Genomic DNA, 57,671 nt, shown 5'->3' with positions numbered 1-57,671 from the left:
GCCGCGTGGCGAAAGCGGCGTAATGATCATGACAGCCAGCAGAGCGCCGACCAGCGCTGGCAAGCCGCGCGCGAGAAAATGGACAAGACGGTCATGAAAGCCGCCCGGCGCTGCAAAGCTGCGACGCTGTGTGCGAATCGTGTCTGCCGCGACAGTCATCGCCCGCCCTTGTCCTTTGCCACTTTACTCGTGGCTGAACACATCACGCTCTGCCCAACCTGCGAGGTCGAGCCGGGCCCGCATCGGCAGGAAATCGAAGCAGGCCTGCGCCATCGCGGTGCGGCCCTCGCGCTCCAGACGCTCGACGAGGATCGCGTGCATGGCATGGAGGTGGCGCACGTCGGATGCGGCGTATTCCTGCTGCGCATCGGACAGCACCGGCCCACCCCAGTCGCTCGACTGCTGCTGCTTGGAGATTTCCTTTCCGAGCAGTTCGCGCACCAGGTCCTTGAGGCCGTGGCGATCGGTATAAGTCCGGACCAGCTTCGAGGCGATCTTGGTGCAGAACACGGGCGCCGCGACCACGCCGAGGTAGTGCTCGATCGCGGCAAGGTCGAACCGCGCAAAGTGGTACAGCTTGACCCGCGAAGGGTCTGCCAGCACGGCCTTCAGATTGGGCGCCGCATAGCTGCTGCCCAGTGAGAAGCGGACGAGGTGTTCGTCGCCCTGCCCGTCCGAAATCTGCACGACGCAAAGGCGGTCACGCGGCGTGATCAACCCCATCGTCTCGGTATCGACGGCGACGGCACCGGGCGCAAGCACGCCTTCGGGAAGGTCTTCTTCGTGGAAATAAACGGCCATTCCTGTCGCTTAGGCGGTAAGTCAGCTTCTCGCAAGCAGTGTGTGAAGCCCGCTGGCACCTGCTCGTGCTACCAACGCGCGTGCCAATACGAAACTGGGAGGGGGCGACATTCGTCCGGGGCTTGAGCAGATTTCGCAACGGTGCGGGAGGCAGGTCCACGATCGTCATCGGGCACGTGGCAGCGGTATTGGCCTTTTGCCGTGCCGACACTGCGCCTTGCCAACTTTGATCGATCGCAATGACCAGGTTGCGATGGTGTGCGAGCAGGCTTGCCAGAACTACGGGAAGAGGAAGAGCATCTCGCCATGAACCATGCCGAGAAAGTGCAGATCGGGATAGCGAGCAAGATCTTGACACAGTTGCTCGAGCCCCAGCACGTGCCACGGGCAGTCCCTACCTCGCATCAATTCGACGCCCTTGCGATCGCGCGAGCCTTGAAGGAGAACTTTGCCAAGCGGGAGGAGCTCCTGCCAATCCTGCCGGCATGCAATCCTGGTTGGCGCATTCTTATCGAACTCTACATCGCAAGACGCGAAAGGGTCCGGGTCAGCATTACTGACATCACCCTCCTTACCAATCTTGCTGGCGCAACCTCGCTGCGCTGGCTGAAACTGCTCGACGATGGAGGACTGGTCATTCGCCAGCCTGACATCAACGACCGTCGGCGCTTTTGGCTCTGCCTGACCGATCGGGGGCTGGGCACTGTTTCAGAGGTTTTGGAGAACATGGCAGCGCAATTCAATCCGGTATTCGACCTTGCCTACGCCATGTAATGAGCCAAACCGCCCTGAAGAGCTTGCACAGGCCCTGCAGGCGATTCAGCGCCAGCTCGATGCCATGGGCATGAAAATGGCTGCGATCTATATCGAGCATGCCCTTGAAGCGCTCGCGGACAATGCACGATGTCGCCCGACAACCGAGCACGAAACGTCCTGAGACCGTATGGTGGCAGAATGACTTTTGCTTCGTGCCCTGAACCGAGCTCGCGGCCATGAGCAGGGGTTCGTAGCCCAGTTGTTGCAGATCACGCACCGCACGGATACTTGCTTTTTGCCCCAGTGCATGCCGAAATCCTCGGAAAGGGGACGCAAAGCTTGCGCGGGGGACAGACCGGGATCTGCAACTTCAAGAGCAGCATCGACTGGCCTTGTCCTTGCCTTGCCCTGCTTCCTGAAGCCTGGAAGCAGGGCCATTTTTACGTTGGCAGATTCAGCAGATTCGATGGTCCCAGAATGCCAGGAAGCGGTGCCTCGATCCGGCCATGGGCCTCCCTGCTCCTGACTCCGTACTATCATCCTGCCAATCAGCCTGATCGTCGACCAGTGGCTGAACCTGTAAGAGGGTTACGGCAATGCGCCGTCGCGACCATGTCGCCACCGCCCCTCCTCCAGGAACCGGGGAATTGTCCTTTTGACATAGAGACGATCGCTTCTTGCAACGGGCGCGAAAGACTCGCACGACCTGCGCGAACACAAGCCTGTATGCTGCCTACTGCTTCAAGGCGTCAGCCCAGTCGTTCAGGCCCCGTGGCGGCCATAAGGTTTCGATGTCGAGGCCTGGCCGGGCAAGCGTGCGAGATGCCCTCCTCTGGGCGCGATGCCCCTCCCGGTCATTGTCTGCCAGCAGGATCAACCGCTCAAGACCTTGCGGCAAGTCGATCTGGTGGAAGCGCGCCGCTCCCATGGTAGCAAAGGCCTGAATTCCGGTGAGACAGGTGAAGGCAGCTGCACTCTCGAAGCCCTCGCAGATACCCATCACCGAGCTCGGGTGGCCATTGGACCAGGCAGCGCCGACAGCCCGGCCAAGAACGAACTTGCCGGTACATGCAGCGGTTTGCGGGTCGAGGAAGATGCGTTGCATGGCGCATACCCGATCCGCTTTTCGCATGGCGACAAGCAAGGCCGGACGGTATGACGCAGACTTGCCCGACCCGAGCGGACACCGTTCGAGATAGCGGATATCGTGCAGGGCCCTCACGCTCGTCCGGGGAAAGCCGCGCAAGTCGCAAAGATAACGCATTGCAAGCGTGTCTTCGACAGTCCCAGCGCGGCTCCAGAGGGCTAGCGCGGCACTGCTCGTCACATGGCAGACGTTCGGCAGGGGCGTGGCCAGGACACCGCTAACTGGGCCGCGGTCAAGGCCTAGAAGGCGCACGACCGTTTCTCTTGGGCAACCGGCATGGCACGTCACGAGAATGGCACGTTGACCTTGGCGGAGCGAGAGGGACGGGATGCGATCATCGTGTGCAGGACAGCGACACATCGCATAGTCACCGTACCATCGCCCGCCAAGACGCTGGACGAGGCTCTGAAGGCGTGGCGTTGGAGCAAAGCGTTTCATGCCCTTTGCCACCCCCCTCTCCTCCCCTGCCGTGACAGGCTCTGCCGCTCCCTTCCAGCCCTGCGCCGCAGCGAGCGGCGATGCTGGCGGAGCGTGCCCCCGATCCCTCATGTAAACGGCAATGCCGACCAATCAGGCCGACGAACTAGGGACTACGAACCAGGCTGGTCGTGAGCCCTTGGCGGAGCGAATCCGGTTGCTTCGACCTTCAACCAGTTTCGGGGCGAAAGTTGTGGCAAGATATGAGCGGAGTGTAGATAACGACCCGAGCGATCGGCGCCCCACCCGCCCCAAATCCTTATTGTAAGGTGGGCCGATCGGAGTTTGGCCGCAGCGTCCTCCCGTGTCGCTGCGGCATTTTTTGTGTCGGCAATGCCCATTTGTTAGCGCACCAGGAGCGCTCGAGCGGTGCAGTCCATCGCTACCCGACCATCGCCCGCTCGCTAGCGATAGACGATCGAGCATCAAGTGCTGCGACGACACCGTATTGCCAACTTGGCCGGCCTGTGCGAGCATGCTGATGGGTTAAAGCAGGTGCAATCTCCACTGCGAGAGTACCGATGATCGAAGCAGATTCTCCAGTTCTGCCAGCTACACCTGCGAAAGCTCGCGAGGTAGAGTCCAATTCCCAACGTTCGTGCACCTGCAGGTGTGCTCGCCAAGGCAACTTGCTGCTCTTTGTGGAGTTCGGTCTGATTTTCGCACTCGCCTTTTCCCAGGTGGCATATCGTTTGATCGATCTGGCGGCATCCTGAGTCCCCAGGCTATACCACTGCCATCCTTGGCGTAATCCCGCAGGGCAGGCCGTGCGATGATCCTGAAAGGCAAGATCGGCATCGTTTTCCTTGCCTGATCAGGACCTGCCTGCCCGGGACGACGTGCCCTGAGCTTGCCTGCATGGCACCTTAAGCCTGCCAGACCTGACAGGTACATACCTGCTTGTTTTCCTTGGTGAAAATGGCATCGTCGTGCTGCACTTGGCAGTGCCAGGATGGGTCGGCACGGAGTGTGTTGCAATGGCGTGCGGTCGATACCCTTTTGAGACCGGACCCGAAATTGACCTTGTCGCGGCTAGGCAACCGGTTCGTTCTTCCTTGTACCTGCGCTTGATGGACCTGTTGGCCAGCGCGAGGATGGGTCGGCTCGATATCGAAACTCTCGCCGAACGCGGGGCGCATCTCCAGATGGACTGTTTGCTTGGCGCTGCTGCACCGTTCTATCTTGCGGGCAGCGTTCAATTGCGTGACTGCCTGTTCATCGGTCCAAGAGCCTTGTCTGGCGCCTTCTGGGCGACCATCGGCGCGCGCGCCCCGCGATTTTTCGTGCTGATCGTGGTCGAGGCAGCAAACGCCCGCGCTTTGTATCTTCGTTCAGGCAGACGAATTGATCTTCGCGATGGTGTCAGCGGATCGGTTTCGCACGCGATGCCGGTGGGTCAGATGCCGGTGGGTCAAGGGCCATTTCTGGCGCTGGTATGCGCAGAATTCGATTGGTCGGGCATCCCGCAGCCGAAGTCTGCTGCCGTGGTGCCGGTTTGGCGCCGCGACCAGTTCACCCCCCTCGCCTGCAGTCACGAGCGGGATATGCTGGATTGTCTTGCTGCAATCATGGAGCGTCTCGATTGCCACGGCACTGCACTGCAGATTGCTCGACAGCTTGGTGCAGATGGTCCAGCACAGGTTTTTGCTGGCCGTCTGTGCCGCGACGGGCTCAAGCAAGAGTTCGAGCTCACCTGCCTGCCCTGCGACGCCGATCGTCCCGAACCGAGCTTGGCGGCTTTGCCTGGCGGTGAAAGGCTGTCATATGTTCCCGGGACGGCAGGCTTTGACAAACTATGTGCCGACCTTGTCACGCTTGCCCTGCGATGCTGATCGGCTTTGTGCGCGGCAGCATTACGTCCCTTACGGTACTGTCTCCTGTCGGGAATCCAGTGATAAAGATGCCCGAGCATTGCTCGGGGAGTCTTCTCCTGATTCCAGATTCAAGGATTCGGAGCTCCAAAAAGCCCGGTTTATCGTGCTTTTGTCCGAGTCATTGTGAGATTGCGGGGGCGACTGGATGAGGCCTTGGGGGCTTCAGCATGTGCTGGTGGGGGCGATGTCTTGAGGAATCGGGGGATTGTGTGAGGTCTTGGGGGAGTTGCAATTGCCTTCTCCAAAGTGCGAGGTATCGCTTTCAAACACGTCGATTTTTTGTCCGTAGCTCGCCTGAGAACGTTTTTTCCCATGAGTTATGGGGGAAGCCATCGTGCTGGCGGTCTTTATATGAGCACGCGGGGGCTTGGACTGCACCTGTGACCGCGACTGTGCGATGGGATGCCGAGCCCAGGGGACCTTGAGCAGAAAGGTTTATGTGAGGAACCGGGGGTGTATCTGACAATGTGAGGTCTTGGGGGATGGACACGATCCTGACCCCAGTGCTGGTTTGATGCAGACAGAACAGGGCGTTACCCTCAGCGCAGGGCTCATGGGTCATGAGCGTTGCGGCGACTACATGAGGTTACGGGGGGCACGTTCTTGGTAGCAGATGTGATCCTCCAGGGTTCTTGGGGGATGCCTGGCGTGCACGTTCGTTCCTGACATGCAAAACAGGGCCGTGTTCGATCCGGGGTGTCTATGTGAGGGATCGGGGGGATGTTCTCTTTGAGAGGAGGTGATGTTACGCTCCTCATATGGAAGTCGATTCGGCCACGGAAGAGCTGCAGCTGCAAGAGGATCTTGAGGGTCTCGGGCGGACACTCAGGGTTGCCGATGTAATCCGCAGGCGCGATCTCGAGTTTGTCAGCAAGCCCGGTGAGCTTGTCGAATCCGAATTTGAAACCGGTTCGCTCAGCGCGGCAGCGCGCAAGGCCTTTGCGCTGATGTTGCGCAAGGCCGGGCCGGACGCCGGGTCTGACAAGACATTCACCATCACGAAGAAGGAGTTGCGCGGGTCGCACAAGGGCAACGAGCGCATTCAGCCGGTCATGGACGAGCTGCTGCGGGTTATCGTTCGCATTCGCACGACGACGCGCAAGGGCAAGCCGGCGATCATGTCGCAGTCCCTGCTTGCCAGCTGTGTTGAGGAAGTCTCCGAAGATGGCCTGAGCGTCGTTGAGTTCGAATTCTCGGAGAACTTCAAGCGTGTCATCCAGCGCTCCGATTATTATGCGCGGGTGAACCTGGGCGTGATGCTGGCGCTGCAGTCACGCTATTCGCTGACAATCTATGATCTGGGTTGCCTGATCATCAATCGCCAGAATCGCACGGTGCGCATGAGCGTCGAGGAGTTGCGTCGCAGGATCGGCGTGCCTGAGGGAAGTCTCAAGAACTTCGCCGAGCTGCGCCGGGAGGTCCTGGCAAAGTCGAAGGCCGAGATCGATCAGCTTGCCGATTTCACGGTCGATTGGGAGGAGATTCGTGGCTCAGGGCGTGGCCGTCCTGTGCAATCGGTGAAGATGACATTCATGCCCAAGGATTCCTCGGCGCAGGAGGAAGCAGCGCGTGAGCTTGACCGGCCTAAGGTCGGTCGGCGTGCCAGACGCGAAGGGACAACCGAGACTCTGGAAGCCTTGGCACCTCCCCTTCCCCCTGCAAAGTCCCGTGAACCAAGGAAGGCTCCGCTGCCGCGGGCAAACCGGCAGCTTTTCCCGGAAGGTTCGCTGCATTTCTGCGGGGACAATCGCCTGCTTGCGATCCTGGGTGATTTCGGAGGGGGCTGGGACAAGGACCTGGTGGCGCAGGCTTATCGTGAGCAAATGGGGGCTCGACTGGAGAAACTTGCAGGCGAGGCATTGTACAAGTCCTTCGAAGGCTTCTGCCGCGGTTTCGTCAGGGTCCGTGGAAAGGCTTGACCCCCCCTTCCCTCACATAAAGCGCCAGCCATGGGGTGCGATCGGCACGCCCAGGCCCTTCAGGAGACATCCGGCTGGTGTCAGCCCTCCCCTTGCGTCTCGCTTTCGACGAGATCGAGCAATGCAACAATTCCGTCCGGAAGGCTGAGGTTGCGTGCGTCGCACCACCGCACCAGGCGATCGCGCTCAGGCGGAGACAGGCGCATGCTGATGTGCAGCGTTCGCGCAGGTCCCCTGACCGGCTTGCGCTTTGGCGTAACGCTCAAATCGGCCGGAATCTGCGGGAAATAGTTGCCAGGCAGGCTTGGCGATGACGGTTGGGGCCGCACGGGTTGGTGAACGGAAGCGGGCGACGTAGCGACAGGTGTTGGCGCTGTTGCCGCGACAAGCGACTTGAGCAAGCTTGCCGGGTCTTCGCCCGCAAGACGCTGGCGGGTCTGGCCGATGATGTCGCCAAGGGGGTTTGGTGTGTCGCGTCCAGCGTCAGCCATTGTTGCTGTCCTTCGTCTGAATTGCCGTCAGGATCTGCGCGAGGATGGCTTGGGCTATACGCCTTGCCTTCTCGGCGCGGGCCAGACCCGCAGTTTCCACCTCGGCAAGAGTCAGGCGGAAATTTGACATTGCTCGGTATGCATCGAGCATATGCATTTTCTCGGGAAACGTCGGTAGTGCATTTGCTATCTGGGCATCGATTTCCCATTCCGCCTTGGATCGCGCCACCTGCCCTGTCTGGGTGATGAGGACCCGGAATGGGACGCCCCGGCACATGCGCGTGAGCATGTCGCTTGTCTCTACGGTGCGTTCGAGATCGAGCCGGCTCGAGCGCGTTGGGATGACGACGAAGTCTGAATCCATCGCGGCATAGGCCGTCTTGAAGTTCGAAGTCCCTTCGGAATCCACAATAACCAGTTGGGCAAGGCTTCTGGCTTGGGCAATGGCATTGCCGATGTCGGCATCGCGCAGCTGTGAGGCATCCTCGACGACGATTCGGCTCCCCTCCCCCTTGCCCGTGGCTTGGCGGTCACGATGCCAGTTCATCAGGCTGTTCTGGCGATCGGCGTCCAACATGTGGACGGTTCCGCCCAGTGCGTCGAACTCCGATGCAAGGGCGAGCGCCAACGTCGTCTTGCCCGCTCCGCCCTTGCTTTGTGCGATTGTAACTACTGGCACACTTGCCTCTCGTTCCGGCCCCTGCGCTCGCTTGCACTGGCGCACTGCTGTTCGATGTCATTAGCGTGGCACCGACTGCTTTGCAATGCGCATTGGGTTATGCGTGCAACCTTGCGCTCGCTTGCGTGGTCACTGTGTAACTCGAATTGACACGTGATGTGGACCTCGCGTGTGAGCTCGCTGAGTCACGTGCTGGTGGGTGTGATTCCAAGCTTACACGCATGTTTACATGTGCATGTGCCGTACAACGCTAGATTGCTTATACAAGCGCGATACAAACCAAGCGCGCTTGCAATTGGTGATGCGATGTTGTGTTTGCAAGCGTGTGCAGAATGTGCCGCGCGGCACTATGCGCGGCACAAAGCGTGACACGGGGCGAGGTGTGCTACAAGCATAAAAAGGCGTCTATTTTCAGTTAGTTGCTGAAAAGTGCCGACAATAGACACGTCGTAGGTATCGTCCGACAAGCAACCACCTCCAGCTAGAAGATGCGCCTATGCCTGCGAAGAACAACCAGTCATCGCCTAAGGCAATCCCCCAAAGTCCAAACCGACCAAGCAAACTGTCACAAACGCATCTCGAGTGAAGTGGAAGAGTACACTAGGGCCTGAAAGCCGCACCGGCCCATCAAGAATCCCATCATACGGTGCACGAACGGCTACAACCTCGCCAAGCCCTCGAAGCTTGATCGCGAAACACCGTCCCCCAAAACTACATAGATACCAAGGCTCTCATGCCGGAGTCGAAATACCACTCCGTGCTACGAAACGACGACCAGACCAGAAACCACCCGGCGCGACCGCAGGACTGGCTAATCGGTGTCGGCTGCACCACGCTCGTATCGCGCCAGGAGCCTGTCGATGTCAGCCATGGAAGCATCGTACTCACCGATCGCAGCCGGGGAAAAAGCAAAACCTCCGCTTGCGTCACACGAAACAGGGTAAAGCTGATGCGTCGGCAAAGTCGTCCCGAATAACCACACACCCGAAAGCTTTGTGCGCGCGACAATGCCGCTGTCCAAAAGTCCGCTCAGAATGGCGCGTACACCGAGCCTGGTCGCGTCCAGGAGAATCTCGATCTGCGAAGAGCGCAAGGGACCAAAGCCGTCCAGCAACTCTATCAGGGCAGGGGCCCTTGAGCTCGCACGCCTGCCGGCCTGAAGGGCCTTAATGCGTTCACACGCCGCTCCTGCATCGACGATATTCTGCCGTAGACGATGCGTGACGTCCCGCAATGCCATGGCAATCATACCTCGCGCCGCGCACCGGTCCGAGGGATCGATTGATCCGATCGTATTCACAGCATCAGCACGAATAAGTCCGGGGAAGGGGAGGGCCACGGACAAATTGCCAGACCTCTGCCATCGCTCGCCCCAAACCATTTCGACCGCCCAACGGGGGGAGGGGGGGGCATGCCGCTCGACAGTAACGCTCCTCGGACCTAGCATAACGGTCTGGTAATGAGGTTCCGAAGGTGCAAACAGCAAGCTTTCGCCAAGCGACACGTGGAGCTCACGCAAATCAGCCAAGGGGTGTGGGGAGGGCGGCAGCTGGTTGACCAGCCCGTGCGCACCATCAACAATTGTGCGGATGTCGATGTGGTCAGTGTCTGAACTACCCCCAACCCCCCAAAGGGCAACAGGGGCGAGCAGTGCTCTCTTGAAGCGGGGTGCAATATCGGCCAGCTCCTGCCAACTGCTATGGCCAAATTCTGTGAGGATGGTCTCACAGATGGCTCTCGGGTCGCGCTTCCCCAATGCGGGTTCGTCACTTAGGGTCGCAAGTCCAGCAAACCAGGCGTGAAAGCGATGCTCGGTGAACTCGTGGCCTTCTCCGGCCAGCGCCGAAACAAGTAGATTGCGCAAGCTGCGCAGAGCCAGAAGCTGTCGAACCGAAGGCGGGCACATGGCCACCGACCCATCGAGGCGCCCGAGCTCGAGGCAGGCCTCGAGCTCGCAAGATTGAGTGGCCGGATCGATAGCTAAACCCGAATCAGGATATAGCATTGCCATGCTACGGCAGAATCCTCCATATATTACAGCGTGTTATTGGACATGTTAAGCTAAAGATGGTTTACTATACAAGGTCCCGGATATCTTTGCTAGCGGCCCGGGCTGACCGAAAAGCCGGTCCCGACGCAAGCTCCGGACTGCGTCAGGTCGCCACAGGACGCCTCTCGATGCCGGCCAAGGACGAGGGCCGAGAGGGGGTGGCGCCACTGGAAAAGGGTCCTCTGCTATGGCCGCCTTGTGGTCCATGTCGGGTCTGGATCGGCCGCTTGTTACAGCCCATTTAGTCTGGCGGCCATGTCAAACAACATGGCCTTGACGACCTTACGCCCTTCTATCGAAAGCCTGATGATAACGCGCAAGCGGTTGTGCGGATCAGGATGTCGCTCGATCAACTGATGGCCGTGTAGCCAATCTATCCATCGAAGCGCTGTCGTATCCTTTATTCGTGCTGCCCGGGTCAGCGTCCTGATATGCATCGTTTCCTTGTTTAACTGCGCAATGAGAAGCTCGAGGAGCATGGACCAAGCAGGTTTGCACGAGGCTTGGCGGCAAATCACGCGTTCGCGCAGACGCAAGTGTGCCCGGTAGGCTATCGCCATCCTGAGGAGGTCTTCGTCATTTTCCATCTTTATCGGTCCTTACGGCGGGTTCGTAAGGCGGGTGCAGAACCGCGGTTGGCATTGGACGGGCGGTGGCCGCCGTGGTTTCGGTATTGGAAGGGCGCGGCGATGCCGCTGGCGGCAGAAGGACAAGCGGGCGTTGCAGGATCGTAGGGACGATCGGCCAAGCACGCAAAGCGATCAAAGTGCTGCAAGAACCAAAGCCTGTCGGCAACCGCGAACGTATCCATTGTGCCGCTGATGCCGCATGCATCGTGCGAGACGGGCTCGCAACCCGGGCGCGCAGCATCACGATATGGCAAAGGCCATGCCGCATGAATCTGGCGGCCTCCGCGTCGCAGGGTCTTGCGAGCAGCAAGAGCGGGCAGGGGGGGCGGAAGTGGCTGGGAGCTGCGTCGGCGGGACATGACCGCTTTCGGCGGTGTCGAGCGACGCATTTGCTCCCCAAACCTGTTGCGGGGAACCGAGATCATTGCGTTTTGCACGAATGTGCGAAAACCCGTCCGAGGTCAGACAAGAGCTGTTCGGTAACCTCGGTTCCGTGCGGTGTAAGTGTGACATGGATCCGTCGCCTGTCGCCCGGATCGGACTCCTTGGCAACAAGGTCCATCGTTAACAGCGCGTCAAGCCAACCCAGCGAGGTGGTGGGGGCGATTCCGGTCAGCAAGGCTATGTCGCCAAGGCTCAGTGGCATGCATCTGTCGCTATTGAGGTACAGTTCGAGCAGAATGCTCCAAGGCGCACTGCCAGGTGGCCCCATTGGCAGAATTGACCGCCTGGAATGCAACGAGTCGCGATAAGCTGTGGCAATTGCGCGCAAATTCACAGGTGAGGGCAGTTCTGGGTTCATAGACCTATAACTAAAGTTAGCAGAGCCAATTACAGCTCTCGATGGACGGTCATCTATCGCGGTGAAGGTTCAAAAGTAAGAGGCCAGATAAGACAATCGCAGAAGCGACATCGTGAACACTGTCTTCAGGATCTGGTTGCACCTTCTTGGAAAAAATAGATTTGATCGAAAAGGGGCTTCACACGATTTCGTGAGAAGTCATACAATTTGAACGACAATGGGAGCAGCCGTTTTGTCAGGCGGCCCATGGTTCATCGTGTTTATCATGGCGTTGAGAGCGCAGATGAGTTTGCGCATGATGGCGATAAGGATGACCTTGGGCGGTTGGCCGGTTTCGGCGACGCTGCCTGAAGGTTTTGATGACAGGATTGTGCTGTCCGGCGATAAGGGCTGCCATGTAGGCGGCATCGCGCAGGGGTTTGCGGCCGCCGATGGTGCGTCGTTGCCCCCGGAATGTTCCGCTTTCGCAGTGGAGGGGAGCCACGCCGAGCAGTGGCGCGGCCGCCGGCGGGTCAGTTGGCCGAGCTCGCGCATGAGCGCCAGCAGGGTATGGGCAAAGACTGGCCCGACGCCCGGGACCGAGCGAAGCAGGCGGTTGCGGGGGCCATGCGTTCGTCTGCGGCGACTGCTTCGGCCATGGCCTGGTCGATCAGCAGGATATCCGCCTTGAGGCTTGCGATCCGCCGCGCAGCCATGCGCTTGAGCACACCATGCACCGTGCGCAAGGCGTTGGGCCGATGTGCGGTCAGCTCCACCGCACACAGCGCTGCCAGCGCCTCGCGCTCGTAGCCGCCACTGGCTTCCAGACCGATTGCAGCGGGGCCGAGCCACACCAGGGCGCGCGGATCCCCTTGCCGTCACTGGCGAATTCCAGCGCCTCTCCATCCGGCCACAGGCACACATCGAGCCTTGACCTGCTCACATCGATACCGACAAACACAGCCTGACACGTCATCTTCGTTCCCTTCCTTGCGCGTGCGGGGTAGAACCCCTCGCAACCGTGCGGGTTGATGAAGATCCGTCCGTGCCCAGGCTCCCCAGCGGTCTAGGCAACCAAGGTGGCTGACACCTAGATTGGTCTGACTCGGGGGCGTGCCGGGGGGCCTTGAGGCGAGCTTGGCCGCCCGAATTTTATCGATTTGGCATTGGTTCGGTTGGCAAGGTTATGATGTGCCGCTCAGGGGTATATTGCCGTTCACGAACATTGTTCGACAAAGGGCAACAATGCCAGGCAAACGGACAATGAGGAAAGGAGCACGAGCACTGGAACCCGGGGATGGCCGCAAGAGTGTGTGAGATGTAGCATCCTCGGCTAAGACCGTGCAGAGTCTGGGGGCGGTGGTTCGACTTCGTTTCCAAGCATAAACAAGGCATCGGTGTCGACGTTTCCGAGACCTCACCTGCTCAGCGAGCGGGTGACCGCGCCGGGTTTGGTGTTGGCCTTAATCAAGCGCATCATTGGCAGGCTGTGCGGTTCTAACGCTGGCTTCGGCCCATTGCAGCGCTTCTTCATGAAGTTGCGGAATTTCGTTTGTGCTCGAAATCCGATGGGCACACGACGAAATCGGTCCGCGCACGGTGGCAGACAACGATCTGCCATTGGCTTGCTTGAGCATTCGCTTCATCTCTGGCTGCCTTCCCGGCGCAGCGTAGCAAAGCCGAGCTGGCTGGACAATTCGGGTAGATGCTTATGCTAGGGTCCAAGCAAGACGCAGGCGCGCCTTGCATGCTGGACGTGCCATTAGTCACCAAGCGGTCCGAGGTAAAAAAGCCTAAACCAGGACCGGCAAGCTGGCCAGCGATGCCTTTGTAGGAACCGAACCCACTTGCGGTTGTCGAGCGGGTTTGTAGCGACAAGTCCTCTCGTTCGAGAGCTTCCTCAACCTCGCCGCCGCAAGGCTATGGCTCAAGTCTTTTGTCAACGCGGCCTAGCCCGTCCAGACAATTACCTCTCAAGGACAACCAACTAAGACCATTCCGCTGTTGTCTGTCGTGGCCTTCGGCCCCTTAATGAAAGGCGCTCCCTTTTGCCGCCTGATCCAGTACAGCCTCGCGTACGCTCGATGGACGGTACCGGTGATCTGAAGGCCCGGATCGATGGAAGTGGCCGCCTGAACGGCTGGCGCGAAGGAGGATGCGTGATTACTGAAGGCTCAAGTAGCCGGCGATCTCCTCCGCCAGCTTTTCCATTTCGACGGCAGTTTCGATCTCGTGCCGTTCCCGCAAGTCCTGCGCACACCCTCCGACAGCTTGGAGCAAGTCGTTCAGGCCGTCGAAGACGTCGGTGAAACCGAATTGGGCAAGGTATTTACCGACGTCCTCGTCCTTACCCTCAGCGAGCGCCATCCAGAAAGTGTCCAGCTTTGCCGTGACGCTACGCAGATCATGAGGATCTTCCTGTGGCATCAATCCTTCCATTCCCGGTCAGGGTAAGCGTCGGTTTCCGGATCCGCGCCTTCTGCATGCAACGTCGCTCTTACGAACGGGGGGGGAATAGGTTCCACTACCGGTATTACGCCGTCAAAAGCCACACGGACCCAAGCGCCATGCTGCCCTCCCATTGTAATATTGCTTGGACTGACCGCCACCGCGCTGATCAGCAGCGCCGAGCGCCATCCCGACTGTAATCCCGCATCGCCGTGCAAAGCGCGCTATGTCCCCTTCGTGCTGGCCCGGCGCGAAAATACCGTCCGATTTGCGCCCGTCTGTTTTCGGCTGCTTTGCCACTCAGTCATCTTACTGGTGGAGCGCAAAAACCCGGAGGCGGTGCTGGTATAGGCGGCGGCATTGGCGAGGCGCTTTCGGTGCGGTACGATTGGCAGTTACCGGGAATGGTCTTTCCGTTGACCTTAGATGACCCGCCTCTGCGCTAAAGTGAGGCATACTTGCGATCAAATGACGCCAAATTGGCGGAACTTTATTCAATGAAAACAGACAGATGATCCTCGAGGGCAGTCAATCGCTGCCACGTTAAGGTTAATTCTTCTGTTAACCATTGCACGGCTCGCCAATGAATGGCGCATGGCACAAAAGATTGCACTTCACATCCTCGAACCACAGGATCGTTTCCGGACAGCGCTGGCCCGGCTTGGCTATGAAGCTGGATTTCACTGTGAAATTTATGAAGACATCAGCGAGCTTTTCGAAGCGATTCCGCGCAACGGCGTGGTGCTGATCCGGGACGATGGATCATGCAGCGCCATTCCCGCGCTGGTCCGACACCTTGCATTGCAAGGCCAATGGTGTACGTTTGTTGGCTATGCTGATCACCCGAAGGTCGACCACGTGGTCCAGGCCATTAAAGGCGGTGCGCTTTCCTTTATTGCCACACCCGGGACAACGGACGACCTTCTTGCCGTGGTCCCCGCTGTGGCAGCAGAAGCTGAGTTGCGCAGAGATCTGATCGAGCGGGCAGTTCGGGCTCACCAGAGCCTTGCCCGTCTTACAGATCGCGAGCGGCAGGTGCTTGACGGGATTGTTTCGGGCGAGAGTTCGAAAGCCATAGCGCGAGTCTTGGCGATCAGCCCACGGACAGTTGAGATCCACAGGACCAAGATGCTCGGCAAGCTTGGCGCAAGAAATGCGGCAGACGCCGTGCGTCTCAAGGTCGAAGCCTCGGCTTATACCGCTATCGCCGCCTGATTACTCCTTCGCCACGACTGGTTTTTAATCGAGCGAAAACCAACTGCCGCTCGAGAATAACTTTCTCTGCAGGTATAGTTTCGCCTCACAAAGCTTCGGAGTCATAAACGTAAAGGAAAATATCTCACAATTTCTACAATTACTCCGACTAAACTATGCCTTTTAAACGACACGTCATTAAAGGCTCGTTACATTTTTTCCCAGCATGCGAACGTGACATCAGACCTTTCAGAGCAGAATTGAAATATAAATCGTTTTTTCCAAAGTGCAGAAATTCCGCTTTAGCACTGGATTGCCCAAAAGGAAAAAATGTCAGGATTGCCGTTTCTTATGCCAAATCAGTGCGCCTGTAATTTGACTGTTTGTCGTTCACCAGCTGCTCCGTCAGTGTCGGTACACAGAGCCTGATTTGAAGCGTGTCCACTATGGCAATTAATGGCTATCTCTCGTTTTTCGAAATTCCGCCTTTCACCGCCCGTGTTCGGAAGGGGCATTTCAAACGAGGCAACTTGCGCACTGCCAGAAAAGGCCTGCCTGAAGTTCTATCCGAAGTTCAGTCGCTCACAATAAATAAGCAAGCCCCGCCAAGACCGTCGTGGTAGGACCGCGGTAGTTGGTCTGCCTCTTCTCTTCGTAAGTAGGCGCCCTGATCGCATGTTCTAAAAGAAGAAATGGTAACTGGACTACTGAGCTTCTTCAGCACCCTATGTGGGACTGGAGAGCTTATGGGCAAGAGTGAGGGGCGGAACGAAGGTCTATCCCGGGCTTTGGAATTGCTCGAAGAATCCTTGCAGATTCTCGATGCGCACCAGATGGTTGAGGCAGCCCTGCGTGTCTCGCTGGCCATTGATGTCTTGAAAAGGATGCAGGGGTGCGGGGAACTCGGTGATAGGTGACGCGGGAACCAAAAGCGCGAGCTTTTGGGCGCTGTCCGGCCGGCGAGAACGGAGGTTGTAGATTAAAGTCTGGCATGCCGAGTTCTGCCTCGTACGGCAATGCCGCTGACGAAAGCGGCGGCGACCTTCGACCTGGGGATGCTTCACCAGCGCTATTGATGCGGTAACGTACAAACCACAAACCAATTCAGGTCAAATGGGACAGCATCCCTATGGCACATGCAGGGAGAACTGTCTCAGGGACGGCACATTTTTGCTGGTCGAAGGTGGCGTTGAGAGCATTGGCGAGTTTTCGCCTGACGGCGCCGAAAATGACTCCTGCGGGTTCTCCGGCGTTTCGCGGTTTTTAGTACGGTGCTGCCGTGGCGACAATGCGCTGACTTGCACCAAGGCGGCAACGTCGAGCCCTTCGCAGGGAGGTCTGCAGCATCCGGCCATGCTTCGCTTGTCGCTGAAGGCGACGCTCTATCCGCCAAAAGCTGTGCCACCGAGGAGCGATCGGGTTAGCCAAGACGCCATGTTGCACTGAGCTGTGGCATTGAGGCAAGTAGCTTTGCCGCAGTTGTGCAGCCGATGCGTGGCGGCGAGCATATAATCGTACTGCATTCTGCAAGCTCGGGACTATGCGAGCGGGCTGGCGATCCCTGCTTCAACTTGCGCGAATTCCGCCAACAGCCGTTTGATCCTTTGGGCCGCGATCCGTCTGATTACTGTTGTTGAAGTGTGTTCGGCCGGGGTGGCTCAATCGGCGAACTTCGCACAACGGCCGGCGTGCTGTGACGAGTTCGCCAAGGCAGGCGCAGGCGAAATCGCTATTGCATCGAACCGGTCGTTCTTGGCCAGGAATCCTGGGGCGCGGGCCAACTCGTGCACGTGCATGGGGTGCGACCCCTGAGGCGGATAGATCTGCCGCGCACAGAACGCCAGCAGAGCAGGTTCATGCGCATCTGAAGCCTCAGTCGTCTGCACGGCGGCAGAGCTACCGGACGAGCGCACGAAGGCCATCCGGACCTTGGCGACAGCGCGCGCCTCACTGTTTGACCACAGACGGGTATTGGTCCGAGCCCAGCTTCGCCTCGATGCCGAGATACTGATCGTGCTGTGCCATGATTCCAAGCCCATCCTTGCGTCTGCCGGGGCAGCGTCTGGTGCAAGGTTCGGCCTAGTGCATCTCCGTCGAAACCCTGGCTCCTCGACGGGTGCCAGGACCATTGGCGACGCGGGCGCGCAAACGAAGGGGTGCTCTACCGCCGGAACTTCCGCAACCGCATCATGCACCATTCACAGGATAAAGCGGGCATCACCGCACTGGTGGCAAGGTGCTGTGCGAGCGTCTGCCAAGCACATGTCAGGCCCTTTATGAAAAAAGCTCCATGGGCCTTGACGTTCTTAGAACTTGCCATCTTTGCTGCTCCGCGGGCACCACAGGGGCAAGTTGCATGGCGGTAGAAGTTTCTGAGCATTTGGCCAGTTTCATTTTCATGTCGGTCCTGGCCGCGCTTGTCCTGCTCGTTGCAATCCGAAAGCGCAGGGCAGATCGCCAGGCAATGGCTAATGCCGGTCACCAAAGGCAACGCCGCTCCCTCGTGTGCGAACCTGACACGGCCAATCAGCGGCGAACCGATGAAATTGACCAATACCGCGAAACTTGCATTGCACCTGGCGGTCAGGTGCCAATGCCGAGAGTTCCTGAAAACATTGGGTCGCCTGACATCCGTCTGACGGTCACGGACGGCGAGGAAGAGGAAAAAGCGGAAGAAGTTGTACAGGCCCCCATGCAGAGGCGCTCCACCTCGCCCGGCGCGACCGTCATGGAGGCGTTTGAGCGAGACCTAGAGGCTGCTTTCGAGAGCTACGCTGCGGGATCCGGTACGGTGACCGCGATCGAGGAGGTCCTTGATCGATATGGTCCATGCACCCAGGAAGATGTGCGAGGCATAGTGTCGGCAGGTGCAACTGGTCAGGACAGCCCGGCAGGGCTTGCCGAGGCCATCGAATGGGTGCGGATGTGGGTAGCTGATCGCAAGCGCTGCCCTGGGTCCGAAGGCAGATAGTTGCGCATCGTAGACAGAATGAGGCTGTGGGTGCCGCCCCTGTTCTGATAGCTGTCATAGATATATGACCCAAGGCCAAAGGGGAGTGTCGAATTGGTAGGCGGACTGCCCATTCTCGTCTGATTTCAAGCACTAGGCAGGAAGTGCGATTGACGCGGCCGAACAGATCGTTAACAATCGTTCAGGGTGTGAGTTAGGACGCTTGGAGGGGGCCTTGAGTTCCAGCGGGGGCAATATAACGCAATTCAGGAGGCATGACGGCGCGTCGCGATCACGGCAGCTTCTAAGTTCCTATCCCCACGGCAGGTTACTGCTCAGTCGTGCCAGGCGTGAGCTTGCATCGCTCGAGCGGTTAGCTGACCTCAGCGTCTCCATGCCGCTCACCAATGACGCCTGGCGTATGTTGCTGCGAATTTTTGTCGATACCTTGCAGGGTCGTGTAGTCACGGTGCATGGGCTTGCGAAGGATCTGGTCCTCTCTCCAGATATTGCGAGGCGCTACCTCCTTGCCCTGGAAAGTGAGCGGCTGGTCTTGGTAGTTGCGACCAAAGGCATCGGTGCGGCTTGCGGTGTAAGCGATCCTGAACCGGGTTCGATTGAACGCGGAGTCACGATCGGCGACGAAGGCATTTTGAGAGTTGCCCGCTATTTCCTCCCTGAGGCGGCTAACGAATAGATCCCGACAAGGGTTCTGGGCGCTCCTTCATTGACGGTCTGTCTGGCTCCTTTCCAGACAGTCTCTTGTTGAGTGCAAGGCCATGACGTTTGGATCGCAAGCTAGCGCGTTTTCCGATTATGTTGGATCATATCCGGGCTGAAGTAATTGGCGTTTTCATCGGGTTTGAAGATGTCGACCATCATTCCGCTGTGGCCCCAGAGGGAAGAGACGGTTCGCTCACCAACCCTGCAGAGCATGGCCTGAAGCCGCGAGAACGCCTTCTCGATGGGATTAAAGTCGGGGCTGCAGGGTGGCAGGAAGCTCAGCTATGCACCGGCCGCTTCAAAGAGCACTGCACCGATGCGCGCTTATGGCTCGACAGGTTGTCCACGATCACCACGTCGCCGAGCGGCATTTCCGATATAAGGACTTGCGTAACATAGGCCTCGAACCACTCGTCATTGATCGGGCCATCGAGCGCCATCGGCGCAATCATGCCGGTCATGTGCAGGCCCGCGACCAGTGCTACGGTCTTGCGATGGCCGGGAGGGAACCCCATTTCCTTGGCGCACCGCTCGTGACTGTGGGTCATGTTGGTGGCGGTCCAGGTCTCGTGGATAAACGCGAGCCGCTCGGAATCCAGATTAAGCTTACCGTTGGATCAAGCCCGGCTCTGGCTGAGGATGTCGGGGCGGTCTTGCTTGATCGCGTGCCCCGTTTTTGCGTGTGATCTCCCGGCAGATCAAAGAACGCCAGAGTGTCCCGATCCCGATGTGAAGGCCTTGCGCGGCTAGGGTCCGACTGGACCTATACCAGCGTGACGTCCCCGTTCTCCGCCAGCAGCGCCGCGATACGGTCCGCGTGACTATCGGTTTTCGGCGAGCGCTGATCACCACCCAAGCTTGCCTGCAATCGCACGGCCATGCTCGCGGGACATGTGCCGCCAGCGAACTGCCGTGGCAATGCCAACCCCAAAACGAGCCGCTGCCGCTCAGCAACTCATACCCCTGTGTGTCGCCGCAACGGCGCGGTCACGCAGATCTTGAGATAAATCTAGAGCCATCCAGGCTGGCCTCCAAACCAGCAAGAAGGATGAACCAGAATCCAATGCCGCGGGAATCCTTCGCGATTCAAGGGCGGTGGAAAACGCTCAAAGAGGTGGGTAAGAGGGCTAGCGAAAGGAAGCTGTAGTCGCCGCTCATGATGAGGCCGATATGTTAGATTCGGTTCTGCGTTCGGGATGAAGTGTAGTCTTTAGCTAAACAACGCGGGCAATCGAGCGCTTCGAGATGGCGGTCAGTCGGTCTGGCCTTCGGCCGACATAAGAGAATCGTTTTCAATTAGGTCGGCCAGCGCTTCCAGGGCCGATGCAACGTGGATGCCCGGCAGGTATGCGCCGTGCGAGTCAATGATATCAAGAGCTTCCTGCAACTTGGCGAATGCTTCGGACAACATTAAACATGACCCTCAATTGGCCCGCGGCCAGTCTAGACGCTGCCAATTTGGAACTACTAGCGTCAATGTACCCGAATTGGAATAGTTTGGTGAAAATGGCGTAAATCCGGAACAGCTCATAGCTCTAAAGTGCATATTGCCGCGCATGGTTTTGGAGCCTCAAAGTTGAGTTGCCGGGTGGACGACGGGTGAATGTTTGCCGGCGTTGCTGTTGGGCAAAAGGGGTCCCTCCAACGCCGACAACAATCCGTGCAAGGATAGGGGCGACAGGGCGGAGACAGTATTTACTCCGATAGAATGAACATGCGAGTTCGGTTCGCCCATTCAAATTATATACTAAGAACCAGGAAACTTCTTACATCACAGGGAGTGAGGGATTCTCCTGCGGCTTCAACATGATGCGCCAGAGAATTTGACGTAGCGTCCTCGCTTTTCGCCTGAGGCGCAGATTTATGCCGAAGCCCGCAAAAGAAACGGGCGCATAAATCGCGACAGAACTCGCGAGGTCCTTGACGGAAAAGAATTCTTATGGAGTAATGCTTGGGAATGGGGCTTAGTATTGATGCGTAGACTAAGCAGGGGGCGGCGGAATGGAGCAGCTTGATCGCCGGACGGTCGCGGGAATTGCGCAGATGCTGTTGCGCTTGTCCGATGAAGATCCCGAAGGACGCGAGCTCGCACTTGCGGGTGGGGGAGCGAGTGATGAGCGGCTCCTTGCAAGAGTTCGAGACGAACAGGTTCGCCGGAGCAAGCGGCACAAGTTCCTGGGTATCTCGCGCGACCTCTTTTCCGACCCAGCTTGGGATCTTCTGCTTGAGCTTTATGCGGCACGGCTGGATCGTAAGCGCGTGTCGTCCTCGACCATGGGATTGGAGGCCGGCATTGCGCAGTCCACGGCGCTGCGCTGGCTTGGATACCTTGTAAATCTAGGTCTGATCGAAAGGACGCAGGACCCACACGATAAGCGCCGTCAATGGGTCGTGATCAGCGATAGAGCGGCTGCGGGCATGCGCCGGTATTTCAGCTGATCGAAAACAAGCTGGCGTGAGCGTGCGACCGGGGCTCTCTCAGGCAAGTGGCACCAAGGCGCGCCTCCCCCTGCAATCGAGGTTAGGCTTGACGTCGCCCGATTGGCGAGGGATGGCGACAAGATTGGCGCAGCCTGCAGCTATGGCTGGGCCGCGCAAACGCGGTCGGTTGGCACAGTGCACGCGGCCTCGTCATCGCGAGAAGAACAGGCTTGGCGTCGGTGTTTGCGCGGCTTCTGCAGGAGGGCGGGACGATGCAATAGTCGCTAGTGCTTGCTCGACGAGTGCATGGGCATCCGCGGTCAGGGTGAGGAAGATCCGACGCCCGTCAATTTCGTCCTTGTGCCGTTGCAGAAACCCGCGCCGTTCGAGGAACTTGATCCACCTGGTGATTGACGAGCCCGGCACGCCGGTAGTGTTTGCGATGGCCCCCGGGGTGCGAAGCTTGCCTGATCTGAGCCCGACATAGACCTCGAGAAGGATGTCGAAAGTGGGGTCGCAATGAAGATCGACATTGGCGAACAAGGCGGCAAGCTGCTGGCGCATGTTCAACTCCGCAGTGGCCACCCAGATCAATGAGGCTTCGCATCGCTGGTCGGCGCCTTGCGCGAGAGAAGCAAGGGCCATGGTCGAGGCGAGCTCTATCATGGGAGCAACCTCGCTCGCCGCATGCTGAAGATTCCTTCGGATCCGACAATAAAGTGCTCAGCAAGATGAAGTCCTTGGTTGACCGCCATCTGATGCAGAAGCGCTGTTGCGCCGATATCTGCCGCGCTGGGACGAGCAGAGCCATTTGGATGATTGTGGGCCATGACAATCTTGTTGGCGTGAAGCTTTCGGGCTTGGTGCAGCAATCGTTTTGGCTGGATGGCAACGCGGGACCGGTTCCCCGATGCGGTCACATCGATCCCGAGGCAGGTCCCGTCTGTGCCGAAGAACAGGACAAGCATCTGTTCGAGAGGTGCGGTGCCGAGCCTTTGTTTGAGGAAGCTGGCAAGAACGGGCGAGATGCCAGCATCTGGTACGGAGCTCCAAGCGTCTGTCCTGCGTGCAGATGCAGACTGTTCGCGCGAACGGTTTCCAGCCTTCTCACGCAGTGATCGCAGATATAGAAGCGGTTTTTGCGCAAGGCTGGTACGGATGTCGAGGGGACGTGCGAATGTGAGCCTGCCGCTCAGAATGCGGTTGCACCAGTGACTCTTCGGTCGCGCACTGCAAACCATGTACCAAGGGCGAGGATGGCCAGTTGGATCCAGGACGGCGCACGCATCATCAAGGCGTAGGCAAAGGGTGCGTAGCTTGTTGCGAGCAAGCGCACGAAATGCGAAAGGAAAGCAATGAGCTGTGCGCCTGCGAACCATAGTGGCCACCATTTTCCGGACACCAAGGCGAGGGCGGTCATGGCTATCAGGACCAACCCGTCGATCACGAGATAACCCATATCCATCTGCTCGAAGCGCATAGGCTTCGCGCCGAGAGCGGCGTAGAGCGGCGATGCGAGCAGAAGGCAGGCCATGACCAGCGCGCCTCGCTTTTCGGTCTGGCCGGCACGGCGCCAAGCGTAGACCGTAATCAGTGTCAGTATGAGAATCTGCAAAGCGTAGCGCACAGTGCCAGAGTGCCTGTCTGCTTTTGCAGGTCAAGGGCGATCAGGCGGCCATGGCCTCGTTGCGGCCAGTGTCGATGGCCCCTTTGATCGGGGGGCATTCGCCATAGTCCGCAGCCATCATTTCGCGACCGAGGGCGGAAAGCTCGCGATGGACGCGCAGAAAGTCGCTGCTGGCGCTGACCAGGGCCTGCTGGCTTTGGATAAGCTTTGCGATCGCGATCTGCCCGGCGTGGGCGGGTACATCCCCGCCGGTGCGTGCGGCAAGCAAGGTCTGGAGCACGGCAGTGGTTGCCTGGAGTGCCTGGTCGATTGCCAGTTCAGCAGTCGGAACTTCGCGGGCGAGCCGCGCGGCGGCAACGGTCTTGGTCATGGTCATCGCAAATCCCCTGCCGCTTTGGTAGCGGCGCAAGCGTGTGGACATACGAGGCCTTTTACTATCCGAGGAGCGCTACGACGCTCTGGGTTACGCTCATGCCGATCAGGGCTACCACCACAATAAGCAGTGCAAAGACTATGATCAGGCCTAAGCGCACCAGAGGGCTCGTCGGAACTGCAAGGTCCCGAAGGGCAAGGCGTTGCGCTTGCGGCTCGGGCCATGGTGACGCTCCTCCCTGGGCAGGACCGGGGAAGAGGCCAATGTCCTCGAACATGAGCAACCGCTCCGTCTCGTCCTCGCCACCTTCATCCGCGATTGGTGTGTCGCTGGCGACCTGTGCAAAGCCACCTGTGGAATTTACACAGGTCAGTTTGAGCTGCGCATAGACACGTGCGGTGTCGCCGCGCCGGGTCGTGCCGAGGCGCAGGCGGGCAGCAGCAAGGCGTTGGTCCACGGCCGATGGTGAAATGCCGAGAGCTTTCGCGATTTCCTTGTTGCTCTTGTGCTCGAGCAGGAGGTCGAGAACCTCGCACTGTTTGGCCGAAAGACCGGCGAGATCATCGGACCAGCGGTCATCGTCGCGGGAAACGGGGATTTCGAGACGTGTGGCCATTCAGTATGGTTAACAGAAATGCCCAAAAGGGGGAACGGGGCTCGATGTAAAATCCATGTTAACGGATTGCGGGGATTACGTCGAATGGCTGCTCGTGCTGGGGCCTCGAGCCGATGGTTGGCCGCAAATCTCGTCCAGCTTGCGCTCCCAGGCCAGGGCGTGGGTGACGATAGTGTCCAGATGATCATAGCGCGGGACCCACGGCAGCGTGGCTTTGATGCGGCTGTTGTCGGAGATCAGCGCGGCGGGATCGCCTGGACGGCGGCCCTGCATCTCGCGCATGATCTTGCGGTTGGTGACGCGATCGACCGCGTCGAGCACTTCGAGCACCGAGAAACCGCGACCGTAGCCGCAGTTCATCGTCAGCGATTCGCCGGGATCGGCAATTAGCGCCTGCAGTGCCAGAACATGGGCGGCGGCAAGATCGGAGACGTGGATGTAATCGCGCACGCCGGTGCCGTCGGGGGTGTCGAAATCGCTGCCGAACACGCCGACCGAGGCGCGCTTGCCCAGTGCCGCCTCGACCGCGACCTTGATCAGATGCGTTGCGCCCGCGGTCGACTGGCCGGTGCGGCCCTGCGGATCGGCGCCGGCGACGTTGAAATAGCGCAGCACGCAGTAGTTGAGCGCATGGGCGGCGGCGACATCGGACAGCATCGCCTCGGTCATCAGCTTTGACATGCCATAGGGATTGATCGGGCGCTGCGGCGTGTCCTCGGTAACGGGCGAAACCTCGGGCGTGCCATAAGTTGCTGCGGTGGAGGAGAAGATGAAGTGCGGCACGCCCGCCTCGACCACCGCGGCGATCAGTGCGCGGCTCTTGGCGGTGTTGTTGTGATAGTACTTGAGGGGGTTCGAAACCGATTCGGGCACGACCACGGAACCGGCAAAATGCATGACCGCGCGCGTACCCTGTTCGGCAAAGATGCGCTTGAGAAGGTCGGCGTCCTCGATATCGCCTTCGTAGAACGGCACGCCATCGGGCACGGCGAAGCGGAAGCCGGTGACCAGATTGTCGATCACCGCGACCGGATGGCCCGCGTCCCTCAGCGCCAGCACGGCGTGGGCGCCGATGTAGCCTGCGCCGCCAGTGACGAGAACGGGAACCTTCGACATTTAGAGCATCTCCAGCAGCAATATGTGCAAGTTTGCCAGCAAGGCTTTACCTTGGTCGGCCGTACATTTCCCTCGAGATCGCCGGCAGACAGCAATGCGAGCCAGTCTGGAAATTTCGAGCGTCTTCATCGGTGCGCTATGGCATGAAGAATAAAGAGCTGCAAAGGTCGACGATCTTGCAGCGTATGCGAGATCGTCCCAAGCGTCTCGCGATCGAATTTGCCAGATCCATATGTGGCACTGAGCCAGTTTTCCAGATCGCTTCGCGGCTTCACCCAGAAGCGGCGACATCGTGGAGCCTTGGGCGTTCCTCAGGAATTGATCTCCAAGATAGCCCGTCGAACTAGGCTTCGCTGTTGGCGCCATCCGGATGTTCCTGCGCTCGCCGAAGCAGTCGGCAGGGTTCCGATCCCGATGTCAGGTGACAGCTGGTGTCGCTTCTTCTCCCGGCGTCTGTTCAGAAAAGACACCAGCTTGCGGCCTTCGACCGCTGTAACCGTAGTCCTGACAGAACTTTCCGTCGCAATGCCAGAAGGGTGCGTTGCGGGGCAGGCGCTTATCGCTCGTGACTTGTCAGTGGCTTCATTGACCCAATGGTCGCAGCAGGGAAGGAACCCGTTTGAGAAGAGCGTCAGTCTGTTCCGCGCGACCGGGCTCTGTTGGTGGTGACGGCGAGGTGATCGCAGTGGCCGGCAGGAGCGACGCGGGAAACGGCAGACCCCGGTCGTGCATCCATAACCAAGGACGTCGGCGTGATGCCGGCCAGCACTTGTTGCGACGCCTGTCAGTGGGCTACGCCTTTTCCAGACGCGAGCGGTTCGACATCGACACCGATTTTCAGGGACAGTGGAGTCCAATCGCCAAGCCGCGCGTCGGGCAAGAGCTCATGAGTTGTTTACACTTTAGTGGATACAGTGGCGCGGAAACCCAATTGCGGCGAGTGCGTTTGTTTCGTCAGTGCGTGACAAATCCGCCCCGGCGGCTTTTCCGCCTAGAGGTGAAATGCTGAGGTCGTTCGCATCGGCAACATGTGCGTTGCAATATAATCCGAATCGTGCATAAGCGTACAACGAAAGATAGGAGCATACACATGGCAGTTCTCAAGAAGGCGTGTTCGGCCTTGGTAGTGGCGGGCTTGCTCGTATCCGTTCCGGCTGCGGCGGCACAGCGTAAGCCTGCATCGGCCCCATCGGATGTTCGCACGTCAGCGAAGATCAAGAAGGGCGAGAAGGCAGTTGATACGGCTGTAATCGTTGTGGGCGCACTGGCTGTTGGTGCAGCTGCCTACGGTATTGCCAAGGCTGTCGAGGGAGCCCCCGCGAGCCCCTGAAGCGCACCTGCCGCTTCAGATCCAAGGAAACGCCCCGAAAGGGGCGTTTTTTTTGGCATTTGTCTCGCCCGCTCACCGAAATGTCAGTCTGGTCGCCGCAGGCGAGTCACGGTTCGTCGCCTAAACTAAAGATATAGCTTGCTAGCATAGCTCGTTGGTTGGACGGCCTATGCACGTTCTCGAATCCTTGGGTTAAAAGGCGATTTCGCGCATGCTGCAGGATCAACGGTCGTTGAGGAGCGGGAGCAGAGTGGCCTGATGAGCAGATACATTTTGCAAGTGCGAAAGGTCTTCGTTAGAGTCCGGGGTTCTACGTATCCCTTGGCGGCGATTGTGCTGGTCTGGTAGAAACCAAACCTGAGGGGCAGAAATTGTGGAATACAGGCCAATCATTGCCGCCCAGTCGACGGTGCGGATTGTTCCCACGCCAGCAGCTCCCGGCTTTGTCCGGGTAGTGTTGGTTTCGAACCGCTATCTCCTGGGCATTGCGCTAATCCTCGTCGCGCTGGTGCCGCTGTTTCTTGATGCGCTCCATGACACGTTTCGGTCCCGCGTCCGGACCGACATTGCATTGTTGCCGACATACATCGCGTCCTTTGGAGCAGTGTGTCTCGGGCACCTGTCCTTACGCCGGATTGCGGTGCTTCCCCTCGTTTCCGGCGCCAGTCTGATCTTTCCGACATTTCTCGCAAGTTTCACGGTGGGCTTCTTCGTTCTCTTCATTCTGCGCATACCCCTAGGACTGCCGCATTTGTTAGGCAGCTTCGTAACGGCCTGCACATGGTACTTTTTTGCGTCGGTGATGCGTGCGAGGTATGTCCGACCGATTGTCGGCCTGGTAGGAGTTTCGCCTACAGAAGCGGCGCAGCTTTCCGAGCGAATTCATTGGCAGATCCTGCGCGAGCCCCGCCTGCCTCAAGGGATCAGCGCAGTAGCATTCGATCCCCACTCCAACTTGTCGATGCGCTGGTCCTCCTTCATCACGAGGCTCGTGCTGCAGGGCGTACCAGTCTATCACCTCGCGCACATGGAAGAAGGGTTGACGGGCCGGGTCAAGTTTACCGAGCATTCGGATAACGAGTTCGGGGCGTTGCTTCCGTCATTATTTTACCTCAAGATCAAACGTGTAATTGACGTGGTCGTGGCGTTGCTCGCACTTCCATTTGTTGCTTGCATAGTGGCGCTCGTCTCCGTTTTGATCAGGCTTGAATCCCCCGGGCCAGCAATTTTTTGTCAGGTACGGATGGGGCATAGAGGTCGCCCCTTCGTCTGCTTCAAGCTTCGCACCATGCACACGGCCATGGACGGGCCGGCATTCACGGAGGAGGGGGACCGGCGTGTGACGCGCCTTGGTGCTTATCTGCGAAAGTGGCGAATTGATGAATTGCCCCAGGTCTGGAACGTGGCGCTGGGAGAAATGAGTTGGATTGGCCCTCGTCCGGAAGCCATAGGGCTTGCACGGCATTATGAACGCCATGTGCCGTTTTACGGCTACCGACACGCCGTGCGGCCGGGTATTACCGGTTGGGCCGCTGTGCACCAAGGCAATGTTGCCATGTTGGAGGCTGCACAAGAGAAGTTGGAGTTCGACTTCTTCTACATCCGTTACTTTTCGTTCTGGCTGGACGTGCTGATCGTTCTCAAGACAATTCGAACCGTCTTGACTGGATTTGGATCACGTTAGGATCCCGAACCTGCGGATCCTAACGCTGCTGGCTTGAGCAATCAGGCTGACTCTCAGTGGCCCCGGCAACACGAACATAAGGGGTCAAGAATGGATGAACGCTTGCCGAGAAGGGTTGCACGAGTGTCGGCCAGTTCACAAAGGTCGCGGGTTTCAGTCCCGCTAACGGGACTGTTGTGCATCGTAGGAATCGCTTTCCTTTTCGGCGGTAGCGCGCGACCCGATGTGCTCTCTTTGTTGCTTTTGCGGCCATTGTCCATTTTGGCATGTGGTGCCGCATTGCTGACGCTCAAGCGCGAGCATCTGACGGAAAACTGGGCGATCATTGCGTGGTCGACAGCAATCCTCATTCTCGTGATTTCGCATCTTGTGCCGCTGCCCCCACAAATCTGGCAAAGCTTGCCCGGACGGCAGATAATTGTGGAGATTGATGAGGTGACAGGCATTGGCCCTGTCTGGCGGCCGCTATCGATGGCGCCGAAGTGGACCTGGAATGCGCTTTGGAGCCTCGCCACGCCATTGGCCGTAATCCTGTTCGCGATACAACTGTCGGCCCGCGAATTGCGCTTGGCACTGACGAGTGTCGGCCTTGTGGTCGTTCTGAGCGCGATTTTGGCCGTAGCGCAGCTGGCGTCCGACCCCGAAGGGCCCCTGTATCTCTATGCGGTAACCAACAATGGAAGTGCGGTAGGTCTGTTTGCGAACCGGAATCACCAAGCCTTACTTTTGGCGGCAGGATTTCCCGTGCTTGGGCTCTGGCTCGCACAACTAAGTGCCAGGCGACGCACAAATGCACTTCTCATTCGCGTAGCGTGGATTTCTGGTGCGCTCTTCATCATTGCATCCCTGCTAGTGAATGGATCCAGGTCCGGTCTCGTGATGGGAATTTGCGCAGCAGTCATGACTTGGGCGTTGTCCCTCTTTTCGGCTCATCCTGTCGAGCAGCGCGCTCAAGATCGTATTATGCGTTGGCTGACCTGGGGGGGAGGGGCCATCTTGCTGGTTTTTCTGATCGCTTCTGCCGTTTCCTCTGACCGGGCGGTTGTGTTCAGCAGGTTGATGAATTCGGAGTTGGTCGATGATGCGCGCATTCGCAACCTTCCGGCAACGGTGGAAATGTTGCGGGACGTCTTTCCGTGGGGGAGCGGGATCGGCTCGTTCCAGCCAGTTTTCCAGATTTACGAAGGCGACGCCATGATATCGCCAGTGTACATGAATCATGCGCATAACGACTGGCTCGAGGCGATTGCAACCGGGGGGATTCCGGCCGCACTACTGCTCATTGCCCTCCTGGTAATCGTCGTTTTTCAGGTCTTTGCCCTTGCTCGAAGGAACGGGTCAGACCGTCTGCTTTGCGGCACCGGGCTGATCCTGCTCTTGCTTTGCGCGATTGGCTCGCTTAGCGACTATCCAGTGCGGGTGCCGGCGATAGCGGTGCTCATGGCCTTGGGTCTTGTTTGTTTGCGGCCCCCTCGATTGCAATCCGACGGAGCGACAGTGCAGGTAATGACACAGCAAAACCGACGGAAACACTCATATGCAGCGTAGCAGGTTCATTCTCGCAATTGGGTTGATGGCAAGCCTTGCAGGGTGCGGCGGAAAAGTTGTGCTCGGCGGAGACCCGCAGCTCTCGGTGCTGGATGCAACGGAGCTTCCTGTACCTCGTGGGGCAGATCTGTCCGGCGGCGTTCAGCCCTATTACGTTGGTGCGTTCGACCGACTGACGATTGATGTATTCGGCATCGACGAGCTTGCGCAACGCGATATCCAGGTCGACGCGAACGGCAAGATTTCCTATCCCCTGGTCGGTGTGATCGACGTTGCTGGCAAGACGGCAGGCGATGTCGAGAAGCTACTCACAGAGCGACTGAAAGCGTCGTACATACGCGACCCTCAGGTAACCGTGAACATCAAGGAGATGGTCAGCCGGGTGGTGACGGTCGATGGCGAAGTCAAAAGACCGGGTATCTACCCTGTGGTGGGGCGCATGTCGCTTCTGCGGGTCATTGCCAGAGCTGAAGGGACGAACGAATTTTCAAAGCTCGATGATGTCGTCATCTTCCGCACGGTTGCGGGGCAGCGTTACGCGGCCCTCTACAACCTCGATGCGATCAGGCACGGGGCTTACCCCGATCCTGAAATCTACGCCAACGATGTGGTGACTGTGGGGGACTCGCGCTCGCGGCGCCTGTTCAAGGACATTCTGGCCGTATTCCCGGCGCTTGCTACGCCGATCGTCATTGCGGTCGATCGCCTGGCAAATTGAGCTATCGGAACCCATTGACATGATGAATAGCCAAATTCCCATTGCCAGCGATCGTGGCAATGATCCCAGCCGGTCGGCGGACTTGATGCAGGGGGCAGAGTATGATGAAGCTTGGCTGTCCCCGCTGCTTATGCAATATTGGCAGGCGGTCCTGCGGTGGCGATGGATTATCGCTGCCATCATAGCTGCAGCGCTTGTAGCCGGAATGGTTATCACGTTGATGACGCCGGCACGGTACACCGCAAAAACCCAGATCGAGATTAGCCGCGAACAGAAGAAGATTACAAATGTCCGCGGTATTGAGTCCGATACTGAGGCGAGGGATATCGAATTCTACGCGACGCAATATGCGTTGCTCAAGGCTGAGTCCCTGGCCGAGCGTGTTGTGCGCAAGTTGCGCTTAGCCGGTGACCCTGCGTTCCTGGCAGCGCATGGACTTGAGCCGCTGCAGGTCAGTGGGCCGAATAGTGCAAGACAGAGATCAGATGCCGAGCAACGCCGGGCGATTTCGATCTTGCTGTCTAACATAGAGGTGTCACCAATTCGAGCATCCCGCCTGGTAGACGTCTCTTATACGTCACGATCGCCGCAATTGTCGGCCAGAATTGCCAATGCCTGGGCGCAAGAGTTCATCGGATCGTCGATGGACCGGCAATTCGCCTCGACTGCAGACGCACGCAAGTTCCTTGAAGAACGACTTGGACAACTGCGTCAGAAGGTCGAGCAAAGCGAGCGCGATCTCGTCACCTACACTTCGGGCAAAGGCATTGTCACTCTGGACGCCATGCGAGATGCGGACGGCCGTACCTATACCCAGCGAACTCTGGCGTCTGCCGATCTGGAGGCGCTTAACCAGGCGTACATAGAGGCTAGGACAGAGCGGATTGCTGCTGAGAGCCGAGCGACCGTAGGTTCCGTTGACAACAGTCCTGAAGTGCTTACGAACCCGACAATTACGGCACTGCGCACGCAACGGGCGGAAGCGGCGGCGCGTTATGCAAAGATCCTCGTCCAATTCGACGCTAGATATGCAGCGGCGCGCGCCATCAAGCAGGAGATGGATGCGCTCGATGCAGCAATCCAGAGAGAGACGGCGCGGGCGGCAGGGAGCCGGGGGCAGTCCTATGCGGAAGCGTTGAAGCGAGAACGCGATCTTGAGGCCAAGGTGAACGCCCTCAAAGCGGAACTGACGCGCCAGCGAGAGGCCTCGATCCAGCAGAACATCTACCAGCGGGAAGTCGATACAAACCGGCAACTCTACGATGCGTTGTTGCAGCGCTACAAGGAAATTGGCGTAGCTGGCTCGGTAGGGGTCAACAACATAGCTATTGTCGATTCGGCGAAAGTGCCAAGCGGCCCGTCATCGCCAAAAATGTTGCTCAATCTCGCGGTTGCTGCACTGGCCGGCTTGATACTCGCCGCAGCAGTCGTGTTTGCGCTCGAGCAGATTGACGAAGGCATTCGGAATCCGGAGGACGTCAGGAATTTTCTCAAGATTCCACTGCTCGGTAACGTCCCAATGACAGAGGAATCGCCGCTTTCGGAAATTCAGGACCCGAAGACGGGCATGTCCGAAGCGTACTTCAGCGTCCGCTCTACCTTGGCTTTTGCGACCAATCACGGACTCCCTAAGTCCTTCGTCCTTACCAGCACGCAGCCAGGCGAGGGCAAGTCGACCTCTGCTCTTGCGTTGGCGGAGGTGATCGGGCGCACCGGCAAGTCCGTGCTCCTGATTGACGGCGACTTGCGTTCCCCATCCGTGCATCGCTACGTGGGGATCGAGAACAAGTCAGGGCTAAGCAACTTGCTTGCTGGAGAAGACCTCGCTGATCAGATCCAGCAAACGGATCACCGGGGATTGTGGGTGCTTCCAACAGGTCCGATCCCTCCTAGCCCGGCAGAGTTGCTGAGTTCGGACAAGTTTGGTCAGCTAATCACAACTTTCCTTGACCGCTTTGACCATGTGATTGTTGACGCACCGCCAATCCTCGGTCTTGCTGATTCGCCGCTCATGGGCCGGGCAACCGAGGGTGTTGTCTACATTGCGCAAGCAGAGCGCACCTCGCGCCGTGCAATTCGAGCGAGCCTGCAAAGGCTCCGTGCAGTTGGAGTGCACGTCTTCGGCCTAGTTGTGACCAAGGTCGATTTCTCGAAACATTCGTACGGCTACGGCTACGGCTATGGTTACGGCTATGGTTACGGCTATGGGATCACCAAGGAGCAGTCGTGATTGGGCGGATGCAAGGAGTAAGGAGCAGGAACTGATGAACTCTGTTCTTTGCTCGGTCGGCATTAGCACTGTGGCGGCAGCCTTGGGATGGTTGGCGACAGTTGATGTCGCAAGCCAAGTTGGCAGTTCGGCACCGGCTTTGCTCAGGCGCGCGGCGTTTTTAGAATTAGAGGACCTTCCTGTCGCAACGGCTCTCGGCGGAAAAGCAGACATCGAAATACGGGCAAGGAAATGGCTCCAGGCAGAGCCGTTGACGGCCGCCGCTATCCCTGTGGCCGTCGGCCCGGCAGGCAATGCAACCGAAAGCGGCGTATCAGTCGCCGCTCTTAGGCTTGCTGAAACGGTTTCTCGTCGGGTTCCCAAGGTGCAGCTTGAGCTTGCTACGCTCGCCGCGCAATCGGGAAATCTTACCGACATGCTTGTGCATTTCGATCGCGCGCTTCTCGTGGATCCGTCCTTGGAGGGCAGATTGCTCCCGCCATTGATTCCCGCACTTGCGGACCCAAAATTTCGGATAGCTTTGAGGCCTTTAGCGGGACGAACCTGGCTGTGGAACTTCGGAAGGATGGCGGCCGCCGCGCCCGGGGGACATGTTAACGCAGCGCGACTGTTTTGGGAGCTTGGTGCGGATGAAGGGAGAGCGCCCCGAGAGTTTGTGCCCGTAGTGATTCGAACCTTGGTCTCCTCCGGCAACATTCAGTCTGCGCGAGAGTTCGTGCTTAAGAACGGGAAGTTGCAGCCAAGTCAGCTCGATGCATTCTCCCCAACGAAAGCAAACTCAAACCCGGACTACGTTCCGTTAACCTGGGATGTCGCGGACAACGAAGTGGCACTGGTCAAGCTGGAACCGGAAGGTCAATGGGCAGCCTCAATCGAACCTGGGCGGCGAGCAAGGTTGTTTAGACGGACGACTTCATTCGCTGAAGGACAATATCGTGTTGAAGTCCCGGTGCGGTCTGGATCTGAACCAGTGTCGGTTTCCATACAGTTGAGGTGCTTGCCGGCCAATTCGCGGGCTTCTGTCGAGATGTTGGCATCGATCCAGCCGAATGAGACCCGTACACTAATCCTTAACCCGGCTTTTTCCCCGGACTGCCGGATTCAGGATTGGGTGATAGAGGCCTCGGCTCCGGATGCACAGATGCCAGCGTTGTTGATGGCAGCTGGTGAAATGGGTGTAAAACCGCTCGCGCGTTGAGTGATCAGATTTTTGCTTTCTGCTGTTGACCGCCTACTGGAGAAGTTTGAATTTTGTAGGTAAAACTTCTTGGCGTCGCTAAGCTTTAGAGAGCGTGTTTCAATACTATCCTGTGTAAAATCATGACCCGGCTGCTCCGCGCGCGAGAGAGCTGGTCCGGGGCGATTTACAGCCAAGCTGTCGCTGACGCGATGGTCTGCTCGAAGACCTCGAAGCTCACGCTGCCGAAGACGATCTAGCGGCCGAAGCGGCTGCGACGAAGGCGACGAGTGTCACCGGTAAGCGTGGCCTAAAGGCCGCTGGTTAGGCTGCCTTTTCGATCAGCGGCTGTTCGAGGACAGCCCAATTCCACGGCATGAGTTTATCCCAGCGCAAGGCTGGCTAACCACCCGCGATTTTCGCGATGACATCGGCGATGTAGACCTGCGGCTCGATGCCGTTGAGTTTTGCCGTAAGCGCTGTTCTGTGCCCACCTTGCGCGGTTGAAGCGTAGCGCCGAGTTTCCGCGCCCTGATTGGGCGGGGTGCGCTGCTACTATGATAATCTCGGGTGATGATCCTGCGAGCAAGGGCGCGCAGCGGTTCGAGGTGTTTACGGGCGCGGGCAAGCGGCGGGATTGGCCGCCCGAAGTGCGGATTCCGAGGTCATCGCGCGCACTGTTCCGATTTGATCGCGCGCGGCATTCCGAGGTGATCGCGCGCAGCGTTCCGAGAATTGTCCGCGCAGGATTCCGAGATGATCGCGCGCAGTTTGAGGTGTGGGCAGCCTGATCGTTGGGCCATTTCTCCGGTCGTCAGTCGACTGGAGGAAATGGATGCCGACGAGGAGGTTAGCGATGCGCCATGTGCGCGAGATTTTGCAGCTGAGCCTGGATGCCGGGTTGTCGACGCGGGTAGTTGGCGAACGGGTCGGGATCGGGCCGACGACGGTGCGCGACACGCTGCGGCGTTTCGGGTGGTCCGGGCTGACGTGGCCGGTGCCGGCCGAGATGACCGACGCGGAACTGGAAGCGCGCCTTTACGGCATATCCGGGGTGAGGCCCGGCCGTCGTAAGCAGCCAGAGCCAGATTGGTCGGTGGTGGCGCGCGAACTCAAGCGCAAGCACGTGACACTCCAGGTTCTGTGGGAGGAGTATTACGCCGCAAACCCGGATGGGTATCGTTACAGTCGCTGGTGTGACCTGTTCCGGGGTTGGCAGGGGCGGTTGCCGCTTGTGATGCGGCAAAGCCATGCAGGCGGCGAGAAATTGTTCGTCGACTATGCCGGAGACAAGGTCCCCGTCGTTGTCGACCGGCGTACAGGCGAAGTTCGTGACGCCCATCTGTTCGTGGCGGTGATGGGCGGATCGAGCCTGTCGTTCGCGTGTGCCACCTGGACCGAGCAGTTCGCTGACTGGATCGAGGCGCACAATGCGGCCTTCGCCTTCTTCGGCGGGGTGCCGCAGTTGCTGGTTCCCGACAATGCCAAGGTCGCGGTGATCAAGGCTTGTCACTTCGATCCAATGCTTAACCGTAGCTACAACGACATGGCTCGTCATTACGGGACCGCAGTGCTTCCGGCGCGCCCAAGGCGGCCGCGGGACAAGGCGAAGGTCGAGGCTTGCGTTGGCATTGTCGAGCGCTGGGTGCTGGGCAAATTGCGCAACCGGATTTTCTACAGCCTTGCCGAATTGAATACGGCGATCGCCGGCTGCTTGGCTGACCTCAACGATACGCGAGTGATGCGTCAGTTCGGAAAGACGCGGCGCCAATTGTTCGAGGAAGTAGACGCGCCGAACCTGAAGCCGCTGCCGGCCGAGCCTTGGGTCCATGCAGAATGGAAGCGGTGCCGGGTCGGGCTCGATTACCACATTGCCGTCGACCGCCATCATTACTCGGTGCCCTACCGCTTCGCCCGCCGTGAAGTCGAGGTCCGCTGCACGGCCCGTACTGTCGAGATATTCCTCGGCGGTGAGCGTATTGCCGTTCACATGCGTGGGTCTGGCAATGGCCGACACACAACCATCCCTGAGCACATGCCGTCCAGCCATCGGCGCTACCTCGAATGGACGCCGGCCAAGATCCGCGAAGAAGCAGCGCGTGTGGGTCCTATGCTGTCCTTGCTGGTCGAGAAAATCATCGAGGACCGGCCACATCCCGAGCAAGGATATCGGTCCTGCCTCGGAATAATCGGCTTGGCCAAGCGCTTTGGCGCTGTCCGCCTGGAGGCAGCGGCACTGCGTGCACTGGAAATCCAGGCTCGCAATTATCCCAGCGTCAAATCGATCCTTGAGAAAGGGCTCGACCAGGTTCCCGTGCGCGAAACCCCGGAGCGCACGCCGATCCTTCACACCAACATCCGGGGCTCCGGATACTATCACTGACAGGACCCATGAATGCTGAAACATCCGACACTGGACCAGCTGAACCAGCTGGGCCTCACTGGCATGGCCCATGCCTTCTCAGAAATGGAGAGCAACGGCGATGCCGCCGGCCTCAGTCATGCCGAATGGCTGGCAATGCTACTCGACCACGAAGCCACTTGGCGAAACGACCGCCGCCTTGCCCTGCGCCTGCGGCACGCGAAATTGCGACACCACGCGGTGCCCGAGGACGTTGATTATCGCAGTCCACGTGGATTGGACCGCCGTATGTTCGAAATGCTGCTCAAGGGCGACTGGATCGGCAACCATGAGAACCTGGCCATCATTGGCCCGACGGGCGTCGGAAAGAGTTGGCTCGCCTGTGCAGTCGGCCACAAGGCCTGCCGGGATAATCGCTCCGTCCTCTACACCCGACTGCCGCGGCTGATCGACGAACTGTCCCTCGCCAAGGGCGATGGCCGGATCGCTGCACGCATGAAAAGCCTCGCCCGGGTTGACCTCTTGATCCTCGACGATTGGGGTCTCGAGCCACTCGATGGCAATGCAAGGCACCACCTCCTCGAGATTCTTGAAGACCGCTACGGTTGCCGCTCGACCATGGTGACCAGTCAGCTTCCAGTGGCGCGTTGGCACGAGCTGATCAATGACCCCACTTACGCCGACGCCATTCTGGACCGCCTCGTTCACAACGCCCATCGTCTCGAAATGAGTGGCGAATCCATGCGCCGCCTGTCCGCCACAACTCCGGCTTGACCAAGCCGAGAACACAGTGACATCATTACCCAACGATCAGGTGGTCACCTGCGCGCGATCAAATCGGAACGCTGCGCGGCATCAGATCGGAATACATGCGCGCCATCGTCGGAATCCGCAGCCCGAAGTGAAGGCCTCGATTGTCGCGGAGTGCTATTCGGGCCGGGAGAGTGTCAGTGCCGTTGCTCGCCGGCATGGGCTCGATCCTTCGCAGGTTTACGCCTGGCGGCGGGATTTGCGGAAGCGGCTTGAGGCCGAAGGTGTGGTCCTGCCTTTGGTAGAGCCGGAAGCGGTCGCGTTCGTGCCCGCCGTAATCGAACCCAGCGCGGTGCCAGATCCTGCTCCCACGCGGCGTCCCCGTCGTCGACGTCGCACCGCAGCTGCAGCCGTCGAACTGGAGATCGACGGGGTGGCGGTGAAGATAGGCCGCGATGCCGATGCTGGCGTGATTTCCGCAGTGATCGAAGCCCTCAGGGCAACACGATGATCGGACCTGGCGCTGGCGCGCGCGTGATGGACTGGCGGCGGGTGCATGGTGGACGCCGCCCCATGGCCCCGCAGATTGCCGGTTGACGAGGCCTTCGCCTACTGATTCACTGCCTTTCATGCTCATGGAAGCGGACCTTCCCAACGATGTCGAAGCGCTGCATGCGCTGGTCCTCGAACAGGCCCGCGAGCTCGATGTACTCAAGGTTTTCCAGACTGAAGTCGAACGCCTGAAGGCGATCATCGACGCCTTGCAACGCCACCGTTTCGGACGTCGTTCGGAGCAGCTCGACCCCGATCAGTTCGAGCTCGCCCTGGAGGAAGTCGAGACGGCGCTGGCCGAGGCGGAGCATGCCTGCGCCAAGGCGAGCGGTGCCCCGGCCGAGCGACCGCGCAAGACTAATCGCGGTTCGCTGCCGGTGCATCTCGAGCGGATCGAACAGGTTGTCGATGTGGAAGACAAGGCCTGCCCCTGCTGTGGCGGGGCGCTCCACCAGATCGGCGAAGACGTGGCCGAACGCCTCGACGTCGTGCCCACCACCTTCCGCGTCCTCGTCACCCGCCGACCGCGCTACGGTTGCCGCTCGTGCGAGAGCACCATTGTGCAGGCCCCGGCACCGGCACGGATCGTCGAGGGCGGCATTCCCACCGAAGCGCTGATCGCGCAGGTGCTGGTCGCCAAGTACGCCGATCATCTACCCCTGTACCGACAGGCGCAGATCTACGCCCGGCAAGGCATCCAGCTTGATCGATCCACCCTGGCAGACTAGGTCGGGCGGGCAGCATGGTACCTGCGTCCCTTGCGCGACCACATCCTCGAGCGATTGCGACGATCAGAACGGCTGTTTGCGGACGAGACCACCGCGCCGGTGCTCGATCCGGGCCGCGGGCGGACCAAGACCGGCCAGCTATGGGTCTATGCCCGCGACGATCGCCCTTGGGGCGGCGGTGATCCGCCGATGGTCGCCTATGTCTACGCCGCCGACCGCAAGGGCGAGCGAGCCGAAGCGCATCTCGGCGATTTTGCCGGCATCCTGCAGGTCGATGGCTATGGCGGCTATGCCGCGCTCGCCCGGCGGCGTAACCAGATCGGCCTCGCTTTCTGCTGGGCGCACGTGCGCCGCAAGTTCTACGAACTGACCGATACATCGCCGGTCTCTACCGAAGTGCTGCGTCGCGTCGCCTTGCTCTATGCCATCGAGGATGAGGTGCGAGGATTTTCCGCGGAGCAACGCCGGGCTGTTCGCCACGACCGCAGCCGCATCATCGTCGAGGATCTTCGCCAGTATCTCGAAGCCCGCAATCGCCAGGTCAGCGCCAAAAGCAAGTTTGGCGAAGCGATCCGCTACGCACTCACCCGCTGGGATGGGCTGTCACGCTTCCTCGACGATGGCCGCATCGACCTCGACAGTAACACCGTCGAACGCTCTATCCGGCCCCTCGCGCTGAACCGCAAGAATGCCCTGTTCGCCGGTTCCGACGAAGGCGGCGACAACTGGGCGGTGATCGCCACGCTCATCGAAAACTGCAAGCTCTCCGGCATCAACCCGCACATCTGGATGACCGATACACTGGCCAGGCTGGCCAACGGTCATCCGGCAAACGGCGTCGGCGAACTCATGCCCTGGACCGCAGTGGCCTGAGAACACCGCTTACGTTTTGCCGTTTCGAAAACCGAATAGATGGCGGCGGCGCGCTCGCCTCCGGCTTTCGACCCTGCGAAGAGCCAGTTCTTCCGACCGATTGCGACGCTGCGCATCGCGCGTTCGGCGATGTTGTTGTCGATCTCGGCCAGACCATCATCGAGGAAGCGCGTGAGCGCGATCCAGCGCTTGCGACCATAGGTCAGCGCCTTCGCCATCGCTGATTTGGGCGACTGCCGGCGCAAGGTATCGCCGATGGCCGCGCGCAACTCATCGACCAGTGGTCTGGTTTTCTCCTGTCGCCGTTGCTTCCGCATGTCGGGCGGCAGTCCGCGAACTTTGTCCTCAAGCCGGTAGAGCGCTGCGATCCGTTCGAGCAGATCGGTGGTCAATGGCGTCGGGCTGGTCTGGTGGTTCTCGAATATCTTGCGCCGGAATTGCGCTCAGCAGACGACCTTCTGGATCCCGTTGCCGGCATAAAGCCTCTCGTACCCGGCGTAGCCGTCGGCCTGAAGGAGGCCGGTGAAGTTCTTCAGCTCAGTCTGCGGCTGGATACCGCTACGGTCGGGCGTGAACTTGTACCACACCAGCGCCGGAGCGGTTGATCCGCTGGCCCCGTCGTCGACGACGTAGGTCCACAACCGACCTTGCGCGGTCTTGCCCTTGCCGGGCGCCAGCACCGGCACCGGCGTATCGTCGCTGTGGATCTTGCCGGCCTTCAGGCCTTCCTCGCGGATCCAGGAGGCGATCGGGTCGAGCAGATGTGCGGCTTGCCCGCCCACCCGGCCAGCGTCGAGCGGTCGTGACGTGATGTCGTGGACGACCTCCGCACGAGCGTAGCTGTGTAATCATGTGGTCGTTGTAGGTCCACGTCTAGGAGTCGTTCCATGGAGCAGGAGGTTGCCACCGTCGGATTGGATCTGGCGAAGAATGTGTTTCAGGTTCATGCCATCGCCGCCGATGGCGCAGTGCTGATCCGGCGCAAGCTGCGCAGGACCGAAGTCATTCGATTCTTCACTGAGTTGCCGCCTTGCCTGGTCGGTATGGAAGCCTGCGCGTCGGCGCATCACTGTGCGCGCGAGTTGATAGCGATTGGCCATGAGGTGCGCCTCATGCCGCCGGCCTATGTTAAGCGGTATGTAAAGCGTGGGAAGACCGATGCAGCAGATGCCGTAGCGATCTGCGAAGCGGTCACCCGGCCGACGATGCGTTTTGTCGCAGTGAAGTCGGTCGAGCAGCAAGCGGTGCTCATGCTTCACAAAAGTCGCGACCTGATGGTCCGGCAGCGCACCATGCTGATCAACGCGCTTCGCGGCCACTTAGCTGAGTACGGGATCGTGACAAGTCTGGGCGCCGGCGGCGTAGTGGCTTCCTTGAAGGCGCTGCACGAAGAGCAGGACAGGTTTCCTGCACACGCCCGTTCGGCCCTTCATGGCATTGCCGCTCAGCTGAGGGCACTAACGAGCGAGATCGATCGGCTTGAGGCGCAAATCCTCGATTGGCATCGTAACGACGAGACGAGCCGCAGGCTGGGTACAATCCCTGGAATCGGCCCGATTACAGCTTCGGCTATTGCAGCGGCGGTGCCCGATCCATCGCTGTTCCGATCAGGCCGTCAGTTTGCCGCCTGGCTTGGACTCACACCTCGCGCGAACAGCTCGGGTGGCAAAGAGCGGCTCGGCGGAATAACCAAGCAGGGCGATGGCTATCTTCGCCGGCTTCTGGTGGTCGGTTCGACCGCCGTCATGCGAATGACGCGCAAGAATCCTGCTCGCCAACCCTGGATGGCGGGCCTACTCGAGCGCAAGCCCACGAAGATCGCGACAGTGGCGCTCGCCAACAAAACAGCCAGAATTGCCTGGGCCGTGATGACGCGGAAGGAGGTCTACGCCGCCGCCGCATAAGGAGATCTCCGTCACTCGATAATCGCGTGATGGGATGCGTTGGAGCAGCTTAGTAGTGATGACGAACCGGTCAGACCGGGGGCTGGTGAAACCCAGGGGGTCACAGCGCTTCGAGCGCGATGACGTGATTAGGGAGCCAGCCTGCGGACTTCATCAGGGCCAGCAGCCATGCGGTGCTGCGCGAACAGGCCGAACACATGGATGCACCCGACCGAGGTCATTAATGCCGAAAAGCTCTTGCGCAGCGGAGGTCGTCCACACATGGACCTACAACGACCACATGATTACACAGCTACGCTCGTGCGGAGGTCGTCCACGACATCACGTCAGTCGCCATCAGCGACCGGCTATGAAGAACGACTCATAAGCCTAGTCCTCGAGACGCAAATCGGCTGCTCTTAATGCTACACGTGTGTTTTTTCCAATTATGTCCAAGAGAATCCAGATTCTTCTATCCGATTCTATTTGCTCTATACTTCCAATAAATTCCGAGAGAGGGCCATTTGTTATGGAGACGTTATCTCCGATCTGCAATAATTGTGAGGGGAGCAACCTTCCGGTGTGATCACAACGGAGCATGAGGTCAGAGATCAAATCGAGCGGGACTTGCGCCGGTTGATCTTTGGAAAAGCTCACAATTCGACTCACGCCAAATGTGCTGTTAACGGTCCGCCATCGGATGACTTCTTGGTCAAAACTGACAAACAAATAACCCGGGAACAAAGCTTTCTTTGTTCGAATAAAGCTCCGCACCTTGCGGGTGGTCGCCTCTTCAAAAGGTGCGAAGATTTGTATGCCCTGCCGTAGAAGATTGCGCCTGGCGATGGCGTCAGCGTTGGGCTTTACCTGGACCACGAACCAAGGTTGCGAAACGGTCATCCGGGGGCTGGCAGTGAGAAGAGGAATTGCGGTCATGCTCAAGGGCTTGCTTGGCAGGTGTCACGAAGTCAACTCGGATCTGGCATCCAGTGGGTGATCTGTGCTGAGGCTGGCTTAGAGCGTTTGGCATTGCTTACCGGACCGAAGATTTGGCATCATCGGCAAACCCAAGATCACCACCGCCCCGCGCGACCGCATCACCTACTATTGATATCGTTGAGACAGGCAACGACAGCCGGTGCTTCACGCACCGCAGTTGAGGAAGTCCAGAGAAAACTCCTTCGCGCTGCTGCCGCCTCCGGTCGGGCTACGCCTTCCTTGCGCCGCCAGCAGCGCGAAACCTGCCATCACCATTTTCACAGCCCCCAGAACTGCACGGAGGGCCTTTTCCGCGCCGATAGGAGGTCGCGATTGACGCCAATTGACAGCGTCGGTTCTGGTGACAGCCCTAGGCTCGTGCTTGCCCCTGGGTTTCCGCCGGTAAATTCGGGATGTGAGCATCCGACCCGGCAGCCACTTCTCGTTGTCCTTTTAGCCATAGCCGCTTTCTGCCGGGACATCGGAGCCAGCGTTGTCGGTGCTCACGACGCGTAACTGCTGAGGTAGTTGGCACTGAGGCCGATCAAGCGACGGCGAAGCGTCCGTCGACGAGGTCGCAGATTGCGCTGAGTGCGGACTGGCCAGAAAGGCGTGCGGTGCCGGTGACGGAGTGGTATCCGGTATGGATCTGAGCGCCCCAGTCTGATCCCAAACCATTGGAGACCTTGCGGAAGACGACTGAGGGGCGGATTTCGCGCTCTGAGATGTTACTCGTGACCGGCACGTCACAGTTTGTGAGGATGACGAAGAACTTTCCTCGCCATGCCTTTATCTGCTTGAGCAGAGCACGCCCGGCGGGATGAGCGACAGGTCTGGTAACCAGACGATCGAGCATGATGTCAGCTTTGGCAGCATAGGCGGCCAAGGTGCTGTCCTTGAGCTGGTCTCGTCGTGGCCCGACCTTGGTCGCGCAGCGCAAATGGTCACGGATATGCGGGGCAAAGACAGTGTTGGCGCTGTCGATGGCGTACTGAACATCGCTCAGCACATGGGCAAGGCAAACTTGGTGCTCGCGTCTCAACTCCTCCTGACCCGAATAGCGGTCGGAGGCCGAGACATCGGTCCGATGCCGCCTCAATACGTCTTCGGCAACGCAGCGGACCCGGCGCGAGGCAATCTTGTGCAGGACAGCGTCGCTGGACAGGAACACCCACTGCCACTGCATAAAGCCGTTGGTCCTGGTCGTTGTCTCATCTGAAGCAATGATATGCGCCTTGAGCAATTTGGCGCGGATCGCGGTCGGGGCCACCCATGCTGGTGCGCAGGCGGCGGAACATGCTGGCGATGGCACTTTCGAAGATTGTCAGACCAAACGGCTCGCCAGCAATCGGGGAAAGACGCTCGAAGTCCACGTGATCGCTATGATGCAGAAAGCCATGAGCGCACTTGTGCCGGGGCCGAAGGGCGAACCGGGGAGGTATGCCCACAGGCGCCTGTGCCTTGTAGTGTCGGCCACAGCAACGGCAGCCCGCCCCACAACTCCACCTGGGTGACGATGGACGGATCGGGGGCAGGTCGACATGATCGTAGCGCTGCCGGCACTGCTGTACCTAGGCGGTCACATCCGTGCCGCAATGGCTGCTTCGCTCAGCACATGAAGCGGGGGGGGCCATCCCAAGGGTGAATCGAACTCCGATTTACCGCGCATCCATTTTCTGCCAACCTCGTGAGCAATTCCTACGACGCGGCGACGGAGGCGCCCGTCATCAGTCGATGCGGACGTCAACGCCAACTCTCCGATAAGCCATTGCTCCGGTCGATGCTGATGGCGATTTGTAGCCGAAGACTGGCAGCGTTATGACGGGCAATGACGTGCCGTCCTCGCGCCATTTTAGCTTGCAGCCGGTCTTGAGCGTCCAACGTGCTTTTACCCGATCCCGTTCGGTTCATCGGGCCGCAGATCCTTCACGTGCTTGTCAGCCTTGATCGCCTCGCGTTAGAACTCGGTATTTAGCTACGTAGGGGTAGGCAGGACAGTGGCATAGACAATCTGACCACCCGTCGAGAAATAGCCACAATCCGTTAGAGCCGCATCGAAGCGAAGGAGCGAATGTTGGTCGATCTGCTCTGCACAAGTTTCCCGTGAGATAGCCAAACAGTTGCCGCATCTGTCACCGTTCTAACCACCAAAGCCTAACAAGCCGCTTGGACGACAAGCAATCCTTGTTTTGGAACTCGTCATCTATCCCACAGCGAGTACGGCGCCAGCATCTGAACCGCCCCGGCTTTCCCGGAGGCTCCAATTTGTGAGAAGGAGCTTTCGTTATGAGCAAGACCGGAACAAGTTCTGTCCTAAAGTCCACGAACGTGCTTTGCGCATGGTTGGCGAGCATCGCGCCGATTACGGGTCGGAGTGGGAGGCGATGACCTCGATCGCCAGCAAGATTGGCTGTACGGCCGAGACGCTGCGCCGCTGGTGCCGGGAGGAGGCGAGCAGACGAACGGCACCAGCGGCGCGGGCCGCCGATGATCAGGCCCGGCTCAAATTGCTGAAGCGCGAGGTCAAGGAATTGCGCCGGGCGAACGAGATTTTACGCAAGGCCTCAGCGTATTTTGTGATGGCGGAGCTCGACCGCCGCGAGAAATGATGATGTCGTTCATCGACGCCTATCGCGAGGATCTGGGTATCGAGACGGTTTGCCGGGAACTGGCAATCGCCCCGTCCTCCTACCATAAACATGCACGTCGCTTGGCCGATTACGGCAGGCGCCCCACGCGTGCAGGCCGTGATGACGGGATCAAGACGCAGATCAAGCGCGTCCACGAGACCAGTTCGAGGCTCTACGGAGCGCGCAAGGTCTGGCATTAGTTACTGCGCGATGGTGTGGCTGTTGCCCGGTGCTCCGTGGAGCGCCTGATGGCCGCCATGGCGCCGGCGGGCGTTCGGCGTGGCAATAGGACGGTCACCACGGTCAGCAACCCGAAAGCTGCGTGCCCGTTGGACAAGGTCAACCGCGAGTTCCGCGTCGAATGGCCCAACGCACTGTGGGTGGTCGAATTCACCTACGTGCACACCTGGCCGGGTTCGTCTTCGTGGCCTTCGTGATCGACGCCTATGCCCGCCGGATCGTGGGCGGGAAGGTCAGTACGTCGGCCCCCGACGGCTTCGTCCTCGACCCCTTGGATCAATCCATCCATGCCCGCAGGCCAGGACCGCAACATGGCCTGGTCCACCACAGCGACAGGGGCGTTCACTACCTTGGAATGAACTATACGCTGCGCCTGGCCGAGGCCAACCTCGCGCCATCGGTGGCATCTTTGGCGACGGCTACGACAATGCCTTGGCCGAGACTATCAATGGCCTCTACAAAACAGAGGTCATTTGGCGACAGCGGTCGTGGCCAAGCGCATCGGCAGTCAAAATGGCAACCCTGCGCTGGGTCGACTGGCGCAAAAACCAACGCCTTTTCAGCCCCATCGGCTACATTCCGCCCGCCGAGGCAGAAGCAAATTACCATGCAGCCAAAGAGACCCTCGATATGGTTGCATGACTCAATTGAAAATGCTCCGGGAAAGCCGGGGCGGTTCAAGCACTGGCTTCCGGGACATCGTAAGCGGGTCAAACAGTGATCGGCCGCAATTATTGCGCAAGCTGCGGCGCCGAGCGCCAATCAATCGACACTGGAGGGCCTTAGGGTCCACAAAAGCTGGCTAACAGTTTCAACCGACAAGCCGCTCCGCTTTAAACCTCGCAACGATCACAAGCCACAAGGAAGCGATTGCCCCCCTATCACAGCTGGACACCTCGAAGAACCGGCTGTTTTTGGCTTGACGGCGCCGCGAGGGGTCTGATGGCGGCTTTTGAGACGTGAGGGTTGGCCTTTTCGGCCGGGTTTCCTTGGTTTTCTGGTCCGGAGCGCCGTTCAGCGCCATGTTTTCGCGCTATGCGGGCGTACCTCGCCCTTCGAGCCAAACGAGGCGCTGGAAGTTATAGACGAGGTTGGCCATGCCGATCTTGATGGTGGCGCGGGCGATACCGATGGTGCGCACGACGAGCCCCATCCGGTGTTTCTGTCCCGCGAACACGTGCTCGACATGGGCGCGGACCTTGGATCGTCTGGTATTGGCCCTGGCGATCCGCTCGGGCAGCGGCTGCCTCGGTTTGCGCTTCTGGTGGACGTGGCTCTTGAACATGCCTGCCGCCAGGAAAGCCTCGTTCTTCTTCGACCGGTAGGCCGTGTCTGCCCAGACGCCCGAACCGGTATTGGCCTTGCTGACCAAGTCCGGCAGTCGTGCACCGTCATGGGCATTGGCGGCGCTGGCATCCCAGGTGCGGATCAGCCCATGGGCGTGGTCGATGCCGATGTGGTTCTTGTAGCCGAACATCGGGATCGCGAGATCGACCGGCTTGAAGGCCTTGGGATCGGCACCCTCCTTCACCTTGGCTTTGGTGTATTTCACGCTCCCACGGGCATCGCGATCCTTCTGGCGGAGCCGGGCTGGCTTTGCCTTCCATGCCTCCGGGATCCGGCCGTCCTTGATCGCTGCCTTCTCCTCGTCGGTGTTCCGCTGCTTGGGGGCAGGCACAACGGTAGCATCGATGATCTGGCCGCCCATGGCGAGATAGCCCCGGTCGGTCAGTGCGGCATCGAAGCGGGCAAACAATCGGTCGATCGCCTTGGCCTGGACCAGACGCTCCCGGAACAACCACACCGTCGTCGCATCCGGCACGGTGCCATCTAGCCCAAGACCGAGAAACCGCTGGAACGACAGCCGATCCTTGATCTGAAATTCCGTCGCTTCGTCCGACAGCGAATAAAGCGCCTGCAGCACAAGAATCTTGAACATCAGGACCGGATCGAAGGGGGGGCGCCCGCCCTTACCTCGGACGCTCCGGCGCAAGGCGGCAATCAATGGACCGCGGAACACCTCAAAATCAACCACCGAACCCAAGCGCTCCAGCGGATCGCCCGCCGCGCTCAGCGCCTCGTACCGGTCCGAAAGATCAAAGAAACCCGGCTGCCCTGCCATCACCGCCTCCGACGCCTCGTCGGCGAAGTGAATCAAATCCGACCTTCAGACGCCAGAGTTTTTCGAGGCGTCCAGCTTCGCCTCATTAGACAGCGCAGTGAAGCGCGTCAGGCCGTTCCGCGCCATGCAGGAAAGTCCTTTCCGAATCCGGCAGGTTATCCTAGAGGGACCATCGTGAGTAAGCGGTCTAGGCGATTGTCGAAGATGGGGAGGATGCCGAGGCACCCTCCGTGCGGTAGCTTTGGATAACTTAAAGCCATCGTAGACGAGTTCGTTGGCAGAGTTTCCCTTAAACCAAGTGGTTGAACCATAAACCAAAAAGCTCTCGCAACGTGAGACGCCTGGATGAGTTCAATATTGGCAAATAAGTATGCATTGCTTGTTACGTGAACAACTCCGTTAGATCAATAACAGACAAAATAATGCTAAATATAATGACGCGCAATCCCTTGATTTGGAATATTGGTAAACTAGTATTAGGGGCTGGCCTTGGCCAGATTATTACATTAATTGCGGCGCCATTGATAGCTCGGCAATTTGGGCCGCTTAGTTTTGGACAACAGGCCACTGTGTTGTCTGTCGCGGGACCGATGGTCACCCTGACATCGATGGCCTTTCCCATTGCGATCGTAATAGCGCGCACCGATGAAGAAGCGCATGCGCTCTCCCAACTCGCTCTCATGGGCAGCCTCATTTTTGCGCCGTTCTTAACCGCACTCCTTGTAATTAATGACATGTGGGCGCTCAAGCAGCTTGGCTTGGAATCCATTAGCCAGTACGCTCTTCTAGTTCCAGTCATCGCTGTCCTGACGACCATCAACATGTCCGCAGGTTACTTAATGACGCGAAGCGGTTCCTTCAATCTCTCAGCATGCGCGACGGTTGGGGCGTCCCTCATTGGGAACGTAACAAAGTTGGTACTAGGCGGTTTTTGGCCGAACACCCTTTCGCTGCTGATCGGAAACGCAGTTGGATACCTCATCGCACCACTGCTAGCACTACGTTTGCGCGTCCATCGGTCGAGAAAGATTGCTTACGAGGCGCCCGACCAATTGTGGACCATCGCACGTTCTCACTGGGATTTTGCATTTCTTCGGGCACCGCAAAACTTCCTCGTTGCCATATCGCAATCCATACCAATCATTGGACTAACGGCATGCTTCGGACCCGAAGCCGCAGGCTATTATGCTTTAGCAACGGCACTGGCCACCGCGCCGGTTTCGCTGATCGGAAACGCCGTGCAAGCAGTCTTGTATCCCCGTCTCAACGAGATCAGCCTTGCAGGAGGTGACACAACAAAGCTGTTAATCAAATCGACAGTTTGCCTGCTCGTTGCCGGGAGCCCATTTCTCGCTGTAACTGCAATGCTTGGGCCTTGGCTTTTCGCCACCGTGATGGGGCCGGAATGGCAGGAAGCTGGGGTCTACTCGGCATTTTTAAGCCTTTGGCTCTGGCTCGGACTCGCCAACCGTCCTGCAGTTTCGGCCATTCCGATCCTGGGCATTCAAGGAGGCTTATTGTTATATGAGGTCATTGGGACAATCGCTAAACTTGGAGCGGTTATTGCGGGATACGGGGTGTTTGGAAGTGCGAGATGGACCGTCGGAATATTCTCCATCACTGGGGCAGTTGCCTACGCTCTGCTGATCGTGTGGGTAATACGTAAAAGCGCAAAAGTTCGCCGAAGGAATCAAAATGACAAAGCAGGTTGAAGCCGGACACTACGAGTTCGGAAGATATATGAGCCTTCCTCGTTGGAACAGCATCTGGCAACAGCTAACATTAGTCTCGACACTAGGAGGCGAAAATATACTGGAAGTCGGCCCAGGTCCAGGGCTATTTAAGACGGTCGCAAACCATATTGGCTTTCACGTTGAAACTGTTGATCAGGATCCCGAGCTCGAGCCCGACCATTTGGGTGACGTACTCAGGTTACCACTGAACGATTCAAGCTACGACGTTACCTGCGCTTTCCAAGTATTAGAACATTTGCCATTCGATGGCGCCTTGAAGGCTCTAGACGAACTCGCAAGAGTAGCCAGAAATTACGTAGTAATAAGCCTGCCGGATGCAGAACGCACCTGGCGGTTCATCATTCATCTTCCAAAATTCGGAGAGCGAGCCATCCTTCTGCCACGACCTCGCCTTTCAAGAAGTATCCACAAATTTGACGGCGAGCATTATTGGGAGCTTAACAAGCGTGGGTATGAAACTAAAAAGGTGATAAGCGCGTTTCTCAAATCACGTAAGCTGGATTTGGTACGGACTTTTCGATCGTTCGAAAATCCGTGTCATAGGTTCTTTGTATTCTCCGTCGCCGACTGAGAAAGTAATGGCCAAGATGCAGAAATCCGAAAACCAAGCTTCGTCAAAAGACGTTTGCTCGATCGTAATTCCAATCTTTAATAGGGAGCGCACGGTCGAGAGAACGATATTGAGTTGCCTCACCCAAGAGCACGCAGCGATTGAGTTGATTTTGGTGGACGATGGATCAACGGACCAAAGTGTAGAAATCTGTAAAAAATTTTTGAAGATGAAACACCGTCCTGGGACAGTAGTGCGCTTTGTAAGTCAGCCAAACCAGGGCGCTTGCGCCGCACGAAATCTTGGAATGAGCCTTGCTACCGGGAATTATCTACTGTTTCTTGACTCGGATGATACAATACCAGCGGAAAAAATATCTACGCAAATCGCCGCACTGAATCACAAAAATGCGGATTGCTGTATTAGTGATTATCGAGTAATCGATGAGCATGCAGGATCCTGCGAACTATTCAGAAATGAATTGAAACCCCATCAGTTCATTTCTAGATTGAAGAGTCCCTCAAATTCAGCAATAATCATGCGGAGAGAGACCATACCTAAAGGTATGCAATGGAACGTCTCACTAAAGCGGATGCAAGATTTTGACTTTATGCTTAGATATCTCGCCACAGTAAAAACTTGGGTCTATGTCCCCAAGGCGCTTTACAACTATCATCTCCATAATGGCCCACGAATTTCTGATGGCTATTTAAACGGAATGCCCTATTTCGCGATCTTTTTGTCCATGCATAATCATCTCAAAATTCACTCGGTTGGCCTATATGTCTATATAAAGCTACTATCCCTTCTTGGACTTAATCTGATGAAGGCGAGCTTTAAGGACTCGGCAAGTAAGATATTGCCGATTTCATTAAAGAGAGCACTGAAGTTGGTACTGGCACGATCATCGGTGTCGTAACCTAAAAGGACGCGATCTCATGTTCGAGAAATTTCCTTTTCTTGTGATTGTGACAGTAATTGCTCTCTTCTCAATGCGAGTTAACTCTGCGCTTACGCAGAACAAATTTAGCGCCGATAAAGCGTTTTGGTATGCATGGCTATTTCTAATCTGGTCTGCAGAAATCGTGACAAGCTTTCCATTTTTTGAATACTATTCTCAGTACCCGATAGATCAAGGGACAAGGGAGCTTGTTCTAGCAACGCTATTGTCCGCACTTGTTGGATTTCTTATTGGGTCATATATATATAGGCGAATGCCAGGAGGGCGCGGCGATAGAAAGGTCGAAGAGGGCTTCATATCGTTCCTCGGCAGAAAGCAAAATTTTATTGCTTTATCAATCCTTCTCATTGGAGCGTATGAGTTCATATTGAACCGGAACAAATTTTCGGACTTGCAGGCTCTTCGATATGCGGCTGTCACTGGAGACCTTACCTACGGCTCAGCCAGCGTACAGTTTTTCTATTTTGCACAAGCCTTCCTTCTTTTCCTTGGATTTAGTGACGGAACGAGGGCTCGCGTAAGCAAGTTGGTAGCCTTTGCTGCAACAACAGGATTGGTTTTCCACAATTTGTCCCTAGGTGGACGAATAAACGTCATTGTAGGGCCCGCGCTCTATCTAATTGCCTATGCAGTGAGCGCAAGCGGAAAAGAAAATAGAGATGTAATTGGAGAGCTTAAAAGAACCTTAGTCGTCGTGACAGCGCTCATAATGACGGTATTCACGGCGCTTCGTCTTCTTCGTGGCCCAACGGACGGCATGAGTTACCAATCTAGCGTCCTCGATTCTATTATCAATGCCATGTTTGCTATTCCGATGTATGTCTCTGACACGTATATTTCGATCTCTGTCCATGCTATGCACGCCTCCGAGGCCAGTATTCCGTATGGATATTATACTTTTGATGCGGCTTATAGGTTATTTGGCCCGATCTTGTCCACAAACTTGGTCGATTCGAGTGAGGTGTTTGGACATATTTTCTATCGTGACACACCGGCCCCGTGGGCATGGACACAAACGAATATGATTCCGCGTCTCATAGCAGATTTCGGTGCAGGTTATTGGGTGGCGATTATTCCGATTTTTGCTTTGGCTCAATGGGGGAGCGTCTATCGATTTAGAATGGTCTTTTTAGGAAACGCCATTCGAAGCATGATGATCCTATGTAGTGCATATTCAATACTTGGGATCTTTTGGTTTAGTGCATTCACAGTTTTAACGTTGTTCTACGCTTTTGCCATTTATTTGATTTGCTCAAGTATTAGGGGCGTGAGGATATAGGATTTACACTCTCTGTGAAGCGTTGCTTGTGGCAGGAGGGCTTTTTCAATGACATCTTCGATTAGGCATTTTGTGAATCTTTTGTTTATGATATTTCCCCCTACTCGGCTCTTTGCGGCCAAGCGGGCCTTGTGGCGGATTTGCGGTGTATATTTGGGCCATGGTGTCAGCCTAAACCAAGGTTGCCGTGTTGTGGGTTCGGGGCCAGTGTCGATCGGTCAGGGCACATGGGTTGGAATCGATGCAACCTTTATTGTCCCTGATGGAGGGGGTGTGTCTGTGGGTTCGAACTGCGATATCGGTCCGGGGGTTCTTTTCAACTGTGGTAGTCATGCAATCGGGGGGCGCAGCAGGCGAGCTGGTGCAGGATTATCAAAACCAATCTCTGTTGGTGACGGGGTTTGGATCGGGGCTAGAGCAGTCATTCTTGGGGGTGTTGATATCGGATCGGGTTGTGTGGTTGCGGCAGGAGCGGTGGTTCTTCCAGACAGTTACCCAGAGCACGTTCTGCTTGCTGGAGTTCCCGCTCGGGTGGTGAAAGTGATCTCAATTGTGGATGAAGAGGTCGGAAATTGACCGTGAGAAAGCCCCGCCTGTTTTATATCGGCATGGTCTGTACTGAGGCCTACGTTGCGGCAATCGGCGAGGATGCATACGTTGCAGCGGCAGCAGCTAAGATGACTGCAATCTCTTCTGCATTGAGAAAAGTTGGTAAGCGGTCTGTGCTAGTGTCGCTTCCTTTTGTTGGTAAAGGGTCCTTGCGACAGCGTGGCCGGGCTCTTCGGGGTGACGGCTTCCCTAGTTATTTTTTGCCGGTATGGCGCTTCGCACTAATTCGGAAAATTTGCGGCACCTTTGCACTTGCCCGGTTTGCAGTTTGTGTCATAAAGCAGGGCGATACAGTCTTGTTTTACAATCACGCATTGGAGTATCTGCTTGCTTTGATCATCTTGAAGTATCGCGGTATTTCAGTTTTTCAAGATATAGAAGACGTTCCAACAGGAAAGGAGGCTGGAGTACGTTGGCTTATCGAAGTGTTATGTTATAGGGTGATGTGTAATTTGACGTCTCCCCACAAGATTACAGTATCGAACCAGATTGGTCGTTGCCTCGAGATAGGTGAGTTTTTGGCTGTGCACGGAGTTGCGACGCCCTCCGTCAGTACGCACGTCGATCCTCGTTGGGCTAGGCTTTCCTCAGGTGGTGCACTACGCGTACATTTCGGAGGGTCAATTCTGCCGTCCACTGGCTTAGACCTATTTTGCGACACAGTGATGAATCTGGAGTGTCACTCTCGTCGCTTGGCGCGAGACGTTATTTTCATTGTTACGGGAAAGGGGGATCTTGATAGGGTGCGCGGTTTAAGCGCGTCCCTACGGTCTGGTCGCCTGCAAATCCAGGTGCATGAAGGAGTGGAGCGCGCTGGTTACTATGAGCTTTTTCATAGTTGCCACGCAAGTTTATCCTTGAAGTGTCCTGAAGGAGAGCTTGCAGGGACTACATTCCCTTCGAAAGTGATTGAGATTGCTTCGGCTGGTTTAGCACTCATCGCAACTAGTGTTAGTGACGTTGGAGACATTTTCAAAGAAGATGAAGCGTGGATCATGCAGAGTGCGAACGCCGACGTGTTGAGTAGCATAATCATGGAAATGGCGGCTGATCCGATTGAGATTCTCCGGCGTGCATCAGCAGGTCAGCTCAGTATACAGCGCCGATTTGGGCCATCCGTTGTTGGGGCGTCCCTCGCATCCTTCCTGGATTTGAGGCAGTCATTGGCATGACGTCGCTCTCGATTTGGTTCTGGCAACGGATGGTTACACCGCATATGGCTTTCTTGGCAGTTTCGCTTGCTGATCGTGGTCATCAAGTTAATTATGTAGCGGAACGAAAGCTCGATGAGGACCGGGAGGCGCTTGGATGGCAAGTTCCCGATCTTCCCAATGTGTCGCTTTATTTTGCCTCGACAGCGCACGAGGTTGAGCGGCTCGTATCATTGTCGTTATCGAGTTCCGTTCATTTAACACAGGGCTTCCGGTCGAATGGATCTGTAGCTCTTGCTCAGAGGGCGATTAAGGCGCGCGGTCGACGTCACTTCGTGATCATGGAGACTGTGGATCGGAGAGGGCCTATTGGGGCACTTAGACGTGCGCTGTATGCCTGGCACCTGAATAGGTGGCGAACCGGGTTGGATGCCGTGTTGGCAATTGGAGCCGACACAACGACCTGGGTGGCACAAATGGCACCTGCAAATTTGAAAGTTTTTCCGTTCGCGTACTTTTTGCAAGATTCTGAGGTCTCTGCACCCACATTGGCCGGTTCACCTTTTCGTTTTCTTTTCGTGGGCGCACTGGTGGCTCGAAAAAGAGTCGATCTTTTATTGCGGTGCTTGTCTGAGCTTTCAGATCAATCTTTTGAGATTGAGGTGATTGGCGATGGACCTATGCGTGAAAGCCTGATGCGTCTCGCGGCGGACCATCTTTATGATCGCGCCACATTTAGCGGTGTTGTGCCAATGAGTGACGTAACCGACTACATGGGGAGGGCGGATTGCCTCGTCCTTCCAAGCGATCATGATGGTTGGGGCGCAGTTGTCTCCGAAGCACTAATGGCAGGGACGCCTGTAATATGTAGTTCGTCTTGTGGCGCGCGTGATGTGGTCGCTGCCAGCAATGCTGGTGGGATTTTCCCAACTGATAATCCCACCGCTTTGCGTAACTCGCTAGCTTCTGTGCTAGCGCAAGGGAAGGTCACGTCCGCGCGCCGAGAAAGATTGCGAAAGTGGGCTCGCTCTCTTGGAGCAAATGCTGGTGCCGAGTATCTCGAAACTATCTTACGAGCGGTAATGTCCGGCACGTCGCGTGTGGCGGTAGTGCCATGGCGGGGCCACAATGCGGTACCTTAGAAAGACCTTTTCTGAATGCGGTGGCAATGTAGGAAAATATAGTGCGTGTTGCTCATGTAACCTCTGGCCTTGACCGTCGAGCTGCGGGTGTTGGCGCTGTAGTTGAGGCGCTATCGCTGGAGCAACTTTCTCTTGGCCATGATGTGCGAGTTTTTGGACTTGAATCCTCAGATTGGTCACGGGTTGACAGATTTAGGTGGGAGGGTGCTCCAGTCGAAGCGCTGAAAGTTATTAGTTGGGCGCGTTCCTTCGGTCTTTCGCCAGGTTTAAGGACGGCTTTGTCGCGCTTTGAGCCGGATATTGTACATCTTCATGGTCTGTGGATGTATCCGTCTGTAGCAGTCCTGCAATGGCATCTTAGGACAGGTAATCCTTACATTTACTCACCCCACGGTATGCTATCGCCCGTCGCGCTCTCCTACTCCAAACATAAGAAACGGATTGCTCGAATTCTTTTTCAGGATAAGGTGATAAAACGTGCCGCCGCGCTTGTCGCATCTGCGGCAGCAGAAGCTGATGACATACGGTTGTTCGGCTTGAACGATCGAGTTTCGATTGTTCCTCACGGCATTCATGTTTCTCCCGTGCCTCCTACTTTCGATGTGCAAAATAAGAGCCTTCTCACCTTGGGGAGAATCCACCCTGTCAAGAATCTCCACACCCTCATCGAAGCGTGGGCGCTTCTCGAAAGCAAGCACACGGCTTGGTCGCTCCACATCGTAGGGCCAGATGAATGCGGGCACCGGTCTGAATTGCAAGATTTGGTCGCAAAACTAAAATTGCAACGTGTAACGTTCAGGGCGGCGGTTGATGGAAATCAGCGCAATGTTTCGATGGCCTCCGCTAACCTATTCGTGCTTCCCTCAAGATCCGAAAACTTTGCACTTACAGTTGCGGAAAGCCTAATGATGGAGACGCCTGTGATTGCTACACGCGGAGCACCATGGTCGGGTCTGGTCGACCAAAAATGCGGATGGTGGATTGAACACGGCGTCGACCCACTGGTCGCTGCGCTCGACGCAGCGATGAGTTTGCCTGAAGATAAACGTAACGCAATGGGGCAACGCGGCCGCGCTTGGATGCTTCGTGATTACTCTTGGGAATCTGTGGCTAACAGGATGCTGTCAGTGTATGATGACGCGATTGCCCAACGGTCGGTGGAGTCAACGCTTTGAGCTTGAGAGCTTGCAAAGATAATGTCTAAACGCGCTGAAATTGTTCCGTTGCCCACGATCAATTTTCGTAATCGGGCTCGACGGTTTTTGTGGCGCGTAGTTAGCGCTTTATTTTTTCGTCCCACTCCGGTGGCCGCTCATCGGTGGCGGTGTTTATTGCTCCGCCTGTTTGGCGCGACTGTAGATGCGGACGTGCACCCTTATCCTAGCGCAAGAATTTGGGCACCTTGGAACCTCAAATTGTATAGAGGAAGCTGCTTAGCCCCCGAAGTCGATTGTTATAACGTTGCTTGTGTCGAGCTGGGTGAGGGTGCGATTGTTAGTCAGAAGGCCTATCTATGCACAGCAGGTCATAATTTCGACGATCCGACTTTTCCCTTGACAGGGGCGGCAATTGTCATTGGTGACGGAGCTTGGGTTGCGGCAGGTGCATTTGTTGGCCCGGGTGTACGGATTGGTTCGCGTGCCGTCGTTTTGGCACACTCTGTCGTTGTGCGAGATGTGGCCGCTGAGATGGTGGTTGGCGGCAATCCCGCACGGGAAATTAGGAAGCGCGGAGACGAAGCCTAGTCTGTTGGCCTTGGACGCTGAACGAAGTTGCCGAGAATGTAAGGCAACTATATATTTCAATGACGGGCGTTGAATTAACTGGGCGCAATCAGACAAAGGGTTCGATTGACGGTATATGCTCGGTATCTAATAAATATCGTCACGACATCTTCTTAGAGGAGCGCAAATGACCGTCGAAGTTGATATAAGCGGGTATAGCTATGAGAATGCTTATCCTAATAGCTCCCATGCCTATTTGCTTCCTACATTGTCCGAAGAGCTGGCAGGGCTTCGATTGACCAAGGAAAAACGTTTATTTGAGCTTGGCTGTGGCAACGGTAGCATCGCGGCCGCTCTAAGCACTGTTGGTTGGGAAGTGTCGGGCGTTGATCCGTCAGAGGAGGGAATAGCACAGGCTAACAAAAAATATCCGGAACTTCGGCTCGAGATGGGATCAGCGTACGACGATTTGGTGGGGCGATTTGGGCGGTTTCCTGTTGTCACTAGCCTTGAGGTAATAGAGCACGTGTATGCACCGCGTGATTTTCTAAATAGCCTTTTTAGTTTGGTTGAGCCGGGTGGAACAGCGATTATAAGTACCCCTTATCATGGCTATTTGAAGAACCTTGTTCTCGCAATGACGGGTAAAATGGATGCCCATTTCACTGCGACGTGGGATCATGGGCATATCAAGTTCTGGTCGATCAGAACTTTGACCATTTTGTTAGAGGAAGCGGGATTTCGCGATATCCGCTTTAGAAGAGTGGGGCGAATTCCGGTGTTGGCGAAGTCGATGGTCGCTATCATGAAGCGACCAGGTTGAATTGTCATGCTGACAGTCGTGATATTAACGCATAACGAAGAGCGGCACATTGCGCGCGCCATAGAATCTGTCCGCCAGCTCGCTTCTCATATTTTTGTTTTAGATTCAGGATCAACAGACCGTACGGTTGAGATTGCCACACGCTTAGGCGCAGTGGTTCAGCATAATACGTGGACGAACTATGCGCGTCAGTTTAACCATGCGCTGGATCTCTTGCCCAACGGCACCGGCTGGGTGATGCGACTTGATGCCGATGAGGTGGTAAGTCCCAGCCTTGCCCGTGAAATCGCGGAGCAACTGCCGCGCCTTGCCGACGATATCGAAGGCGTTACGATCGGTCGCCGGATGAGTTTCATGGGGCGTCCGATCCGCCACGGCGGGGTATTTCCGATCCGCGTTCTGCGGATCTTCCGCCATGGAGCGGGCCGCTGCGAGGATCGCTGGATGGACGAACATATCAAAGTGTCGGGTCCGGTTGCCTGGCTTAAGGGCGAGATTCTTGACGACAATCTGAACTCCCTGTCCTGGTGGACCGCCAAGCACAATTCCTATGCCAGCCGCGAGGTTGTGGATCTTTTGAATCTAAAGCATGGTTTCATGACCCATGACAGCGTGGCGGGCCTTGCTGGTGGTCAAGCAGGGGTCAAGCGCTGGCTGAAAGAAAGGCTTTATGTTCGGTTGCCCAGTGGATTGCGGGCTTTCGCCTATTTCTTCTGGCGTTACGTCCTGCGGCTTGGCTTTCTTGATGGGCGCGAAGGACTTGCTTTCCATGTCTTGCAAGGATTTTGGTATCGCTTCCTT

At 57.6% G+C, this 57,671-nt stretch carries 49 protein-coding genes, 6 pseudogenes and 1 other annotated feature (2 of these 56 cut by a window edge); of the genes and pseudogenes, 30 read left to right on the top strand and 25 right to left on the bottom strand.

Annotation, left to right across the window (positions count from 1 at the left end):
- Both lptC and IM701_RS18635 read right to left on the bottom strand, forming a co-directional pair.
- Positions 1-159 carry the 5' end (the start) of an LPS export ABC transporter periplasmic protein LptC gene (gene lptC, locus IM701_RS18640; RefSeq protein WP_062344511.1) on the bottom strand. Its footprint begins 486 nt before the window's first position, so 159 of the gene's 645 nt are visible here — the first part of the coding sequence; it begins with the start codon at positions 157-159; the stop codon falls past the left edge of the window.
- Between the two features lie 24 nt (positions 160-183).
- On the bottom strand, positions 184-801 hold the full coding sequence (locus IM701_RS18635) for a ribonuclease D (protein ID WP_193828991.1): 618 nt from the start codon (positions 799-801) through the stop codon (positions 184-186).
- A 306-nt stretch (positions 802-1,107) separates the two neighbouring features.
- Between IM701_RS18635 and IM701_RS18630 the strand changes: the two genes are divergently transcribed.
- Positions 1,108-1,575 (top strand): MarR family transcriptional regulator, encoded by a 468-nt coding sequence (locus tag IM701_RS18630; RefSeq protein ID WP_052242741.1) that lies wholly within the window; start codon positions 1,108-1,110, stop codon positions 1,573-1,575.
- 715 nt (positions 1,576-2,290) lie between these two features.
- On the opposite strand, the gene IM701_RS18625 is transcribed toward IM701_RS18630, so the two are convergent.
- Positions 2,291-2,956, bottom strand: coding sequence for a toprim domain-containing protein (locus tag IM701_RS18625; protein ID WP_230487954.1), 666 nt, complete (start codon positions 2,954-2,956; stop codon positions 2,291-2,293).
- Positions 2,957-4,047: 1,091 nt separating this feature from the next.
- On the bottom strand, positions 4,048-4,380 hold the full coding sequence (locus tag IM701_RS18620; RefSeq protein WP_193828990.1) for a hypothetical protein: 333 nt from the start codon (positions 4,378-4,380) through the stop codon (positions 4,048-4,050).
- Between the two features lie 84 nt (positions 4,381-4,464).
- Between IM701_RS18620 and IM701_RS18615 the strand changes: the two genes are divergently transcribed.
- Both IM701_RS18615 and IM701_RS18610 read left to right on the top strand, forming a co-directional pair.
- A complete protein-coding gene (locus IM701_RS18615) occupies positions 4,465-5,013 on the top strand; it encodes a hypothetical protein (RefSeq protein ID WP_193828989.1) in 549 nt (182 codons plus the stop codon).
- Positions 5,014-5,813: 800 nt separating this feature from the next.
- Entirely contained in the window at positions 5,814-6,974 is a 1,161-nt protein-coding gene (locus IM701_RS18610; RefSeq protein ID WP_193828988.1) for a replication initiation protein, read from the top strand.
- A gap of 80 nt (positions 6,975-7,054) precedes the next feature.
- Here IM701_RS18610 and IM701_RS18605 read toward each other — a convergent pair whose 3' ends face one another.
- The 8 genes from IM701_RS18605 to IM701_RS18575 all read right to left on the bottom strand — a co-directional run bounded on the left by IM701_RS18605 (position 7,055) and on the right by IM701_RS18575 (position 14,031).
- The gene (locus IM701_RS18605; RefSeq protein ID WP_039338273.1) at positions 7,055-7,465 is read right to left on the bottom strand and encodes a hypothetical protein; all 411 of its coding nucleotides are present in this window, start codon (positions 7,463-7,465) and stop codon (positions 7,055-7,057) included.
- Positions 7,458-8,144 (bottom strand): ParA family protein, encoded by a 687-nt coding sequence (locus tag IM701_RS18600; RefSeq protein ID WP_039338275.1) that lies wholly within the window; start codon positions 8,142-8,144, stop codon positions 7,458-7,460. Before IM701_RS18600 ends, IM701_RS18605 begins: the two co-directional genes overlap by 8 nt.
- An 811-nt stretch (positions 8,145-8,955) precedes the next feature.
- Positions 8,956-10,155: a hypothetical protein gene (locus tag IM701_RS18595; protein ID WP_193828987.1), complete on the bottom strand. Its 1,200-nt coding sequence runs from the start codon at positions 10,153-10,155 to the stop codon at positions 8,956-8,958.
- A 269-nt stretch (positions 10,156-10,424) separates the two neighbouring features.
- Positions 10,425-10,781, bottom strand: coding sequence for a hypothetical protein (locus IM701_RS18590; RefSeq protein ID WP_193828986.1), 357 nt, complete (start codon positions 10,779-10,781; stop codon positions 10,425-10,427).
- Positions 10,782-11,860: 1,079 nt separating this feature from the next.
- Complete coding sequence (locus IM701_RS22310; RefSeq protein ID WP_370584385.1) at positions 11,861-12,109, bottom strand: transposase; 249 nt, start codon at positions 12,107-12,109, stop codon at positions 11,861-11,863.
- A gap of 28 nt (positions 12,110-12,137) precedes the next feature.
- Positions 12,138-12,458, bottom strand: coding sequence for a hypothetical protein (locus tag IM701_RS21975; protein WP_039338279.1), 321 nt, complete (start codon positions 12,456-12,458; stop codon positions 12,138-12,140).
- Positions 12,459-13,067: 609 nt separating this feature from the next.
- Positions 13,068-13,250: a hypothetical protein gene (locus IM701_RS18580; protein WP_039338281.1), complete on the bottom strand. Its 183-nt coding sequence runs from the start codon at positions 13,248-13,250 to the stop codon at positions 13,068-13,070.
- A 517-nt stretch (positions 13,251-13,767) separates the two neighbouring features.
- A complete protein-coding gene (locus tag IM701_RS18575) occupies positions 13,768-14,031 on the bottom strand; it encodes a hypothetical protein (protein ID WP_039338283.1) in 264 nt (87 codons plus the stop codon).
- Between the two features lie 615 nt (positions 14,032-14,646).
- On the opposite strand from IM701_RS18575, the gene IM701_RS18570 reads away from it, so the two are divergent.
- The 3 genes from IM701_RS18570 (at position 14,647) to IM701_RS18560 (ending at position 18,893) form a co-directional block, all read left to right on the top strand.
- The gene (locus tag IM701_RS18570) at positions 14,647-15,267 is read left to right on the top strand and encodes a response regulator transcription factor (RefSeq protein WP_039338286.1); all 621 of its coding nucleotides are present in this window, start codon (positions 14,647-14,649) and stop codon (positions 15,265-15,267) included.
- A 2,335-nt stretch (positions 15,268-17,602) separates the two neighbouring features.
- Positions 17,603-18,217: a hypothetical protein gene (locus tag IM701_RS18565; protein ID WP_039338289.1), complete on the top strand. Its 615-nt coding sequence runs from the start codon at positions 17,603-17,605 to the stop codon at positions 18,215-18,217.
- A 373-nt stretch (positions 18,218-18,590) separates the two neighbouring features.
- Positions 18,591-18,893: a hypothetical protein gene (locus IM701_RS18560; RefSeq protein WP_039338292.1), complete on the top strand. Its 303-nt coding sequence runs from the start codon at positions 18,591-18,593 to the stop codon at positions 18,891-18,893.
- A gap of 117 nt (positions 18,894-19,010) precedes the next feature.
- On the opposite strand, the pseudogene IM701_RS18555 reads toward IM701_RS18560, so the two are convergent.
- Positions 19,011-19,938 (bottom strand): annotated as a pseudogene (locus IM701_RS18555) (IS630 family transposase).
- Positions 19,939-20,171: 233 nt separating this feature from the next.
- The gene (locus tag IM701_RS18550) at positions 20,172-20,330 is read right to left on the bottom strand and encodes a hypothetical protein (protein ID WP_156452179.1); all 159 of its coding nucleotides are present in this window, start codon (positions 20,328-20,330) and stop codon (positions 20,172-20,174) included.
- Between the two features lie 590 nt (positions 20,331-20,920).
- Here IM701_RS18550 and IM701_RS18545 point away from each other — a divergent pair.
- Positions 20,921-21,358: a helix-turn-helix domain-containing protein gene (locus IM701_RS18545; protein ID WP_052242744.1), complete on the top strand. Its 438-nt coding sequence runs from the start codon at positions 20,921-20,923 to the stop codon at positions 21,356-21,358.
- Between the two features lie 192 nt (positions 21,359-21,550).
- On the opposite strand, the gene IM701_RS18540 is transcribed toward IM701_RS18545, so the two are convergent.
- The 6 genes from IM701_RS18540 to galE form a co-directional block, all read right to left on the bottom strand.
- The gene (locus IM701_RS18540) at positions 21,551-22,006 is read right to left on the bottom strand and encodes a MarR family winged helix-turn-helix transcriptional regulator (protein ID WP_039338293.1); all 456 of its coding nucleotides are present in this window, start codon (positions 22,004-22,006) and stop codon (positions 21,551-21,553) included.
- Positions 22,003-22,581: a JAB domain-containing protein gene (locus IM701_RS22305; RefSeq protein WP_169745760.1), complete on the bottom strand. Its 579-nt coding sequence runs from the start codon at positions 22,579-22,581 to the stop codon at positions 22,003-22,005. The genes IM701_RS18540 and IM701_RS22305 overlap by 4 nt, the downstream gene beginning before the upstream one ends.
- Positions 22,533-22,967 carry a hypothetical protein gene (locus IM701_RS18530; protein WP_039338296.1) on the bottom strand — a complete coding sequence of 145 codons (435 nt, stop codon included), beginning with the start codon at positions 22,965-22,967 and terminating at the stop codon, positions 22,533-22,535. Before IM701_RS18530 ends, IM701_RS22305 begins: the two co-directional genes overlap by 49 nt.
- Positions 22,968-23,007: 40 nt before the next feature.
- On the bottom strand, positions 23,008-23,343 hold the full coding sequence (locus IM701_RS18525; RefSeq protein ID WP_039338297.1) for a hypothetical protein: 336 nt from the start codon (positions 23,341-23,343) through the stop codon (positions 23,008-23,010).
- Positions 23,344-23,401: 58 nt separating this feature from the next.
- A complete protein-coding gene (locus IM701_RS18520; protein WP_052242745.1) occupies positions 23,402-23,956 on the bottom strand; it encodes a helix-turn-helix transcriptional regulator in 555 nt (184 codons plus the stop codon).
- Between the two features lie 75 nt (positions 23,957-24,031).
- Positions 24,032-25,072, bottom strand: coding sequence for a UDP-glucose 4-epimerase GalE (galE, locus tag IM701_RS18515; protein ID WP_052242746.1), 1,041 nt, complete (start codon positions 25,070-25,072; stop codon positions 24,032-24,034).
- 1,090 nt (positions 25,073-26,162) lie between these two features.
- Here galE and IM701_RS18510 point away from each other — a divergent pair.
- The 6 genes from IM701_RS18510 to IM701_RS18485 all read left to right on the top strand — a co-directional run bounded on the left by IM701_RS18510 (position 26,163) and on the right by IM701_RS18485 (position 33,780).
- A complete protein-coding gene (locus IM701_RS18510) occupies positions 26,163-26,402 on the top strand; it encodes a hypothetical protein (RefSeq protein WP_156135933.1) in 240 nt (79 codons plus the stop codon).
- Between the two features lie 373 nt (positions 26,403-26,775).
- Positions 26,776-28,086 carry a sugar transferase gene (locus IM701_RS18505; RefSeq protein WP_156135934.1) on the top strand — a complete coding sequence of 437 codons (1,311 nt, stop codon included), beginning with the start codon at positions 26,776-26,778 and terminating at the stop codon, positions 28,084-28,086.
- Positions 28,087-28,365: 279 nt separating this feature from the next.
- Positions 28,366-29,634 carry an O-antigen ligase gene (locus IM701_RS18500; RefSeq protein WP_039338303.1) on the top strand — a complete coding sequence of 423 codons (1,269 nt, stop codon included), beginning with the start codon at positions 28,366-28,368 and terminating at the stop codon, positions 29,632-29,634.
- A 25-nt stretch (positions 29,635-29,659) separates the two neighbouring features.
- Positions 29,660-30,352 carry a polysaccharide biosynthesis/export family protein gene (locus IM701_RS18495; RefSeq protein ID WP_230487953.1) on the top strand — a complete coding sequence of 231 codons (693 nt, stop codon included), beginning with the start codon at positions 29,660-29,662 and terminating at the stop codon, positions 30,350-30,352.
- 19 nt (positions 30,353-30,371) lie between these two features.
- Positions 30,372-32,582 carry a GumC family protein gene (locus IM701_RS18490; protein WP_039338305.1) on the top strand — a complete coding sequence of 737 codons (2,211 nt, stop codon included), beginning with the start codon at positions 30,372-30,374 and terminating at the stop codon, positions 32,580-32,582.
- A gap of 34 nt (positions 32,583-32,616) precedes the next feature.
- On the top strand, positions 32,617-33,780 hold the full coding sequence (locus tag IM701_RS18485) for a hypothetical protein (protein WP_039338308.1): 1,164 nt from the start codon (positions 32,617-32,619) through the stop codon (positions 33,778-33,780).
- Between the two features lie 381 nt (positions 33,781-34,161).
- Here the strand turns inward: IM701_RS18485 and IM701_RS22300 are convergent.
- Positions 34,162-34,230 (bottom strand): annotated as a pseudogene (locus IM701_RS22300) (transposase domain-containing protein); the annotation flags it as partial.
- A gap of 385 nt (positions 34,231-34,615) precedes the next feature.
- Here IM701_RS22300 and istA point away from each other — a divergent pair.
- From istA to IM701_RS18465, 4 genes and pseudogenes are all read left to right on the top strand, one after another.
- A complete protein-coding gene (istA, locus tag IM701_RS18480) occupies positions 34,616-36,142 on the top strand; it encodes an IS21 family transposase (protein ID WP_082013536.1) in 1,527 nt (508 codons plus the stop codon).
- Between the two features lie 12 nt (positions 36,143-36,154).
- On the top strand, positions 36,155-36,895 hold the full coding sequence (gene istB, locus IM701_RS18475) for an IS21-like element helper ATPase IstB (RefSeq protein WP_039338375.1): 741 nt from the start codon (positions 36,155-36,157) through the stop codon (positions 36,893-36,895).
- A gap of 127 nt (positions 36,896-37,022) precedes the next feature.
- Positions 37,023-37,382 carry a transposase gene (locus IM701_RS18470; protein WP_230487952.1) on the top strand — a complete coding sequence of 120 codons (360 nt, stop codon included), beginning with the start codon at positions 37,023-37,025 and terminating at the stop codon, positions 37,380-37,382.
- Between the two features lie 109 nt (positions 37,383-37,491).
- Positions 37,492-39,024 (top strand): annotated as a pseudogene (locus IM701_RS18465) (IS66 family transposase).
- Positions 39,025-39,038: 14 nt separating this feature from the next.
- Here the strand turns inward: IM701_RS18465 and IM701_RS18460 are convergent.
- A pseudogene (locus IM701_RS18460) lies at positions 39,039-39,826 on the bottom strand (IS66 family transposase); the annotation flags it as partial.
- A gap of 85 nt (positions 39,827-39,911) precedes the next feature.
- Between IM701_RS18460 and IM701_RS18455 the strand changes: the two are divergent.
- Positions 39,912-40,928 carry an IS110 family transposase gene (locus IM701_RS18455; RefSeq protein WP_193828984.1) on the top strand — a complete coding sequence of 339 codons (1,017 nt, stop codon included), beginning with the start codon at positions 39,912-39,914 and terminating at the stop codon, positions 40,926-40,928.
- 369 nt (positions 40,929-41,297) lie between these two features.
- Here the strand turns inward: IM701_RS18455 and IM701_RS18450 are convergent, their stop codons facing one another.
- Positions 41,298-41,843, bottom strand: a complete 546-nt coding sequence (locus tag IM701_RS18450; RefSeq protein ID WP_211257972.1) for a transcription termination/antitermination protein NusG — start codon at positions 41,841-41,843, stop codon at positions 41,298-41,300.
- 586 nt (positions 41,844-42,429) lie between these two features.
- Positions 42,430-43,498 (bottom strand): annotated as a pseudogene (locus IM701_RS18445) (IS66 family transposase); the annotation flags it as partial.
- Between the two features lie 726 nt (positions 43,499-44,224).
- Between IM701_RS18445 and IM701_RS18440 the strand changes: the two are divergent.
- Positions 44,225-45,397, top strand: a pseudogene (locus tag IM701_RS18440) (IS3 family transposase).
- Positions 44,452-44,566, top strand: a sequence feature (AL1L pseudoknot). (Overlaps the previous pseudogene by 115 nt.)
- Positions 45,398-45,788: 391 nt before the next feature.
- Here IM701_RS18440 and IM701_RS18435 read toward each other — a convergent pair.
- The gene (locus IM701_RS18435; RefSeq protein WP_039338550.1) at positions 45,789-46,877 is read right to left on the bottom strand and encodes an IS5 family transposase; all 1,089 of its coding nucleotides are present in this window, start codon (positions 46,875-46,877) and stop codon (positions 45,789-45,791) included.
- 434 nt (positions 46,878-47,311) lie between these two features.
- On the opposite strand from IM701_RS18435, the gene IM701_RS18430 reads away from it, so the two are divergent.
- The 11 genes from IM701_RS18430 to IM701_RS18380 form a co-directional block, all read left to right on the top strand.
- Positions 47,312-48,589, top strand: coding sequence for a lipopolysaccharide biosynthesis protein (locus IM701_RS18430; RefSeq protein ID WP_169745770.1), 1,278 nt, complete (start codon positions 47,312-47,314; stop codon positions 48,587-48,589).
- Complete coding sequence (locus IM701_RS18425) at positions 48,573-49,202, top strand: methyltransferase domain-containing protein (RefSeq protein ID WP_082013552.1); 630 nt, start codon at positions 48,573-48,575, stop codon at positions 49,200-49,202. The genes IM701_RS18430 and IM701_RS18425 overlap by 17 nt, the downstream gene beginning before the upstream one ends.
- A 7-nt stretch (positions 49,203-49,209) precedes the next feature.
- Complete coding sequence (locus IM701_RS18420) at positions 49,210-50,100, top strand: glycosyltransferase family A protein (protein ID WP_082013553.1); 891 nt, start codon at positions 49,210-49,212, stop codon at positions 50,098-50,100.
- Between the two features lie 19 nt (positions 50,101-50,119).
- Entirely contained in the window at positions 50,120-51,421 is a 1,302-nt protein-coding gene (locus tag IM701_RS18415) for a hypothetical protein (protein ID WP_193828983.1), read from the top strand.
- Between the two features lie 48 nt (positions 51,422-51,469).
- A complete protein-coding gene (locus tag IM701_RS22295) occupies positions 51,470-51,997 on the top strand; it encodes a DapH/DapD/GlmU-related protein (RefSeq protein ID WP_082013554.1) in 528 nt (175 codons plus the stop codon).
- Positions 51,998-51,999: 2 nt separating this feature from the next.
- A complete protein-coding gene (locus tag IM701_RS18405) occupies positions 52,000-53,202 on the top strand; it encodes a hypothetical protein (RefSeq protein ID WP_156135948.1) in 1,203 nt (400 codons plus the stop codon).
- On the top strand, positions 53,199-54,323 hold the full coding sequence (locus IM701_RS18400) for a glycosyltransferase family 4 protein (RefSeq protein WP_193828982.1): 1,125 nt from the start codon (positions 53,199-53,201) through the stop codon (positions 54,321-54,323). Before IM701_RS18405 ends, IM701_RS18400 begins: the two co-directional genes overlap by 4 nt.
- Positions 54,324-54,364: 41 nt before the next feature.
- Positions 54,365-55,498 (top strand): glycosyltransferase, encoded by a 1,134-nt coding sequence (locus tag IM701_RS18395; RefSeq protein ID WP_082013556.1) that lies wholly within the window; start codon positions 54,365-54,367, stop codon positions 55,496-55,498.
- A gap of 21 nt (positions 55,499-55,519) precedes the next feature.
- Positions 55,520-56,068 (top strand): hypothetical protein, encoded by a 549-nt coding sequence (locus IM701_RS22150; protein ID WP_082013557.1) that lies wholly within the window; start codon positions 55,520-55,522, stop codon positions 56,066-56,068.
- A gap of 166 nt (positions 56,069-56,234) precedes the next feature.
- Positions 56,235-56,870 carry a bifunctional 2-polyprenyl-6-hydroxyphenol methylase/3-demethylubiquinol 3-O-methyltransferase UbiG gene (locus IM701_RS18385; RefSeq protein ID WP_039338562.1) on the top strand — a complete coding sequence of 212 codons (636 nt, stop codon included), beginning with the start codon at positions 56,235-56,237 and terminating at the stop codon, positions 56,868-56,870.
- Between the two features lie 6 nt (positions 56,871-56,876).
- Positions 56,877-57,671, top strand: partial view of a glycosyltransferase family 2 protein gene (locus IM701_RS18380; protein ID WP_039338564.1) — the 5' portion only. Its footprint extends 102 nt past the window's final position; the window shows 795 of its 897 coding nt (coding positions 1-795); the start codon lies at positions 56,877-56,879; its stop codon lies off the right edge, out of view.

The organism is Novosphingobium sp. ES2-1 (assembly GCF_015169775.1).
Classification (GTDB): Bacteria; Pseudomonadota; Alphaproteobacteria; order Sphingomonadales; family Sphingomonadaceae; genus Novosphingobium; species Novosphingobium subterraneum.
Note: the sequence above shows the minus strand (reverse complement) of the source record. Positions and strands in the feature narration are given on the sequence as shown.

Bases quoted from the DNA above. Each gene is read 5' to 3' on its own strand.
- IM701_RS18635 (WP_193828991.1), bottom strand. From the start codon at position 801: ATGGCCGTTTATTTCCACGAAGAAGACCTTCCCGAAGGCGTGCTTGCG.
- IM701_RS18630 (WP_052242741.1), top strand. From the start codon at position 1,108: ATGAACCATGCCGAGAAAGTGCAGATCGGGATAGCGAGCAAGATCTTG.
- IM701_RS18610 (WP_193828988.1), top strand. From the start codon at position 5,814: ATGGAAGTCGATTCGGCCACGGAAGAGCTGCAGCTGCAAGAGGATCTT.
- IM701_RS18605 (WP_039338273.1), bottom strand. From the start codon at position 7,465: ATGGCTGACGCTGGACGCGACACACCAAACCCCCTTGGCGACATCATC.
- IM701_RS18595 (WP_193828987.1), bottom strand. From the start codon at position 10,155: ATGGCAATGCTATATCCTGATTCGGGTTTAGCTATCGATCCGGCCACT.
- IM701_RS18590 (WP_193828986.1), bottom strand. From the start codon at position 10,781: ATGGAAAATGACGAAGACCTCCTCAGGATGGCGATAGCCTACCGGGCA.
- IM701_RS18580 (WP_039338281.1), bottom strand. From the start codon at position 13,250: ATGAAGCGAATGCTCAAGCAAGCCAATGGCAGATCGTTGTCTGCCACC.
- IM701_RS18575 (WP_039338283.1), bottom strand. From the start codon at position 14,031: ATGCCACAGGAAGATCCTCATGATCTGCGTAGCGTCACGGCAAAGCTG.
- IM701_RS18570 (WP_039338286.1), top strand. From the start codon at position 14,647: ATGGCACAAAAGATTGCACTTCACATCCTCGAACCACAGGATCGTTTC.
- IM701_RS18565 (WP_039338289.1), top strand. From the start codon at position 17,603: ATGGCGGTAGAAGTTTCTGAGCATTTGGCCAGTTTCATTTTCATGTCG.
- IM701_RS18560 (WP_039338292.1), top strand. From the start codon at position 18,591: ATGCCGCTCACCAATGACGCCTGGCGTATGTTGCTGCGAATTTTTGTC.
- IM701_RS18550 (WP_156452179.1), bottom strand. From the start codon at position 20,330: ATGTTGTCCGAAGCATTCGCCAAGTTGCAGGAAGCTCTTGATATCATT.
- IM701_RS18545 (WP_052242744.1), top strand. From the start codon at position 20,921: ATGGAGCAGCTTGATCGCCGGACGGTCGCGGGAATTGCGCAGATGCTG.
- IM701_RS18540 (WP_039338293.1), bottom strand. From the start codon at position 22,006: ATGATAGAGCTCGCCTCGACCATGGCCCTTGCTTCTCTCGCGCAAGGC.
- IM701_RS22305 (WP_169745760.1), bottom strand. From the start codon at position 22,581: ATGGTTTGCAGTGCGCGACCGAAGAGTCACTGGTGCAACCGCATTCTG.
- IM701_RS18525 (WP_039338297.1), bottom strand. From the start codon at position 23,343: ATGACCATGACCAAGACCGTTGCCGCCGCGCGGCTCGCCCGCGAAGTT.
- IM701_RS18520 (WP_052242745.1), bottom strand. From the start codon at position 23,956: ATGGCCACACGTCTCGAAATCCCCGTTTCCCGCGACGATGACCGCTGG.
- galE (WP_052242746.1), bottom strand. From the start codon at position 25,072: ATGTCGAAGGTTCCCGTTCTCGTCACTGGCGGCGCAGGCTACATCGGC.
- IM701_RS18510 (WP_156135933.1), top strand. From the start codon at position 26,163: ATGGCAGTTCTCAAGAAGGCGTGTTCGGCCTTGGTAGTGGCGGGCTTG.
- IM701_RS18495 (WP_230487953.1), top strand. From the start codon at position 29,660: ATGGCAAGCCTTGCAGGGTGCGGCGGAAAAGTTGTGCTCGGCGGAGAC.
- IM701_RS18490 (WP_039338305.1), top strand. From the start codon at position 30,372: ATGATGAATAGCCAAATTCCCATTGCCAGCGATCGTGGCAATGATCCC.
- IM701_RS18485 (WP_039338308.1), top strand. From the start codon at position 32,617: ATGAACTCTGTTCTTTGCTCGGTCGGCATTAGCACTGTGGCGGCAGCC.
- istA (WP_082013536.1), top strand. From the start codon at position 34,616: ATGCGCCATGTGCGCGAGATTTTGCAGCTGAGCCTGGATGCCGGGTTG.
- istB (WP_039338375.1), top strand. From the start codon at position 36,155: ATGCTGAAACATCCGACACTGGACCAGCTGAACCAGCTGGGCCTCACT.
- IM701_RS18455 (WP_193828984.1), top strand. From the start codon at position 39,912: ATGGAGCAGGAGGTTGCCACCGTCGGATTGGATCTGGCGAAGAATGTG.
- IM701_RS18450 (WP_211257972.1), bottom strand. From the start codon at position 41,843: ATGACCGCAATTCCTCTTCTCACTGCCAGCCCCCGGATGACCGTTTCG.
- IM701_RS18435 (WP_039338550.1), bottom strand. From the start codon at position 46,877: ATGGCAGGGCAGCCGGGTTTCTTTGATCTTTCGGACCGGTACGAGGCG.
- IM701_RS18430 (WP_169745770.1), top strand. From the start codon at position 47,312: ATGACGCGCAATCCCTTGATTTGGAATATTGGTAAACTAGTATTAGGG.
- IM701_RS18425 (WP_082013552.1), top strand. From the start codon at position 48,573: ATGACAAAGCAGGTTGAAGCCGGACACTACGAGTTCGGAAGATATATG.
- IM701_RS18420 (WP_082013553.1), top strand. From the start codon at position 49,210: ATGGCCAAGATGCAGAAATCCGAAAACCAAGCTTCGTCAAAAGACGTT.
- IM701_RS18415 (WP_193828983.1), top strand. From the start codon at position 50,120: ATGTTCGAGAAATTTCCTTTTCTTGTGATTGTGACAGTAATTGCTCTC.
- IM701_RS22295 (WP_082013554.1), top strand. From the start codon at position 51,470: ATGACATCTTCGATTAGGCATTTTGTGAATCTTTTGTTTATGATATTT.
- IM701_RS18400 (WP_193828982.1), top strand. From the start codon at position 53,199: ATGACGTCGCTCTCGATTTGGTTCTGGCAACGGATGGTTACACCGCAT.
- IM701_RS22150 (WP_082013557.1), top strand. From the start codon at position 55,520: ATGTCTAAACGCGCTGAAATTGTTCCGTTGCCCACGATCAATTTTCGT.
- IM701_RS18385 (WP_039338562.1), top strand. From the start codon at position 56,235: ATGACCGTCGAAGTTGATATAAGCGGGTATAGCTATGAGAATGCTTAT.